Below are 43055 nucleotides of genomic sequence, written 5' to 3'. Positions count from 1 at the left end.
CCCCGACACCCGCCCCCCCATCGGTGTCATGGCCGTAGCGGCGGTCCGGCCCCGTCCTCTCCGGAGCCGACGAACGGCGTTGCCGGCATCCGAAATCGGGACGACGCCGGGCGCCGCACATCGGCCTGTCTAATTTTTCGCCATGTCTCTTGACAGTCTTGTGGCACGTGGCCGCGATGGGCTTATCCACACCCTTATGCAGAAGTCATCCACACCCCTTGTGGACAACCTCGCGCTCGCCGGCGCAGCGGAGGCCATGAAGCAAGTGATTGAAAAACAAAAGAAACCACTTGGCGCCTATTGACAAACACGGAACCACGCCCGGGCCGGCTGCTGTCCCGCAACAAACCCGAGACAAAACTTATCCCGAGGCCTGTCCGCTGCGGGCGCGGTTCCGCGTTCCTGGCTGAATGCGCGTTGCCCTGGAGGTGGTGGTGCGCTGTGCAGGCCGTTGGTGGTCCCCGTCATGAGACGGACATGGGGGCGGATCTGGCTATGCTCCGCCGCTGTTCCCTTCTCCCACCGGGAGAAGGTGCCCCGCAGGGGCGGATGAGGGTTCGCGCGAAGCCTCGTGCGCCCAAACTCCGCGAGTCGCTTCGCGCCGGACCCTCACCCCAACCCCTCTCCCGGGGGGAGAGGGGCTACGGCCGCTCCCTTCTCCCCTCGGGAGAAGGTGCCCCGAAGGGGCGGATGAGGGTACGGGCGAAGCCTCGTGTACCCAAACTCAGCGAGTCGCTTCGCGCCGTACCCTCACCCCAACCCCTCTCCCGACGGGAGAGGGGCTAAGGCTGCTCCCTTCTCCCCTCGGGACCATGGCCCCCTTTTCGGGGGAAGGTGCCCCGAAGGGGCGGATGAGAGTACGGGCGCAGCCTCGTGCGCCCAAGCTCCGCGAGTCGCTTCGCGCCGGACCCTCACCCCAACCCCTCTCCCGACGGGAGAGGGGCTATGCACCTCGGCTCAAGCCAGCACGTCGCCACCGGGCGTGGGCAGCAGCGATTCGGCCAGGCTGCGCTCCATTTGCTTCAGGTAATCGCTGAAGCCGCCGCGCGCGCGCGCCACGCGTCGGGCGCTGGTGACCACCACCGGCTGCGCGCGGCGTGCGATCCGCGCATCCGCGCGCACCATCGCCTCGACCAGGGCCACGTCCTCGTGCGCGGCCAGCGGCAGGAAGCCACCGCAGCGCCGGTACAGGTCGGCGCTGAGCCCCAGGTTGGCGCCATGCACGTGCGGGTGGTCGTCGCGGCGGCATTCGCCGGCGCGGTAGGCGTCGCGCATCGCGCTGTCGTAGTCGTCCCAGTCGCCGACCGTGACGATGCCGCAGAACGCGTCGCTGGCGCAGTCCAGCTGCGCCGACAGCCAGTTCGCCGGCACCACCGAGTCGGCGTCGGTACAGGCCAGCCAGCGCGCGCCGGCGGCCAGCGCGGCCTCGGCGGCGGCCGCGCGCGCGCTGCCGACATTGCCGGACTGCAGCACGATGGCCTGCGCGCCGTGCGCGGCGACGATCCCGGCGGTGCCGTCGCTGCAACGGTCCAGGGCGACGAACACCTGCACCGCCTCGCCGCGCAGGCCGGCGCATTGCGCCGCCGTCGCCACCGAGCGCAGGCAGGCGCCGATCAGCCGTTCCTCGTCGTGTGCCGGAATCAGGACCGCGATCACCGCAGCCGCTCCGCGGCCGCAACCGAATATGGAGTGGCGCTCCAGGCCTCAAGCAGCACGTCGTCGTCCTCGTAATGCAGCAGGCGCGGCAACTGCAGGGTCTGCGCCAGGCAGGCGTGCACGGCGCGTCCGTCCATGCACGCCTGTGCGAACGGATGCAGCCAATGGCAGGCGACCAGCACGCCCTGCTCGGTCAACGAGGCGCGCAGGCGCTGGATGCAGTCCTGCAGCAGCGGCAACGGCAGGTAATAGCCGACCTCGCTGAACACGATCAGGTCGAAACGGCCCGGCGGCCAGCTGCGCGGATGCTCGGCCTGCTGCACGCGCACGTGCGCAAAATCCGCATTGCGCTGTGCGGCCAGGGCCGCCGCACGCTCGGACAGGTCGGTGGCCAACAGCGCCTCGCAGCGCGGCGCCAGCGCCGCGGTCAGTTCGCCATTGGAGCAGCCCAATTCCCAGGCGCGCGCGAAGCGTGCGCGCGGCAGGCTGGCCAGCAACAGCGCGCGCTTGCGCGCCTCGTACCAGCGTTCGCGATAGCCGAACGGGTCGTCGTCGCGGTAGATGTCGCCGAAATACTGCTGCACCGCGCTCATGCGACAAAGACCTCGAAGCGGCGCGCGAAACGTTCCAGCACCTGCGGCGGCAGGATCGGCGCCGGCACCGCCGGTTGCGCGGTGCCCAGCTGCGAGGCGAAGCACCGCAGCGCCTGTTGCTTGGCTTGCCAGTCGGCATCGTCCAGCACGTAGCGGACCGCGCCAGACAGCGCCTGCTGCGGCGCGCCGGCGTCCATCCAGTGCCAGGCCCAGACCGGGAATTCGGCCATGCGCGCATCGCAAGCGGCGACGGCGCGCCGCACCGCGCGCGCGGCGGCTTCGTGGTCGGGATGGCCGTCGTGGCGCCACGTCGTCAGCACCAGATCGCCGGCGTGCAAGTGCGCGTGGATCTGTTCGGCGACCACGAATTCGCGCTGGCCGACCTGGCCGTCGGCGATGCGCAGGTGACAGATCGCATCGGCGTCCAGGCCCAGGCACTGCGCGGCGGCGGCCAGTTCGGCGCGGCGCACGTCGCGCAGGCGCTGCGGCGTCCAGTACGGATCGTCCGGATAGCAGGCTTCGCCATCGGTCACCGCGATCAGGCACACCGGCATGCGCAGCCGCCGCGCACAGGCGACCGCGCCGCCGCAGCCCAGCGCTTCGTCGTCCGGATGCGGCGACACCACCACCAGCCGGCGTGCGCCGGCGAGCAGGTCTTCGATCCGGCGCTGCGGCAAGCCCGCCAGCCACGGCGAGCGCTGCCACGCCGACTCGGGCGTGCCGTCGCCGTGGATCTGCGCCGCGCTCACAGCCGCCATGGCTGCACCTGTTCGGCCAGCGCCTGGCCCAGCGCCGCCCAATCGTGTTCGGCATGGCTCTGGCGCACGAACACCGCCAAGTCGGCGCAGCGCATGGCGTGTTCGCGATCGCTGCACAGCGGCGCCGGGCCCAGCGCGCGGCCGACGCGATCGAGCACGTCGCTGGCCGCCCGCTCCACGAACGAACGCAAGCGGACCACCGCGTGCCGGTGATCGTGCTCGGGCGCCGCGTCGATCTCTGCGGCCAGTTCGCGCAACAGCGCGCGCGCCGCGCCGAGCTGCTGGTCGATCGCGCCCAGGTGCATCGCCGCATGCGCATCGCGCTGCAGCTTGGGATGCGCGCGCAGGCGCTCGGCCACCGCGGCCGCCGCGCCGAACCAGCAAGCGGCGATGCCGGCGCCACCATGCCAGAACCCCGGACGCGTCAGATACTCGCCCGGCGCACCGATCGCGCTGGCCGGCACCGCATCGAACGTCACCGGCCCGCTGACCACGCGCGCCATGCCGACCGCGGCCCAGGCCTGCGTATCGATGGCGATGCCCGGCTGGCGCAGTTGCACCTGCGCCAGTTGCTGGCGGTCCTGGTCGTGCGCGGTGAGCAGCGCGCAATCGACCAGGCCGGCACCGGAGCACCAGGCCTTGCGGCCGTGCACTTCGCCACGCCCGGCATCAATGCGATAGGCCAGACGCGCATCCGGCGCTTCGGCGGCCCACACCGCGAACAGTTGCCCAGGCGCGGGCGGTGCGGCGCCCAGCTCGGCCAGGATCGCCTGCGCGTCGTAATGCGCCTCCAGCACCTTGGCCAGGCACACGTCGGTCGCGGCGATCCCGGCCAGGATCCGCCAGCGGTCCAGGGTGTCGCCGGCGCCGGGCAGCGGCAGCTGCGGATAGCGTTCGAGCACGCGCAAGGCGGCACTGCGCAGATCGCAGGCGTCGCCCAGGGCGGCAGGGGAAAGCAGTTCGGTCAAGGACGTCTCTCTGGAAATTCGGCAATGGCACGGCGATGGCCGCGACGCGGTGCGCGATAGGCGCGGTGAAGGCGTTGCCGCGATCACAACAGGCGCGGCGCCCACGCAGCGTGTGCACGCCGCGCGGCGGCGTGCACATCGATAAAGAGTTCATGCACGGCGCCGCTGGCCTCCGCCGCCGCCGACTCGATGGAGCGCGACGGCGGCGGAGCGACGCGTCGCGTTACGGCGTCAGGATCACCTTGCGGCAGTCCTGTTCCTTCTTGTCGAAGATCGCATAGCCGTCGGCGGCCTGCGCCAGGCCCATCCGATGGGTGATGATCTCGTTCGGCTTGAGCCGGCCTTCGCCGATATGCTCCAGCAGCTCCGGCAGGAAACGCTGCACGTGGGTCTGGCCCATCTTGAAGGTCAGGCCCTTGTCGAAGGCGTCGCCGAACAGGAAGCCATGGATGAAACCGGCGTACACGCCGGGCACGCTGACCGTGCCGCCGCGGCGCGTGGCGGCGATGCACTGGCGCAACGCGGTGCCGCTGCTGCCTTCCAGCTTCAGCGTGGCCATCACCGTTTCCACGGTGCTGCCCTTGGCCTCGAAGCCGACCGCATCGATGCTGGCATCCACGCCGCGGCCGTCGGTCTGGCCGACGATGATGTCGGCCGGATCGTCGATCTCCTCGAAATTGAGCGGAATCACGCCATAGGTCTTCTGCGCGAAATCCAGCCGGTACTGATAGCGATCGACCATGAAGATGCGCTCGGCGCCGAGCATGCGGCAGCAGGCGGCGGTCATCAGCCCGACAGGACCGGCACCGAAGATCGCCACCGTGCTGCCCTGCCCTACCCCTGCATTGAGCGCAGCCTGGTAGCCGGTGGGCAGGATGTCGGACAGGAACAGCACCTGCTCGTCGTGCAGCGCGTCCGGCACCACCAGCGGGCCGACGTTGGCCTTGGGCACGCGCACGTATTCGGCCTGGCCGCCGGCGACGCCGCCGTACAGATGGCTGTAGCCGAACAGCGCCGCCGGCGGGCGGATGCCTTTCTGGTTCAGCGCGGCGCCCTTGCCGGTATTGGTGGTCTCGCAGGCGGCGTATTCGGTCAGGCGGCAGTGGAAGCACTCGCCGCAGGCGATCACGAACGGGATCACCACGCGGTCGCCCTTCTTCACCCGCGTCACCCCGGGGCCCACGTCTTCGACCACGCCCATGAACTCGTGGCCGAGCACGTCGCCGCTGTGCAGGTCGGGAATCTTGCCGCGGTACAGGTGCAGGTCCGAGCCGCAGATCGCGGTGGCGGTGACCCGCAGCACGATGTCGTCGGCATCGACCAGGACCGGATCGGGAACGGTTTCCACGCGCACGTCCTTGGTGCCGTGATAGGTGAGAGCTTGCATCGGATGGTGTCCTCTTGCGACGGCGTGGAGCGCAGTGTTGCCGCAGGCGACGTGCAACCAGGGTGACCATGCCGTGAGGCCAGTGTGGCGGGATCGGCGCAGCGCCATACGCCGCGGCGCTGAGGGCTGCCACCGATTACCGGGCGATCCGCACGATGGCGTGCGCTCACCGAGCGACAACGCGACTCAGTGCGGCAGCAGCCGCGTATCGATCGCGTGTTCGGCGAGCATCGCCGCCAGTGCCTGGCGTGCCTGCACGCGATCGTCCGGGTCCGCCGCATCCAGCAGCTCCTGCGCGAGCGCGCTGAATTGCGGCCAGAACTCGTCCGGATGGCGCAGATGCGCGGTCCATTCGGGCAGCATCGCCGCCATATGCGCCAACGCCGCCTGCGTTTGCGCACGCGTGTTCATGCCGGCGCGCGCGGCTGCCGCCATTGCACGCGATGCGCCTTGCCGTCGTCGGCCAGCGCGATGCGCCCATCGCGCTGGCGCACGCCGTCCACGAACAGGCCGGCGCTGTCGGCAGGATCGGTGGCATCGCCTGCCTGCTCCGCTGCGTGCTGCAGCAGTTCGATGTGGTACGTGCTGCCGCCATGGCGATACTGCAGTTCGCAGCGCTCCCAATCGGCCGGCAGGCATGGCCGCAGCTGCAGGCAGTCGCCTTCGCGCTGCAGGCCGAGCAGCGATTCGACCAGCAGCCGGTACATCCACCCGGCCGAGCCGGTGTACCAGGTCCAGCCGCCGCGGCCCACGTGCGGCGCCACGCCGTAGACGTCGGCGGCGAGCACGTAGGGTTCGACCTTGTAGCGCTCGTTGGCCGCCGCATCCAGGCTGTGCTGGATCGGGTTGATCATCCGCGCCAGTTCCCAGGCGCGTTCGCCGTCGCCGAGCCGGGCGAAGGCCATCGCCGCCCACACCGCCGCATGCGTGTACTGCCCGCCGTTCTCGCGCACGCCCGGCACGTAGCCGCGGATGTAACCGGGATCGTGCTCGATGCGGTCGAACGGCGGCTCCAGCAGCTGGATCAGGCCGGCGTCGCGCTTGACCAGATGCCGGTCCAGCGCGGCCATCGCCTGCCGCGCGCGCGCCGGTTCGGCCGCGCCGGACAGCACCGACCAGCTCTGCGAGATCGAATCGATGCGGCATTCGGCGTTTTGCGCCGAACCCAGCGCAGTGCCGTCGTCGAACCACGCGCGCCGGTACCAGCCGCCATCCCAGGCATGCGCCTCGAGATTGCCGCGCAGCGCATGCGCCGCCGCATCGCACTCGTCGGCGAAGGCCGCATCCTCGCGGCTGCGCGCCAGCGCCGCGAACTGCTGCAGCACGTGGTACAGGAAGAAGCCCAGCCACACGCTCTCGCCCTTGCCGCCCTCGCCCACCCGGTTCATGCCGTCGTTCCAGTCGCCGGTGCCGATCAGCGGCAGGCCGCGCTCGCCGAGCAGGGCCATGCCGCGGCGCAACGCCTGCACGCAGTGCGCATACAGCGGCGCACGCTGGCTCGACGGCGCCGGCAGGTCGTAGTACGACTCCTCGTCGGCGCCGACGGCGCGGCCTTCGATGTAGCGCACTTCTTCGTCGAGCACGCCGCGGTCGCCGGTGACCTGCAGGTAGCGGCACGCCGCCAGCGGCAGCCACAGGTAGTCGTCCGAACAGCGCGTGCGCACGCCGCGGTCCTGCGGCGGATGCCACCAGTGCAGCACGTCGCCCTGCGGGAACTGGTGCGCGGCGCTGGCCATCAGGTGCTCGCGCGCCAGTTCCGGGGTGGCGTGGACCAGCGCCATCATGTCCTGCAGCTGGTCGCGGAAACCGAACGCGCCACCGGACTGGTAATAGCCGCTGCGCGCCAGGTAGCGGCAGGCCAGGGTCTGGTACGGCAGCCAGCCGTTGACCAGCAGGTCCACGCTGGGATCGGGCGTCTTCACCTGCAGCCCGCCGAGCAGCTGGCGCCAATGGATGCGCACCGCATCCAGCGCGTCGTGCGCGGCGTCGCGGCCGCGCATGCGCCGCGCCAGGTCCACCGCGGCATCGCGGTCCTTGCCGGCCCCGAGCCGGAACACGGTCTCGCACTCGGCGCCGGCGGCCAGGGTCAGCGGCACCTGGATCGCCGCGCACGGATCCAGCCCGGCGCCGAGGCGCCCGGACAGGCGTTCGCGGCGCAGCGCCTGCGGGTGGGCCATGTCGCCGTTGCGGCCGAGGAATTCGTTGCGGTCGCCGGTGCAACTGCGCGCGGCCGCATCCACGTCGAAGAACGCGGTGCGCGCGGCGAACTCGGCGTTGTACGGATTGCAGGCCAGCAGTGCGCCGTGCGTGCCGTCCTGCTCGCTGACCACGTGCATCTGCGATTTCATCCGCAGGTCGCCCAGCACCCATTCCACATAGCCGGTCGCCGACAGGCGCCGGCTGCGTCCGGACAGGTTGCGCAGCTTCAGCACCGAGAACTTCACCGCTTCGTGCAGCGCCACGTACACCCACAGCTCGCTGGCGATGCCGTCCTGCACATGCTCGTAGACGCTGTAGCCGAAGCCGTGGCGGGTACGGTAGTCGCCCTCGCCGCGGCGCGGCAGCGCTTGCGGCGACCACACCCGGCCGCTGTCTTCGTCGCGCAGGTAGAACGCTTCGCCGCAGGTGTCGGCGACCGGGTCGTTGTGCCAGGGCGACAGGCGGAACTCGTGCGCGTTCTCGAACCAGGTGTAGCCGGCGGCGCTTTCGCTGAGCACCGTGCCCAGCTGCGCATTGGCCAGCACGTTGGACCACGGTGCCGGCGTCGGCGCGCCCTCGCGCAGCGCCACCAGGTATTCGCGGCCGTCGGCGGCGAAGGCGCCGGTGCCGTTGTCGAACAGCACCTCGCCCTGCGCCGGCGCGAACGGCCACGGATCCTCGTGCGGGTCGCCGCTGGCGGCCGCGAACGGCGCCAGCGCCTGTGCGTGCTCCTGCGCCTCGGCCAGCGCGGCGGCCGGCAACGGCACCAGTTCCGGCATGCCGCGCGGCGGCGGCAGGTGCCGGCCGATCTGCGCGGCGAGCGTGCCGCGCTGGTCGCTGACGATGACCCGCGCCACCACCTGCAGCAGGATGCGGTCCTCCTGCGAGATGTTCTGCACCGGGCGCACGAAGATGCCGCCGGGGCGCTCCAGCACGCTGGCGTCCGGATCGGCCGCGACCATGCCCAGGATCTGTTCCTGCAGCTGTTGCCGGTAGCCGCTCTGGCTCTCGTTCCAGATCACCAGGTCCGCATGCAGGCCCTTGAGCCGCCAGTACGCATGCGCCTGCACCATCTGCCGCACCAGTTCGATGTTGTCGGCATCGCCGATCTGCAGCAGCGCGATCGGCAGGTCGCCGGAGATCGCATGGCCCCACAGCCCGGACTGGCCGCGCCGGTTCTGCAGCAGCAGTTCGCTGTCGGCGCGCAGCGCCGGGTTCACGTACACCATCAGCCCGGCCAGGCGCTCGTACAGCTGCGCGTCGGCCTGCGAGGCGTTGATCTGGCGGCGCACCACCTGGCTGTGGGTCCAGGCCAGGTCGAACACGCGGTCGGCCAGGCGCCGGTCGCGGTACTTGTCGATCAGCGCCATGCACGCGGCGCGGTCGCCACCGACGCCGTAGACCATGTCGATCATCGCGGTCTGCTCCGGCGCCAGCTCGATCCGGCAGCGGATCGCGACCACCGGGTCGAGCACCGAACCGGCGGTGTCGGACAGCGCCGCATCCCGGCTCAGCGCGCGCGGGGTGCGCGCCGTATTGCCGCGGCCGAGGAAGCGCGCGCGGTCGGTCTCGTAGGAAATCGCGCCGATGTGCGCATCGTGTACCGCCACCAGATGGAACATCCACGGCGCCACCTCGTCGTGCGCGCGGGTGCGCCGCGTGCACAGCAGCGCCTGCGTGTCGCGGGCGATCTCGGTCTGCACGAACAGGTTGCTGAAGGCCGGGTGCAGTTCGTCGGCGATGGCCGGCGCCAGCACCACTTCGGCATAGGTGGTGATCTCGATGGTGCGCGGCTGCCGCGAACGGTTGCTGACCCGCAGGCGGCGCAGCTCGATGTCGTCCTCGGCGGAGATCGCCACTTCCAGGTGCGTGTCGAAGCCGCGCTTGCGGCCGCGGAACTCGGCCTTGGCATCGGAGAAGATCGCCTCGTAGTGGTCCACCGCCACGGCGGTGGGCTGGTAGGCGGCCGACCAGTAGTCGCCGCTGTCCACGTCGCGCAGGTAGCAGAAGCTGCCCCAATGGTCGCGGGTGGCGTCCTCGCGCCAGCGGGTGATGGCCATGTCGCGCATGCGGCTGTAGCCGCCGCCGGCGCTGGTCAGCAGGCCGTGGTAGCGGCCGTTGGAGAGCAGTTGCACCGCCGGCCGCGGCGCGCTCGGATCGCGGAACACGCGCAGCTGGGTCTCGTCCTCGCGCGCGTCCTGGGGGCTGCGTGCGGCGCCGTCGGCCTCCTGCGGATGGAACACGCCCACCCGCGGGATCCGTTCCTGCAGCAACAGCAAGGTGGCCTGGAACTCGGCATCGGCGGCGAAACGCTTCTGCATCGGCTGCTCGCGCAGCAGATGGTCCAGCGCCAGCAGGCCCATGCCCTGGTGATGCGCCATGTACGAACGGATCAGCGCATGGTCCTGCCCGGGCGGCACCCGGCTGGGGGTGTAGTCGATCGCCTCGTGCAGGCCGAAACGGCCGCCGAAACCGGACTCGGAAAGCCGCTGCAGGTTGGCGCAGGCCGCTTCCGGGGCCACCATCAGTGCCATCATGCTGGCGTATGGGGCGATCACCAGATCGTCGCCGAGCCCGCGTTTGAGGCCCAGCCCGGGCACGCCGAACGCGCGGTACTGGTAGTTCATCCGCGCATCGACCGCGTTGTAGCCGGATTCGGAGACGCCCCACGGCACCGCGTTCCGCGCGCCGTGCGCGATCTGCGCGTTGACCGCATGCACGGCGGTCTGGTCGAGCAAGGTGTCGGCATAGCTGGGCATCACCAGCTGCGGCATCAGGTATTCGAACATCGAGCCGCTCCACGACAGCAGCGTCGCTTCGCCGTCGACCTCGGTGAGCTGGCGCCCGAGCGCGAACCAGCTTTCCTGCGGCAGCTGGCCCTGGGCGATGGCGACGAAGCTGCACAGCCGCGCCTCCGACGCCAGCAGATCGTAGTAGCCCTGGTCCAGGCGCCGCTCGTCGACGTTGTAGCCGATCGCCAGCAGGCGCCGCGCCGGATCGTAGAGGAAGCCGTATTCCATCAGCGACAGTTGCCCGGCGATATGCGCCAGGCGCTCGAGCTGGTGGATGCGCGCGCGGGCGCGCTCGGCGGCCTCGGCGTTGCAGGTCTGCGCGGCCAGCGCGCGCAGCGACGGCAACGCCGCCTCGGTCACCGGCAGGCACGCGTCGTCGCGATCCGGCGCCGTCGCCCACGGCGCGAATTCGTGCAGTTCCTGCTGCGCCGCGTTGCACGCGTCCAGCAGGACCTGCGGCCAGTGCGGCGCCAACGCGTCGGCGGACTGCTCCGTAGCGGCGGCCGGCGGCGGCCAGCGCTCGGCGATCGCGGCCGCCTGCACGGCCAGCGCAGCCAGTGCGTGCCAGGTCTGCGGCAGCGTCTGCGGCGGGGCCGCGCACAGCGCCTGCAGGCGCTGATCGACGTCGTGCAGCACCGCCTGCGGCACCGCCGCTGCGGCTGGATTGTCGTGCGCAGCCTCGCGCAGCACGCCGAACGTGTCGGCCAGCCCGTCGAAGGTGGCCGTGGCCAGCAGTGGCGCATCGCACAGCGCCAGCAGCCCCTGGCGCAGGGTCAGCAGATGCCCGGCCAGGTTGCCGCTGTCCACCGTCGACAGATAGGCCGGCGGCAGCGGCAACAGGGTCTCGGTGTCGTACCAGTTGTAGAAATGGCCGCGATGACGCGGCAGCGTCTCCATCGTCGCCAGGGTCAGCCGGGTGCGCTCGATCACCCCGCCCGGCTGCAGGTAGCCCAGGTCGTAGGCGGCCAGATTGCCGAGCAGGGCCAGGCCGATATTGGTCGGCGAGGTGCGCCGCGCCACCACCAGTTGCGGATGTTCCTGCACGTTGTCCGGCGGCAGCCAATGGTCCTGCGCGCGCACGTGCACTTCGAAGAACGCCCAGGTGCGGCGCGACAGCCGGCCGAGGAAGGCGCGCTGCGGCGGCGCCAGCTGCGCGCGGCGCGGCGCGGCGGCATGACCCATCCACGCCATCACGGCCGGCGCGACGATCCACAGCGCCACGATCGGCGCGGCGACCCACAGCGCATGCGGCTGCCGCCAGGCCAGCACGGCCAGCAGCGCCAGCGCGCACAGCGCCGCCGGCGCCATCCCGCCCAGCTCCGCCGCATTGCCGCGACCGAGGCTGCGCGCCACGTCGCCGGATGCATGCCATTGCAGCAGGCGGCGCCGGCTGACCAGCATGCGCCACAGCGTGCGCACGATCGCCGACGCCGCGTAGCCGGCCTCGTAGGGCAGGCACGCCAGCGCCACCAGTGCGCGCTGCAGCTGCGTCGCCCAGGCCTTGCCCAGCGTGCCCAGGTGCATGCGCCAGGCCATGTCCACCGGCTTGGCGACGATGTCATGCAGCGCCGGCACCACGATCGGCAGCACGAACAGGCCCAGCAGCCAGGCGGTCCACGCCGCCGGCCGCGGCAGCCACAGCCAACCGGTCGCCAGCAACGCGGTGGCGGCGATCGGCACCAGGCTGCGGCGCAGGTTGTCCAGCAGCTTGCCGCGCGACAGCGCCGAGAGCGGATTGCGCCGGTAACGGCCGGCGGCGTCGGGCACCCACGGCAACAGCCACGGCAACAGCTGCCAGTCGCCGCGGATCCAGCGCGCGCGGCGCTTCACGTCGGCCGCATAGCGCGCCGGGTAGTCCTCGAACAGGCGTACATCGCTGACCAGGCCGGCACGCGCATAGCAGCCTTCCAGCAGGTCGTGGCTGAGGATGCGGTTGTCGGGCAGGCGGCCGTCGAGCGCCTGCTCGAACGCATCCACGTCGTAGATGCCCTTGCCGACGAACGAGCCTTCGCCGAACAGGTCCTGGTACACGTCGGACACGGTGCGCGTATACGGGTCGATGCCCGGTTCGCTGCCGAACAGGCGCGCGTAGCGGGTGATGCGATGGCCGCTCATGCTGCTGCCCACGCTCGGCTGCAGGATGCCGTAGCCGCGGGTCACCCGGCCCAGCGCCGGATCGATGCGCGCGCGGTTCAGCGGATGCGCCAGGGTCGCGACGAACTCGCGCGCCGCGTCGCGCGGCAGCCGCGTGTCCGCGTCCAGGGTGATCACGTAGCGCACCTGCGCCAGCAGCGCGGTCGCGCCGATCGCCGCGCTGAAATCGGCATCGGCCGCGCCGCCGCGCAACAGCCGGTTCAGCGCCGCCAGCTTGCCGCGCTTGCGCTCGTGGCCGATCCAGGCGCGCTCGCCGGCGCTCCACAGGCGCGGGCGGTGCAGCAGGAAGAAGCGGTCGCCGCGTTCCGGCGCATAGCGCTGGTTGAGCCGCGCGATGTGCTGCGCGGCATGGTCGAGCAGCGCCGCGTCGCCGGGCAGCGTCGCCTGCGCGGCGTCCAGGAAATCGGTCAGCAACGCGAAATGCAGCTGCACATCGCGATTGGCCAGGAACCGCACTTCCAGCGCTTCGGCCAGTTCGTCGATCGTGGCCGCGTCGCTGAGCATGCTCGGCACCACCACCAGGGTGCGCGCGCCCGCCGGAATGCCCTTGGAAAAGTCCATCCGCGGCAGCGTGCGCGGCGCCACCAGCAGCGTCGCCGCCCAGTTGACCAACGCCACGCCCAGTTCGCTGAACACCAGCACGCCCAGCAGCGCGGTCGTCGCCCATAGCCATACCGGCACGGTGGCCAGCGCATGCAGCTGGGCCAGCAATGTCCAGCTGCCGAAGGCGGCGATGGCCGCGATCGGCAGCAGGTACGCCGGCAGCGGCAGCGTGCGCCGCGCCACGTGCGGCCGCCGACGTGCGCGCGGCAACGCGGCGATCGCCGCCGGCAGGTCGCGCTGGCCATCGTCGACCAGGTAGTAGCCGACATGGCGCCGGTCGTCCACGGCCGCCGCCTGCGCCAGCTGCAGCACGCACTCGGCCACCGCGTCCTCGCTGGCGCCGCTGCGCCGTGCCAGCAGTTCGACGCTGTGCCGGTAGCTGTCGCGGGTCTGGAAGTCCATCTGCGCGTAGGTGCCGTGCGGATCGCGGCGCAGGTGCGCTTCGACCGCGCTCAGCTCCTCGACGAACTCGCGCCAGTCCAGCGTCGCCAGCAGACGCAGGCTGGCGATGCTGTTGCTGATCGAGACCTGGTCGGCCGCCTGCTGCTGGCTCTCCGCATGCACCATCTGGTCGATGCGCTGGCCGCCGTCGGCCAGCCACTGCTCGACCCAGGTCACCGGCATCGCCAGCACCCCGCCGCGCCCGTGCAGCCCGCGCACCAGTTCGGCCACGAACGCGCCGGACAGCGGCGGCTGCGAGCGCGCCATGTCCGCGACCACCAGCACCACGCTCTTGGGGTCCTGCACGGCGGCGGTATTGAGCCGGTCGGCCCAGTCGCTGGCCAGGCGGTGGTCGATGCCGTCGCGCATCACCCGCGCCGCGACCCGGCGCAGGTTTTCCAGCAGGCCCAGGCGCAGCATGATCGGAATCGCCCACAGCTCGCCCAGCTTCAGCGGCGTCACCGTCTGGTAGGCGGCGATGAAGCGGCTGGCCATGTCGGCATCGATACGGCCGTCGCCGTGGGCGATCGCGTCCATCGACAACGCATAGACGCGCGGCAACCCGGCCGACGCGCCCTGCGCCAACGCCGGCAGCTGGCGGCTGTAGCCGGCGGGCAGATGGCGCCGCGCGATCAGGATCTGTTCTTCGACCAGGTAGAAGTTGTCCAGCAGCCACTCGCCGGCCGGCGTGACGCGGATGTCGTCGCGGACCATCGCCGCGAGCATCGCCAAGGCGTCGCGCAACACGTCCTCGTTCTGTTTCAGCCGCGCCAGCAACACCTCGGGGCTGCGTCCGCCGCGCACCCGGTGACTACGCGCCAGGGCTTCGCCGTGCGCGGCCATCTGTTCGGCGCTGAGCAGTTGCGCGCGCAGCGGCTCCTCGGTCGGCGGCCGCATGCGGCCATGCTGCAGGAACATCGCGCGCACGCCGGAGAGGCCGCGCCGATAAGGAAGCAGCCGTCTACGCAACGCACGCCAGGGGGACGCCATGATGATCCAGAGGGGCCGAAGAGCCCGCTTGGCTTCATGCTTAACAGGCGCCGGCAGCGCCAGGCGTGAATGCGGACAGCGCGGTGCGCGCGATTGCCCGCCGTGCTTGCGTCGCTGCGCGAGGCACAGCCGCGCTGCGGTTGACGCTGCGGTCGGCGCACGGCGCGCCGATGGCGTTCAGGTGCCGATGTCTGCGCCGTCGCCGCGTGGCGCAATGGGCCGCGATTGCGGCGCGATTGCGCAACAGGCGGACGCCGCAAGGCGAGGCGAACACGTCCCGACGATGGCCGATGGCGGCGGCAACGACACGCCGCGCACGCATGCGCGGAAGCGCATCACGCCACAGCGCCGACACCGGCTGCGCTACGCCGGCAGCAGCGCCCGGCTCAGATCCGCGTGGTGGCCAGGAAGCGCTCGCGGTCCTGCTGGGTGCGGCGGCGGATCTCGGCCAGGGCCTGGCTCTCGGTGGCTTCCAGCATCGACTCGAACAGGCGCTGGAAGTGATTGCGCATCGCGTTGCGCGAGGCTGCCGGATCGCGCGTCTTCAGCGCTTCCAGGATCGCGGCATGCTCGTCGGTGCGGGTCGCATCGTCCTGGTGGCAGACGTGCGCATACACCTGGCGCACCCGCGGCAGTTCGTTGCGCATGCGCCAGATCAGGTGGATGCAGTATTCCACCACCGGATTGCCGGACAGGCGCGCGATCGCCAGGTGGAAGCGGCGGTCGTATTCGCCGGCCATTTCCTCGGTGGTGGCCGGATCGGACATCGCCGTCACCAGGGTCTGCAGTTCCTCGATGTCGGCATCGGTCAGGCGCCCGGCGGCCAGCGCCGCGGCTTCGGCCTCGATCACCGTGCGCGCGGCGGTCAGGTCGAAGGCGGTGACGTCGGGCAGCGCGCCCTGCGCATCGATCGGACGCGGCCGCACGTACACGCCCGAGCCGGTCTTGATCGCGATCCAGCCCTGCGCTTCCAGCGCGATCTCCGCCTCGCGGATGGTCACCCGGCTCACCCCGAACCGCTCGGCCAGATCGCGCTCGCCCGGCAGCCGCGAACCGGTCGGGAATTCTCCCGATTCGATCAGCGACAGGATCTTTGCGGCGATGGATTGGTAGAGGCGGCTTTCGGACATTCGCGCTAAGGACCCGTCGGTGAATTCCACAGCGGTGCCGGGACGACGCGCCGGCGCCTGCTGCGGCTCGAAAAACGGCGCGACCCGGGAGCCGCGCCGCTGCGTTCAGAACTTGTATCGTACACCGAAATATGCGCGCCGCCCGTAGCTCACGTACTCACGGAAGTTGCCGTAGACAGGCTGGGATGCGACGCGCGGTTCGTTGGTCAGGTTCATCAGTTCCAGCGACAGCGACAGCTGCTTGGTGACCCGGTAGCGCGCGCGGAAATCCACGCTGGTGTTGTCGTCGTAGTAGCGGTTCTGCTGCGCGGTGTTGCCGGTGAAGTCCTGGTAGTACTTGGAGCGGTACTTGCCGATCGCCTGCATGTCGAAGCGGCCCAGTTCCCAGTACAGGGAGCCGGACAGCACATGCCGCGAGAAGCCGCTGAGCCCGGCCGGGGCCACGATCGCCGGGATCACCGTGCCGGTGACCGCATCCACCTGCTCGCCCAGGCGCGGATCCTGGGTCTCGTAGTCGGTGTCGGCGTAGTTGTAGCTGAGCTTGAAGCCGAGCCCGTCCAGCGGCTTGGGCAGGTAGGAGAAGCGGTGCGCGGCGCTGAGCTCGAAGCCGGTCAGCGTGCTCTTCTTGTCGGTGGTCACCTGGCGCGGCACCGGCACGGTAACGCTCTGTCCATCGACCACGAAGGTCTCGTCGAACAGCGCGGTCTCGGTGCCGCCGTTGAACTGCTTCCAGTACACCGCGCCGGCCAGCATGCTGTCCTCGTTCGGATACCACTCCAGCGACACGTCGCCGTTCCACGACATCAACGGCTTCGCCTCCGGGTTGCCGGTGGCGGTGATGCCGGCCAGCGCCTCTTCCAGGCTGGTGAAGTTCTCGGTGCCGGTGAGGTTGACGTTGCGGCCCGAGCCCAGCGCGGCGATGTCCGGACGCGACATCGCCCGGTAGCCGGCCAGGCGCAGCAGCAGGTTGTCGCGCAGTTCGAAGGAGGCATTGGCGCTGGGCAGCAGCTTGTCGTTGCCGGCCTTGGCGACCAGGGTCTGGTAGCGGCCGGTCGGCTGCAGGCGCAAGGTGCCGGCGCCGTTGTCGATCAGGTCCAGGTCGGCGCGCACGCCTTGCGAACGCACGTCGGTCTTGACCCAGCGCAGGCCCATGTTGCCCGACACCGGCAGCCCGAACAGCGTGCTGCGGAAGTCGGCCATCAGGAACAGCGCCTTGGTCTTCTCCACCACGTCGACGTTGTTCGGATCCATGTAGTCCGGGTCCACGCCGGTGGCGCTGCTGCCGCGGAACGCTTCGTACAGGCAGCGCGGATCGAAGTAGGCCCAGCTGGAGATGGTGTTGCCACTGGCCGCGTCCAGGAAATCGTCCTGCGGGAACGCCGCGCGGCAGGCCTGGTTGGCGGCGACGATCTGCGCGCGCCCGGCGCCGCTGGAGGCGATGTCGGTGGTGATGGTGTTGTCGAAGTAGCGGTAGTCGGCCTGGCTGGCGCGCAGGCCGAAGCTGAGCTTGGTCAGCAGACCGTCCTCGGGCAGGTAGCTGACGTCGAACCGCCCGGCACGGATGCGGTGGTCGTTCTTCTCCTCTTCGGAGGTGACCCGTGCCGCGCCGGTATAGGCGTCCCAGTCGTTGACGTCGAACGCCGGATCGAGCGCGATGCTCGGCACGTCGCCGCGGTTGTCCCAGTCGTAGTTGACGTAGCCGGTGGCGCCGCTGCTGATGCCCGACACCACCGCGTTGTTGACGTCGCGGGCGTTGGCGCGCAGGCGGGTCATGCGCTGGGTGTCCTCGCGCACGGTGTGCGAGTAGGACAGGTCGGTAGCGATCTCCCAGGCCACGCTCGGGCGCAGCACGATGTTGAGGCCGCCGCCGGTGTATTCCTCGTTGCGGTCGTACAGGGTCGAGGTGGAATCGATCGAAGTGTTGCCCGAATAGCTGCGCAGCACGCCGTTGTCGTCGACCTGCCGATCGACGATGCCGCGGCGGGTGTTGGACAGGCTCAGGTCGGAGCGCTTCTCGTGCCAGTTGCGGTCGGTGTGTTCGTAGTCGACGTTGACCTCGAGCACCTCGTTGGGTTTCCACTGCACCGCGGCGAACTCGGACTGGCGGTCGTTGCGCTCCTGCTTGAGCCGGTAGATGCGGCTGCTCGGCACCAGGTAGTACGGCGCGCCGTTGGCGATGGCGTTGGCGCCGACCTCGGCGCAATTGGCGTTGCGCACGTTCTGGGTGCCGTCGCAGGCGTACCAGGTGGAGCCGCTGGTCATGCTCTCCTCCGGATCGGTGCCGTCCAGCGCCTGCAGGCCGATCGACACGCCGAGCTTGCCGCCGTTGGCGAATTCGAACTGGTCGATGTAGCTGGCGGTGCCGCGCCAGCCGATGCCGTCCTTGTCGCGGTACTTGCTGTCGTACTCGGCCCAGCTGCCGCGCCCGTCGAACTGGATCGCGCGCTTGCCGTAGTCCAGCGGCTTGACCGTCTCCAGACCGATGGTGCCGGCGACGCCGCCTTCGATCAGGTCGGCGCGCTGGGTCTTGTAGATGGCCACGGTGTTGATCAGCTCGGCCGGGAACATGTTGAAGTTCACCGAGCGGTCGCCGCTGCCGTTGGTGATCTCGCGGCCGTTGAACTGGGTGCTGCTGAGGAACGCGCCAAGGCCGCGGATGGAGATCTCAGAGGCGCCGGTCTTGTCGCGGGTGGAGGCCGCGCCGGTCAGGGTCTCGATCGCGTCGGCCAGCGACGGCGCCGGCAGGTCGCCGATGTCCTCGGCCGAGAGTACGTCGGAGATCACCGTGTCGTCGCGCTTCTTGTTGATCGAGGACTGGATCGAGCCGCGGATGCCGGTGACCTGGACCTGGTCCAGCGTCGTCGCTCCGCTCGCCGGCGCCGTGGCGGTCGTGGCCGCAGCGGCGGGCGGCTCCTGCGCCCAGGCCGCGCCGCTGGTCAACGAGGCCGCGATGGCGCACGCCAGGACGCTGCGCAACGAACGCGCGCCGGCGCGCTTGGCGGACGGGGCCGCATAGGGGTGCCGCATGGTCTCTCCTCCCGAGTGAACGCCGTAAGGGCTACGACTTGGGAGCGGAGCCTTCACCGGTCCCCGACCAATGTCAACAAATTGGTAGAAATATCCGTCCAGGCCAATTGGTACGTGCGATTGATCTTATTTTATGTGCGCTTGCAGCACGAATTCCGCGCCAAATTACCTTTCCAGATAAATGATTTTTGGTATGCAGATCTGGTTGACGAGCGTTCGACCTCTGCTACCATCCGGCCCACGGCGGCGCCGCCACGGCACGCATCGAGAGGAGGCAGACCATGGCATCGAACGCCGCGCGCAACCGCTTCGCCCTGCTGTTCCTCGCCCTGGCCGCCGGCCAGGCCGATGCCGCCGACATCCTCGTCGCCACCCCGGCCGAGTACCGCGCCGCCACCGGCGCCCTGCAGCCCGGCGACCACGTGATCCTGGCCAACGGCGAGTGGCGCGACTTCCAGATCGTGTTCGCCGGCACCGGCACCGCCGCGCAACCGATCCGCCTGAGCGCGCAGACCCCGGGCCAGGTCATCATCACTGGCCAGTCCAATCTGCGCATGGCCGGCGCCTATCTGGTGGTCAGCGACCTGGTGTTCCGCGACGGCTACAGCCCGACCGAGGCGGTGCTGTCCTACCGCGTCTCCAGCAAGGAGCGGGCGCGCCACAGCCGTATCACCCGGGTCGTGGTCGACCGCTTCAACCAGCCCGAGCGCAGCCGCTCGGACAACTGGGTGGCGATGTACGACAGCCACAACCGCTTCGACCACAACCAGCTGGTCGGCAAGAACAACGCCGGCCCGACCATGGTCGTGGTCCGCGATACGGTGCAGGGCCTGGACAACCGCCACCGCATCGACCACAACTGGTTCGGCCCGCGCCCGAACCTGGGCGCCAACGGCGGCGAGACCCTGCGCATCGGCACCAGCAACGACGCCAGCTCCGCTTCCAACTCGCTGGTCGAGAACAACTGGTTCGAAGGCTGCGACGGCGAAGTGGAGATCGTCTCCAACAAGTCCGGCGGCAACACCTACCGCGGCAACGTGTTCAAGCGCTCGCGCGGCGCGCTGGTGCTGCGCCACGGCGACGGCAACCTGGTCGAGAACAACGTGTTCTTCGGCGACGGCAAGGACGACACCGGCGGCATCCGTGTCATCAACCGCAGGCAGACCGTGCGCAACAACTACCTGGAAGGGCTGGCCGGCGATGGCTATTCGGCGGCGCTGAGCATCATGTACGGCGTGCCCGATTCGCCGGCCAACCGCTACGTGCAGGTGCAGCAAGCGCTGATCGAGCACAACACCTTCGTCGCCGGCAAGCAGCTGTTCTTCGGCGCCGGCAAGGACGACGAACGCACCGCCGCGCCGATCGACAGCGATTTCGCCGACAACCTGATCGTCGCCGAGCACGACCCGGTGCGCGTGCTCGGCGACCTGTCCGGCATCGCCTTCGCCGGCAACCTGCAAAGCCCGGCGGCCTCGCCGCGCCTGCCCGGCGGGGTGACCGGCCGCACGCTGAACATGACGCGCGCCGCGACCGGCCTGCTGGTCGCCGCCGATGCCGGCGGCATCGGTGCCGATCCGGCGTTGACCTATGTGCCGCGCGACGACGTCGGCGTGGCCTGGTATGCGAAGGAAACGGTGCCGGTGGCGCTGGACAGCGGCCGCCGCCAGCGCGTGCGGCCCGGCAACGACACGCTGGCGCACGCGGTGGCCGCCGCCGGTGCCGGCGATCGCCTGCAACTGGACGCCGGCCGTTACCAGGTCGATCAGGTGCTGGCGCTGCGCCATCCGCTCAGCGTCGAAGGCCCGGCCCGCGGCCGGGCGCAGATCGCGTTCTCCCGCTCCACCCTGTTCCAGATCGAAGCCGGCGGCGCGCTGAAGCTGGCGCGACTGCAGATCGACGGCAGCGCCGCGCCGGACGAAGTGGGCAATGCGGTGATCCGCACCGCGCCCGGTTCCAATGCCGCCAACTACGACCTGATCGTCGAGGACAGCCGCATCCACGGCCTCACCGTCAACCGCGGCTTCGACGTGATCGCGCTGGGCAAGGGCACCCTGGCCGAGCGCATCGCACTGCGCCGGGTGGTGGTGGAAGACGTCTCCGGCGCGGTGCTGTCGGCGCATGCGGAAACCGACGACCGCGGCACCTACAACGCCGAGCGCGTGGAGATCGCCGATGCGCAGTTCCGCCGCATCGGCGGGCCGGCGGTCGATCTGTACCGCGGCGGCCGCGACGAGAGCACCTTCGGCCCGGTATTGACGATCGACCGCTCGCGCTTCGAGCGCGTCGGCGGCGCCGATGCGCCGTCGCTGCGCCTGCACGGCGTGCAGCGCACCTTCCTGCACGACAACCGCTTCATCGACAGCGCCGCGATCAGCGACGTGCGCACCACCGGCACGCCGCACCTGATCGCCACCCGCAACCAATTCCTCGGCACCCCGGCCCTGCCGGCCGATGCCGGCGCGGAGCCCTTGCTATGACCCGATCCACTCGCCTGATGCTGCTGGTGCTGGCCGTCGCCGCCAGCGCGCCCGCCGCCTGGGCCGCGCCCGCCGCGACGCCCGCGGCCCCGGCCGCGAGCGACACTGCCGCCAGCGACGCCGCCCCGGTGCTGGTCACCGCCGCGCAATGGCGGCAGATGGCCAGCGATGGCGCGCGCTATCCGCTGTTCGCGCGCGAGCAGGCGCGCGCCGAAGCCAGCCTGCGCAAGGCGATGCAGGACGGCATCGACGTGCCGCTGCCGAAGGACCCCGGCGGCGGCGCCAGCCACGAGCAGCACAAGCGCAACTACCAGGCGATCCAGGCCGCCGGCGCGCTGTACCGGCTCACCGGCGAGCGCGCCTACGCCGACTACGCGCGCGACCTGCTGCTGGCCTACGCCAAGCTGTACCCGACCCTGGGCGCGCATCCGGCCGGGCGCGGCCAGGTGCCGGGCCGGCTGTTCTGGCAATCGCTCAACGACTCGGTGTGGCTGGTCTACGCCGCGCAGGGCTACGACGCGATCCGCGACAGCCTCACCCCTGCCGATCGCGACACCATCGACCAGCAGGTGTTCCGGCGCATGGCGCACTTCCTGTGCGACGAGAGCGCGGACAACTTCGACAAGATCCATAACCACGCCACCTGGGCGGTGGCCGCGGTCGGCATGACCGGCTACGTGCTGCGCGACCGGACGCTGGTCGACAAGGCCTTGCGCGGCAGCAGGCAGGACGGCAACGCCGGCTTCCTCAAGCAGATCGATCAACTGTTCTCGCCGGACGGCTACTACGCCGAAGGCCCCTACTACCAGCGCTACGCGTTGGCGCCGTTCGTGCTGTTCGCCAACGCGATCGAACGCAACCAGCCGCAGCAGAAGATCTTCCAGCGCCGCGACGGCGTACTGCTGAAGGCGGTCGATACGCTGGTGCAGAGTAGCTACGCCGGCTACTTCTTCCCGATCAACGACGCGATCCTGGACAAGGGCCTGGACACCGAGGAACTGGTCGCCGGCCTCGGCATCGCCTACGCGCAGACCCACGACGCGCGGCTGCTGTCGATCGCGCAACGCCAGCAGCGCGTGCTGCTGACGCCCGAGGGCCTGGGCGTGGCCGCGGCGCTGGCGCAGGACAAGGCCAAGCCGTTCGCGTTCCGCTCCGCGCTGCTGCGCGACGGCGCCGACGGCGATCACGGCGCGCTGGCGATCCTGCGCGCCGGCGGCGAGGACGGCCAGACCCTGGTGATGAAGAACACCTCGCAGGGCATGGGCCACGGCCACTTCGACAAGTTGAACTGGCTGTTCTACGACAACGGCCAGCGCGTGGTCACCGACTACGGCGCGGCACGCTTCCTCAACGTGGAAGCCAAGTCCGGCGGCATCTACCTGCCGGAGAACACCAGCTGGGCCAAGACCACGGTGGCGCACAACACGCTGGTGGTGAACGAGCGCAGCCACTTCGATGGCGACTGGCGGGTGGGCGAGGACTACGCGCCGACGCCGCTGCTGTTCGCCCGCGACACCGACACCCAGATCGTGTCCGCGCGCATGGACCATGCCTACGACGGGGTCAGCTTCACCCGCACCCAGGCGCTGCTGACGCATCCGGATCTCGGCCTGCCGATCGTGATCGACCTGCTGCGCGTGCACGGCGCCAAGCCGGCGCGCTACGACCTGCCGCTGCACTTCAACGGCCACATCATGCAGGTCGGCTTCGATGCCAAGCGTGCGCTGGCCGAACGCGCGGTGCTGGGCAAGGCCAACGGCTACCAGCACCTGTGGGTGGACGCGAGCAGCGACGCGTCGCCGGCGCCGCGCAGCCTGAGCTGGCTGCTGGACGGGCGCTTCTACACGTATCGCTTCGGCAGCAGCGCGCCGTCGCGCGCGATCCTGGCCGAGAGCGGCGCCAACGACCCGGACTTCAACCTGCGCCGCGAACCGATGCTGCTGCAGCGTGTGGACGGCCAGGCCGACGTGAGCTTCTTCGGCGTGCTGGAACCGCACGGCGAATACAACGGCACTGCCGAATACGTGCACGGCGCCGACAGCCGCATCCGCGCCATCGCCCGCATGCGCGGCGACGATGCCGAGGTGATCGTGCTGACCCTGGCCTCGGGCAAGACCCTGGCGCTGGCGGTGGCCGACGATGCCGCCGCCGAGCGCGAACACAGCGTGCAGGCGCAGGGCCAGCGCTACACGTGGCGCGGCGGCTATGCGCGCTTCGACCGCGCGGCGGGCGGCAAATGAGCACGCCCATGTCCGGTGCAGGCGCGGCAAGACCGACCAAGCGCAGCGCGGTGCGCTGGATGATCGTGGGCCTGATCGCGGTGGCCACGGTGATCAACTACATCGACCGCAACGCGCTGGCGGTGATGTGGCCGGCGATCTCGCAGGACATCGGCGCGACCAAGGAAGACTACGCGCTGCTGGTGACCATCTTCATGCTGTTCTACGCCGCCGGCCAGTTCGTGTTCGGGCGCCTGTTCGACATCATCGGCACGCGCATGGGCTTCGCGCTGTCGATCGCGGTGTGGTCGATCTCGATCGCGCTGCATGCGCTGACCCATTCGATCGTCTCCTTCAGCATCGTGCGGGCGATGCTCGGCATCAGCGAGGCCGGCGCCTGGCCGGGCGCGGTGAAGGCCAACGCCGAGTGGTTCCCGGCGCGCGAGCGCGCGCTGGCGCAGGGCATCTTCAACGCCGGCGCCTCGATCGGCGCGATCGTGTCGGCGCCGCTGATCGCGCTGCTGTTCCTGTGGCTGGGCTGGAAAGGCACCTTCGTGCTGGTCGGCGCGCTCGGCTTCGTGTGGCTGCTGCCGTGGCTGGTGATCTACCGCGCCGGCCCCGACAAACACCCCTGGGTGGATGCCGCCGAACGCGCGCTGATCCTGGACGCGCCGGCCGACGGCAGCGCAGCGGACAAGCCGGCCTACCTGCCGAGCCTGCGCCAGATCATGTCGCACCGGCAGAGCTGGGGCATCGTGCTGTCGCGCTTCTTCATCGACCCGATCTGGTGGCTGTTCGTGTCGTGGCTGCCGATCTACCTGGCCGAGACCTTCCATTTCGACATCAAGCAGATCGGCGCGTTCGCCTGGGTGCCGTTCGTCGGCGCGATGCTCGGCAGCCTGTCCGGCGGCTGGCTGTCCGGGCGCCTGATCGCGGCCGGCTGGAGCGTGGACCGCGCGCGCAAATGGACCATCACCCTGGGCGGCGCGATCATGGCCCCGGCCCTGCTCGGCGCGGTCCTCGCCGCCGACCCGACCATCGCGGTGCTGACCATCGCCGCGGTGCTGTTCGGTTTCCAGATCGCGATCGGCAACATCCAGACCCTGCCCGGCGACCTGTTCGACGGCAAGTCGGTCGGCTCGCTGGCCGGCATCGGCGGCATGGCCGCGGTCGCCGGCACCCTGATCACCACCTGGCTGGTGCCGGTGATGACCGCCCACTCCTATGCGCCGATGTTCATTCTCGTCGCCGCGCTGGTGCCGGCCTCGCTGGCCGCGCTGTGGCTGGTGACCGGCCGCATCGAAAAACTCGACGATCCCGCCACCGGCGGCTGATCGCATCCCCTTTCCCCACAACGCAAGGACTCATCGCGCATGCAATTCAAAGACAAGGTGGCCATCGTCACCGGCGGCGGCCGCGACATCGGCCGCGAGGTTTCGCTGAAGCTGGCCGCGGCCGGCGCCAAGGTGTGCATCAACTACGCCAACGACGCGGCCAGCGCCGAGGAAACCCTGCGCCAGATCCAGGCCGCCGGCGGCCAGGCCATCGTGCACCGCGCCGACGCCGCCGACGCGCAGGCCGTGGCCGGGCTGGTCGCGGCGACGCAGCAGGCGTTCGGCCCGCGCATCGACGTGCTGGTCAACGTCGCCGGCGGCATGCTCGCGCGCAAGCCGCTGGCCGACATCGACGAAGCCTTCTTCCATCAGGTCATGGACCTCAACTTGAAGTCGGTGTACCTGACCACGCAGGCGGTGGCGCCGCACATGCAGGCCGGCGCGGCAATCGTCAATTTCGCCTCGCTCGCCGGCCGCGACGGCGGCGGTCCCGGCGCGGCGATCTACGCCACCGCCAAGGCCGCGGTGATGACCTTCTCGCGGGCGATGGCCAAGGAACTGGGCCCGCGCGGCATCCGCGTCAATGCGCTGTGCTGCGGCATGATCGCCACCCGCTTCCACGACGACTTCACCAAGCCGGAAGTGCGCGCCTTCGTCGCCAACGCCACCCCGCTGCGCCGCGAAGGCCGTGCCGAGGAAGCCGCCGACGCGGCGCTGTACCTGGCCTCCGATGCCGCGAGCTTCATCAATGGCGCCAATCTCGACGTCAACGGCGGCGTGTATTTTTCCTGACCCGAACGCGTAGGAGCCACGCTCATGTCGTTGCGATTCCCGCCCTTGCGGCCGTTGTTGTGGAGGGGCACGGTCGCCGCCGCGCTCGCGCTGTGCATGGCGCTGCCGGCGGCGGCGCAGCAGGCCGCGCATTGGCTGCCGGCGTGGATCGCCTCGCCCACGCCGGACCGGCTCGACGGTCCGGCCGGCAGTTCCTTGCAGTTCGAGCGGCAGAGCGTGCGCCAGGACATGCGCCTGGGCACCGCCGCGCAGGCCTTGCGCTTTCGCATCAGCAACGAACTGGGCACCGCGCCGCTGAAGATCGGCGCGGCATCGGTGCGCCTGGCCGGTGCCGCCCGGCCGGCGCAGCCGGTCCTGTTCGACGGCCGCCGCGAGATCGTGCTGCCGCCCGGCGGCGTCCTGCTCAGCGATCCGGTGGCGCTGCGCGCGCCGGCCTTGGCCGAGATCGCGCTGACCCTGTATTTCCCGGAGGCCACACGGCCGGCGGTGCGCCGCACGGCGGTGCGCGTGGCCGAGGGCGATGTCGACGTGAGCGACGCCACCGCGCTGAGCTACCGGCAGAGCGTGGTGTCGGCGGTGTATGCGCAGACCACCGCAGCGCCGCGGGTGGTGGTGGCGCTGGGCGATTCGATCACCGAAGGCGCCACCGCTGCGCGCGGCAGCAACAGCGACTGGCCGGCGCTGCTGGGCAAGCGCCTGGAGCAGGCCTGCGCGGGCCAGGTGGTGGTGCTCAACGCCGGCATCAGCGGCAACAAGCTGCTCGACGCCGGCCGCAGCCCCAGCGCCCTCGCGCGCCTGGACCGCGACGTGCTGGCGCTGCCCGGCGTCGACCAGGTGCTGCTGTTCGAAGGCATCAACGACATCCGCCACAGCGGGCCGCCGGCGTTCGCGCCCGGACGCACCGCGGCGGACATGCAACTGGGCTACCGGCAAGTGGTCGAACGCCTGCGCCAGCACGGCATCGCCACGATCGGGGCGACGCTGACCCCGTTCGGCGCATCGGAACGCTACGAACCCGTGTCCGCCGCCACGCGCCAGGCCTTGAACGCCTTCATCCGCGACGGCAAGACGTTCGATGCGGTGATCGACTTCGACGCGATCCTGCGCATGCCCGACAACCCCGAATCGCTGCCGGCCGCCATCACCCGCGACCACCTGCATCCCAACGACGCCGGCTACGCGCGCATGGCCAACGCCATCGACCTGTCGCTGTTCGGCTGCAAGGTGCGCTGACGGCGGCGCCGCTTCCGCGACCGGGGCCTGTCGGCAAGCGTTTTTTTACAGAGATCCCCGACACTGTGGGAGCGACTTCAGTCGCGACGGGCATGACCGACCAAGCCCTTCGCGAGCGAAGACCCGAAATCACCGGCAGACGCCCGCACAGACGACATCGATCTGGATCGAGCAAGCGCTGAGGCCCGTCGACGCGATCGGGATAGGCTATGCGCATGACAATGCACACCCAGCCCTGCCCGCTCGGCCGCACTCACGTCGCGCTCCCGCCCCTCCCGCGTCGTCACGGCCCCTGCGCGAACGGAACGCGCCACCAGGCAGCCGCGTCATGAGCGCCGCGCACTTCCGCGTACTGGACCACGCCGCGCATGCCTGGTTCCTGCTGCAATCCGGCACGGACCGCTTTCTGGACGTGAACTGCAGCGCGTCCGCGTTCGGCTACTCGCTGTTGATCCGGCTCGACCCCGACGAATGCGCACAGGTGCAGCAGGGCGGACACGCCGCCTGCGACGCCCTGGCCACGCGCATCCGCGACACCGCGTCGCCGCGGCACCCGCGCGATGTGTCGCGCGATCACGGCGAAGCGGTATCCGATGCCATCGCCCGCTGGCGCGAGGAAAGCGGCCACTGAGGCCGCGCCGCGGCCGCCGCGAGCGGATCCGGCGGTGCATTACCATGCGCGTTCCCGCCCGCGGATCCAGCCCATGCCCGACAGCCTCCACGACCTGCAAGCCGCCCAGCGCGCGTTCGCCGACGCACGCGACTGGGGCCAGTTCCACACCCCGCGCAATCTGGCCGCGGCGCTGTCGGTCGAGGCGTCGGAACTGCTCGAGCATTTCCAGTGGCTCACCGACGAGCAGAGCCGGCAACTGTCGGACGACAAGAAGGCCCAGGTCGGCAGCGAAGTCGCCGACGTGCTGCTGTACCTGCTGCAGCTGTGCGACAAGCTGGGCATCGACCCGATCGAAGCGGCGCGGCAGAAGATGCAGGTCAATGCCGCCAAGTACCCGGTGGACCGCGCCAGGGGCCGCATCACCAAATACACCGAATTGTAGGCGCCGCCTCACGCCCGCCGTTGTAGGAGCGGCTTCAGCCGCGACAGGCTCTGTCCGTAGAGTCTGTCGCGGCTGAAGCCGCTCCTACAAGAGAGTGAGGAATTGAAAGAAGCCTCCGCCAAGGCCTTTGCCCCCTACCGCGCAGCGGCCTTCTTCGCAGCACGCTTGCGCGGCGCGCGCTTCGTGGCCGCCGTCTTCTTCGCCGCAGGTTTCCTTGCAGTGGAGGCACCGCTCGCGGCCTTCTTCGCCCGCGTCCGCGCCGCCTTCTTCGCCGCGCTCTTGCGCACGCTGGCGCCCTTGGTCTGTGCGGCTTTCTTCGCCGCGGCCGAACGGCTGCTGGCGGTGCGCTTCTTGGCCGCCGTCTTGGCCTGCGTGGACAAAGCCTTCTTGCCCACGGTCCGCGTGGCGGTCTTGCCCTTGCTGGCGGTCTTCAGGGCTTTCTTGGCACCGCGCGAACGCGTCGGCGACGGCGCGCCGGCCTTGCCGCCCTTCGCCTCTTCCTGCGCGACCTTCTTCTTGGTGGACTTGGAAGCGGTCTTGGACGCACCGGTCTTGACCCCGGCGCGGCGCGCCTTGGACAGGCCGATGGCGATCGCCTGCTTGGTCGATTTCACCGTGGTCTTGCCCTCGCGCACCCGGTCGATCTCCTCGCGGACGAATTCGCCGGCCTGGGTGCTGCCCGCCTTGCCTTCGCGCTTGGCGCGCTTGGCGCGGGCGGTGGTGGATTGCGTCGGCATGTCGTTCTCCTGCATGCGGCCGGAACTGGCCATCGCCACAGGTGTAACAAGCAAAAAGTAAAGAACCGGCATAAACCATGCGAAGCCGATGTGCACTGCGCGTGGTGCGCTTTGCGGGTGCGCAGCGGTGCGATGCCGCGAGCACACGCCGGCCGACACGTGCGCGCGCGGCTCGACATGCCCGGACGATACGCAAGACAGACCGCACTTGCGTTCGAACGTGCCGCTCACCCGCCCTGGCAAGACGCGATACACGCCGCCATGTCGCCACCGCAGCGCGGTTCGTCAGATCCGGCGGCCACGCTGCGCGCGCATCGCATTGCCGGTGCCGCGCGACGTTTCCTGGGCGATGTTCCCGAAGTCGTCATCCCTGGCTGCCGGCAGATCTCGCGCTTCGTCCGCGCCGGACGTCGGCCAGCGCACCAAGCGCCTGGCATTGCCTGACGATCGGACTCCCGCGCGCCGCTGCCGGCGCGCGCACCGCTCCTGGTGCAGCGAGCTACTGGCGACGCATGCGTCGGGTTGGCGCATCGCCGGCGGCACTCGCCGCGTCGGCCGGAGCAGGCTCCCAGCCGAACACGCTGCGCCCGCCGTACCCGTGCGACGCGCGCCGCTCCTCGGCGATCAACGCCTCCACCGACGGCCCGCGCGCGTGCGGCTCGAGCAGGCGCGCCTGCGCATCCAGCCGGCGGATCGCCTCCAGCTTTTCCTCGCGGCCCAGCTTGGCCTGCGCCACCGCGGTCTTGAGCACACCGATGGTGTGGTCGTAGACGCGGGTCGGCACCGGGAACGGATGCCCATCCTTGCCGCCATGCGCCATCGAGAACCGTGCCGGATCGGTGAACCGGCACGGCGCGCCGTGCAGCACCTCGGCCACCAGCGCCAGTGCGCGCACGGTGCGCGCGCCGACGCCCGGGACCTGCAGCAGTTCGGTGAAATCCTGCGGCCCGCATTCGGCCGCCGCGGCCAGGTTGCCGTGCAGGCGCCGGGTCACGATGTCGCTGCCACGCACGTCGTGGTGGTCGGGCAGCGACAGGTGCGGCAGACCGGGCGGCCTGCGCGCCGGCATCGCCTCGGGCGTGGCGGCGAACAGGTCGCCGCTCGGCGCGAACAGCGCGTCGGCCGCCACGTTGCGCGCGCCCGGCGCCGCGTGCGCGGCGACCATCGCGCCGTGCACCGAGTTCGCGCCGGCGACTGTCGCCGCACGCGGCGCGGACGCCGCCGCGTTCGCCGAAGACGCTTGCAACGCGCCGTATTCCTGCGCGATCCGGTCCGGCCCCAGCGCCTGCAGCAGTTCCACCTGCGCCGCCCGCGAGGCGGCCGCGCGATGGTCGGCGAGATTGACGATGCGGCCCTGCCCCGGCCCGTCGATCGCCGCATGCGGCGCATCGACGAAGCTGTTCAGCCCCTCGGACAGCCAGTGATAGCGCCGCGCCTGCTTGCTGGCCCCGTTCATGCCCTGCTGCACCACGACCCACTGTCCGTCGTCGCTGACGATGAAGCCGTGCAGATACAGATCGAACCCGTCCTGCACCGCGGCGCTGTCCACCTTCGCCACCAGCCGGCTGGCGCGCGCCAGGCCGGCGCCGTCCAGCCCGGTGCGCTCGCCCACCGCACACAATTCGTCGGGCGTGGCGCGCGAATGCCGCCCGCGGCCACCGCAGACATGGATGCCCAATTCGGCGGACAGCGGCGTCAACCCGCGCTTCAGCGCGCCCAGCACGCTGGTGGTGATGCCCGAGGAATGCCAGTCCATGCCCATCACCGCGCCCAGCGACTGGAACCAGAACGGATGCGCCAGGCGCCGCAGCAGTTCGTCGCGGCCATAGCTGTGCACGATGGCCTGGCACATCACCGCGCCGAGCCGGGTCATGCGCTCACCCAGCCAATGCGGCACGCGGCCGCCGTGCAGGGGCAGATCGGCGCTGCCGGAACGTCGGCTCATGCGCGGAACTCCGGAGAAAAACGGATCGCCAGCGTAGCCAGCCCGCGTCGCATCGCGCGATTCGGCGACCGTGGCGAGACTGAGCGATTCAGCGAGGAAGCCATGCGACTTCCACCCCCATGCAGCCGCGGCTGAAGCCCCTCCCACAATGCACACCGCCAGCCCACCGTAAGCCCCTGTAGGAGCGGCTTCAGCCGCGACACGCCAAACGACGCGCCCATCAGCCTGTGATGGCTGAGCGACCGACCGCAAGTCCACCACAAACCTTCGCCACAACACAAAAGCCAAAAAGCCGCGCGACTTCCAGCCTCATGCAGTCGCGGCTGAAGCCCCTCCCACAATGCACCCAGCCAACTCACCGCAAGCCCCTGTAGGAGCGGCTTCAGCCGCGACACGCCAAACGATGCGCCTATCAGCCTGTGATGGCTGAGCGACCGACCGCGAGTCCACCACAAACCTCCGCCACAGCACAAAAGGCAGGAAGCCGCGCGACTTCCAGCCTCATGCAGTCGGGGCTGAAGCCCCTCCCACAATGCACCCAGCCAGTTCGCCGCATGCCCCCTGTAGGAGCGACTTCAGTCGCGACGAACGAAGCGGTGCACTTCACGGCGTCGGACTCGATCAGCGCCGAAGCCCTTGCTTGAGGAAAGATCCGCAGCGCGAATCACGATGATCCACCGACTCAGCCGCTGCCGCGCTTCCGCTTCGCCGACGCCGCCGACGCCGCAGCCGTCGTCGCAACCACAGCCTTGCCTTCCCCCTCACCCGCGCGCACCGTCGCCAGCGTCATCGCGATCAGTCCGCCGATCAGGCGCCGCAGGTCGGCCTCGTTGTCGGCCGAGGCCTTCAGGCTGGTGGTGGCCAGGCGCAGGATGTAGCCGAGATCGGCCGCCGACAGCGGCGCCTGCGCTTGCACTTCCGGCTGCAGCGTCGCCACCAGTTGCGCCTCGAACTGCGCGTACAGCGCAGCCAGCGCTTCCGGCGCGTAGTCGCCGCACTTGGCCAGCAGCTCGGTGGCGTTTTCCGAATCGATCACCGCGGCGACCGGTTCCAGCACCCAGATGTCGAACAGATGCCGCAGCCGCGTCGCCAGGTCCTGCCCCGGACGCAACCGCACGCCGGATTCGGCCAGGCACTGGTCGCGCTGGCGCAGCACCATCGCCGCGAAGATCGCCTCCTTGTTCGGGAACGACGCGTACAGCGACGGCCGCGACATCTGCGCCGCCGCGGCGATGTCGCCGATGCCGACCTTGCGGTAGCCGTGGCGCAGGAACAGCTGGAAGGCGGCATCCATGATGCGCGTCTCCTTGCTCGGCAACGCCGCAACAGGTGCAGCGGATTTTACACTTGACATAATTTGTAAAGTTGTCAACATTACATTTCCAGCCAAATTGTAAAGCACCGGAGCCCCGCATGAACGCCATCGCCCCGCCGGCCCAGCCCCGCCCGACCCGCGCCTACGCCGCCCTGGAAAAAGGCGGGGCGATGGTGCCCTGGCATTTCGAGCGCCGCGCCGTGCGCGAACGCGACGTGGCGGTGAAGGTGCTGTACGCCGGCGTCTGCCATTCCGACATCCACTCGGTGAACCGCTGGGGCGGCGAATTCCCGCTGGTGCCCGGGCACGAAATCGTCGGCGAAGTGGTGGAAGTGGGCGCGGCGGTGTCCGGGTTCGCGGTCGGCCAGCGGGTGATGATCGGCACCATCGTCGATTCCTGCCGCGTGTGCGAACCTTGCCGCGCGCAGATGGAGGTGTACTGCCGCGAATTCCCGACCACCACCTTCGACGGCATCGATCGCATCGACGGCAGCCGCACCCGCGGCGGCTATGCCGAGTACTACGTGGCCGACGCGCATTTCGTCTATCCGCTGCCCGACGGCCTGGATCCGGCCGCGGCGGCGCCGCTGCTGTGCGCCGGCGTCACCACCTACTCGCCGCTGCGGCACTGGAAGGTCGGCCCGGGCACGATCGTGGGCATCGTCGGCATCGGCGGCCTGGGCCACCTGGCGGTGAAGTTCGCACGCGCGCTCGGTGCGCACGTGGTGGCCTTCACCACCTCGCCGAAGAAAGCCGCCGAAGCGCAGCGCCTGGGCGCGCACGAGGTGGTGCTGTCCACCGATCCCGAGCAGATGCAGGCGCAGGCCTACCGCTTCGACTTCATTCTCGACACGGTGTCCTCGACCTACCCGCTGGACCCGATGCTGCAGGCGCTGAAACTCGACGGCACCCTGTGCTCGCTGGGCCTGCCCGACACGCTGGATTTCGCTCCGATGACCCTGGCCATGGGCCGCCGCCGCATCGCCAGTTCCGGCACCGGCGGCACCGCCGACACCCACGAAATGCTGGCGTTCTGCCAGCAGCACGGCATCGTCGCCGACGTGGAAGTGATCGCGATGGAGCAGATCAACGAGGCCTTCGCGCGCCTGCAGAAAGGCGACGTGCACTATCGCTTCGTGATCGACATGGCGCGCTCGGCGCTGTAACCGGCGGTGGCTTACGGCGGCGACGTTGCACGACAAAACATCGTCGCGGCCCGGCGCACCCACAAGGTCCGCACGGCCCTCCAACGCGGGGGAATCAGGACGCCAACGCCCGACTTGACCGCCCCCGCCACGCAGGCGATGCTAGACGCGGCGACCGATACCGCCGCACCGCACCCGCGCAGTCGGCCACGCTGCGAGACCGCCCTGGACCACGCCAGCAAGGAAGATGCCGATGTCCGCCAACAGAACCATCGCCCCCGCTCTGCTGTCCGGCGCCATCAGCCTGTTCGTGGTGCTAGGCCTATGCGTCGGCCCGCTGTACTTCAGCGCGGCCCTGGTCTGCCTCGCCATCCTGGCCATGCGCAACGACACCCGCCAGGGGCTGCTGTACGCCGGGCTCGCGCTCGTGTTCCTGCTCGTCGCCTTCGGCTACGGCATCGGCAAGGACCTGGCGCAACGCGACAACTTGCGTGACACGCAGACTGTCGCCAGCACCGAACAACAGTAGCGATCGCGATCGCGGCAATCCGGCAGGAGCCGACGCCCTTGCATCGCTGGAGAAGCTAAGCTGGCAGCGACCAGGCAAAGCGCGCAACGACCCGCCACCACAATGACGCACCGCTATTCCTGCCACACGTTATGCCTTGCGCTTTCGAGGACGCTCAACCGCGCAATCACGCAGGACGCGTGCACAAAAGTCCTGCTTGAATTGGAAAGCGTGCATTTCCCCCTATTGGATCAACAGTTGCGTCATTGCTGGTGGCACGACGCTTACAACGGCGAATCCGACAGCATCTCGTCCTCAAGCGACACAGCCCTGTTCATGGCGGCATGCGACCGCAGTGGATTCCGGCGCGAACAGGCGTTGCGCGACTTCGCGGCCAGGCCCGGCCGCCTGGCAGTCGCAGCGGCACTGCTGCGTTGCGACGACTGGGTTCCGCAGGTCCAGGCTCGGGCCATCGCGCTACTGCGATCCATGGTCGCCGAAAACAGCGGAAGCCTGTTCGATTTCATCGACCTCTTGTTGATTTTGCGCGAGCGCGAACGTTTTTCCGAACAGGCGTGGAAGCCGCTGATCGCTCCGCTCATGCAGCAGCCATCCAACCTGGATCACTGCTGGACCGCCACCGTCAGAGGCAGCTCACGCGCGCGCTTGTTTGCCTACCATTTACTCGTTCGCACCGCACCTGCCACGACCGAAGCGGCCAGCTTGCAAGCCGTAGACGACCTGGCACCTTCGGTGGCCGCATGGGGCCTGTCCATGGCGGCTCATCTGCCTTCAGCCGACACGGCGCTAGCCGTCATCCAGCGCGCATCGCAGCATCCGCTTGCGTCCATCCGTGCCCAGGCGCTGCGACTGCATGTCGAACACGATGCGGCCGATGCCCATGCCGCGGTCGAGGCGGCGCTGTTCTCGGCAACGCATTCGCTTCGCAACGCCGCCATCCATCTCTCCAAGACATGCTATGGCGAAGCGCCACTGCCTCGCTACCGTGCAGCGATCGATACCGAAGAGCCGGTGAATGCCGAGGTCGCAGTGATTGCACTCGCCGACCTGGCGACGGCAGAAGACGCAGACCGGCTGCGTACATGGATGCGGGCACGCAGGGCTATGCTGCGGATCTCGGCGCTCAATGGTTTGGCTCGCGCCAAACCCGAGGATCTGCGGTCGCTGGTCAGTTCGGCGTTGATGGACAGCTCGCCCAAGGTCGTCCGGCAAGCCGTGACCATTGCCAAACGCGACATCGGGTTAAGCAGGGAAATGCTGCAGAACGCCTATTCGCAGGTCACCACCCCTCCGATCAAATACGCGCTGATACGCGCGACGCACGAGCTGGACAAATGGAACGGGCTGGCCCTGCTGTTGCTATGGCATCACCAGCGCGACGATGCCATGGCCGAGGTCCTGGAGCTGGAGCTGAATCGATGGGTCCGCGACGAGGCGAAGCGATTTACGCCATTGGGCGATGCCTTGCGCCATGAAATTCACCAGGCCCTGAAACGACAGCGCAGCGGTGACACTGGGATTCATTGGAGCCGCATGGAGTTCGCATTGAACTCGAGTTGATGGCGCAGCTTCGGCCAGGCACTGGTCGCGCTGGCGCAGCAGCATCGCCGCGAGGATCGCCTCCTTGCGCACGATCCACAAGTTGCCGCAAACCACCGGCAGTGGTGCACGCAAGCGCGCCCGGTCGTCGCGCGAGGCACCTGCGCGGTGGCACGCGATCGCGCCCTGAGTTCGCGCACCCGCGACCAGCGGAATCGACCCCGGCAGCGCATCTGCGTACACTTCCGCGGTAATGAAACAAGCATCGTACGTGGCACTGCAAGCCACCTGGCCACGGCAGGGCCGCCACATCCTGGCGCACTTCGACGCCGAATCGATCATCGTCTACCAGGCGTACCGCCCGTCGATCGCGCAGTTCGCGGTCGCGCAGCAACGCTTCGGGGGAGAATTCAGCTACGAGCGGATGAGCTGGATCAAGCCGAATTTCCTGTGGATGATGTATCGCTCGGGATGGGCGCAAAAGGAAGGACAGGAACGGATCCTGGCGGTGCGTCTGCCGCGTGCGTTCTTCGACGCGCTGTTGCGCGCGGCGGTTCCTTCCGCGTTCGACCCGTCGCGCTTTTCCAGCCACGCCGAGTGGCAGGCCGCGATCCGCCATTCCGACGTGCGCCTGCAATGGGATCCCGACCATGCGCCCGACGGCACCGCCCTGGAACGTCGCGCGTTGCAACTGGGCCTGCGCGGCGAGGCGCTGCGCCGCTACGGCGCGCAGCAGGCCATGGCGATCACCGACGTCACCGACTTCGTGCACGCACAGGCCGCCAGTTTGCGCCACGGCGAGGCGTCGCTGTGCGTGCCGCACGAACAGGTCTACCTGCCCGAAGCGACCGCCGCGCACGCTGTCGGCCTCGACCTCTGAGGCGGCGCCGATAGCGACGGCGCACGCCCTGCGCGGCGCGCGTGCACGCCAGCGTGGCGGTGCACGACCGCGCACCACGCACGGCACGTGGGACCCGGCGTGCGCGGGCATACTGTCGGCCATTCCGACTGCCGCAGGAAACCGATGTCCTACGCCGCACTTCGCACCCTGCTCGCTCCCTGGGGCGAGCTACGCCCGCAACCGGCGTCCGACTGGCAGGGGCCGATCCCGCTGCCGGCGACGCTCGCCGATTTCTACGCGCAGGTGGGGCCGTGGGGCGAGACCTACCACGCGCACGTGGGCCCGACCGGCGTGTCGCTCGACATCGGCGGCAACCCGGTCGACATTCCGCCGCTGCACAAGCTCTGGCAACTGCAAGCCGGATACCGGTGGAATGCCGTCAGCGGCGAACGCCTTGCGGACTGGAGCGAGCAGTGGCTGGTGGTCGCCGACCAGGGTGCGGACCCCATCATTCTCGACGTCGCCAGCGGCGAGGTGCTTTTCGCGTTTCACGGTGCCGGTGCGTGGCAACCGAAGCGGCTGGCGGCCAGCCTGGACAGCGCATTCGGCGGCCTGGCCACCATCGCCAACGCCATGGCGGAACTGGGCGACGACGCATTCGACGAGACCGACGAGTTGCGCTCAACGGCGCGCGCGGCGGTCGCCTCGTCCCTGGCGTCGTACCTGGGCAGCGCCGCGCAGGCCGCGCAGTTTCTGGATGCGTTGGAGTGGTACCAGGCTTGAACCCGCCCGACGCGGGCTGCTGCAAGACCGAGCCGCACATGCCGGTGACGACAGCATCCTCGTGGCGTTTCCGGGCCAATCGCGCAGCATCCTGGGGACCGCCTGACGCCGCAGCCGATCGTGCAGCGCATCACAACTTTTCCTGGCCGATCCGTTAGCGTTACGTCTGGGCTGACGGGGAGTCGCACATGGCGTTTCGCACCACGCGGCGCGGGCTATTGCTCGGCGCCGGTTCGTTGGCGTTGCTGTCGCAGGTGCCGGTGGGCTTCGCCCTGCCGCGCGGCGCGGCGAAGACCCCGGCCTTCATCGATGCGCTGATCGCACGCATGACGGTCGAGGAGAAGGCCGGGCAGCTGACCCTGTCCGGCTCGGCGCAGCAGACCGACGCCGCCGCCGCGGCCAATCCGGTCAACGTGCGGCCCACCGCCGAGGGCCAGTTGGCCGCGGCGCGCGCCGGGCGCCTGACCGGCATCTTCAACGGCTCCAACGTGCGCTGGCACCAGCAGCTGCAACAGGCGGCACTGCAAAGCCGGCTGCGGATCCCGCTGCTGTTCGCCGCCGACGTGATCCATGGCTTCACCACCGTGTTCCCGGTGCCGCTGGCCGAGGCCGCCAGCTTCGAGCCCGAGCTGGCGCAGCGCACCGCGCGCGCCGCGGCGCTGGAGGCCAGCGCGGTCGGCATCGACTGGACCTTCGCGCCGATGGTCGACATCGCCCGCGACGCACGCTGGGGCCGCGGGGTGGAAGGCAGCGGCGAGGACGTGCTGCTCGGCCGCCGCTTCGCCCAGGCGCGAGTGCGCGGCTTCCAGGGCGAGGGCATCGGCCACGCCGATGCGCTGGCCGCCTGCCCCAAGCATTTCGCCGCCTACGGCGCAGCCGAGGCCGGGCTGGACTACAACACCGTCGACATTTCCGAGCGCACGCTGCGCGAGGTGTATTTCCCGCCGTTCCAGGCCGCGTTCGACGCCGGCGCGGTGACCACGATGGCCGCGTTCAACGAGATCGCCGGCATTCCCGCCACCGCCAACACCTGGCTGTTGAGCGAGGTGCTGCGCGGCGAGTGGGATTACCGCGGGCTGGTGGTGTCCGACTACACCGGCGACCAGGAACTGATCGCGCACGGTTTCGCCACCGATGCGCGCGATGCGGCACGGCTGGCGTTCCTGGCCGGGGTGGACATCAGCATGCAGAGCGGGCTGTACCTGCAGCACCTGCCCGGCCTGGTCGCCGACGGCGCGGTGACGATGGCGCAACTCGATGCCGCGGTGCGCCGCGTGCTGCGGTTCAAGGCCGAACTGGGCCTGTTCGACAATCCGTTCCTGCGCATCGTGCCCGAGCGCGCGCAGGCGCGGCAGCGGCGCCCGGAAACGCTGGCGCTGGCGCGCGAGGCGGCGCGCAAGTCGGTGGTGCTGCTGAAGAACGACGGCGAGCTGCTGCCGCTCAAGCGCCGCGGCCAGCGCATCGCGCTGATCGGGCCGATGGCCGCCAACTGGGTGGACAGCGCCGGCCCGTGGACGCTGTTCGGCGGCGACGACAGCGGCAACGACCTGGCTACGGCGATGCGCGCGCAACTGGCCGACCGCACTACGCTGCAGGTGGTGGAAGGCTGCGCGTTCGAACACAGCCTGCCCGGCGGCGTGCAGGCCGCGGTCGCCGCCGCGGTCGCCGCCGACGTGGCGGTGCTGGCGATCGGCGAGCCGCTGCGCTATTCCGGCGAAGCGCAGTCGCGCACCGAGATCGTCATTCCGCCGGCGCAGCAATCGCTGCTGGCCGCAGTGGCGGCGACCGGCACGCCGGTGGTGGTGGTGCTCAGCAACGGCCGCGCGCTGGTGCTCGATGGCGCGGTGCTGGAAGCGCCGGCGATCCTGGTGAGCTGGTTCCTGGGCTCGGCCTCCGGCGCGGCGCTGGCCGACATCCTGTTCGGCACGCACGGTCCGTCCGGGCGCCTGCCGGTGAGTTTCCCGCACGAAGCCGGGCAAGTGCCGTACAGCTACGCGCACAAGCCCAGCGGCCGCCCCGACCCGCGTCCGGACGCGCTGCAGCCGTACAAGACCCACTACCGCACCGTGCCCAACGCCGCGCTGTTCCCGTTCGGCCACGGCCTGACCTACGGCCGCATCGAATACGGCGAACTGGCGCTGAGCGATGCGCGGCTCGCCGCCGGCGGCACCTTGCGGATCAGCGCGCGCATCCACAACCGCGGCACCCGCGATGCGGAGGAAGTGGTGCAGCTGTACGTGCGCGACCGCAGCGCCAGCGTCACCCGCCCGGTGCGCGAACTGAAGGATTTCCGCAAAGTTGCGGTAGCGGCCGGCGGCAGCGTCGGCGTGGAGTTCGTGCTGCGCCGCGAGGATCTGCTGTTCGTCGGGCAGGCGTTGAAACCGACGGTGGAGCCGGGCGTGTTCGATGTGTGGGTGGCGCCATCGGCCGAAGCGGCCGGCCTATCTGCGAGCTTCGACTTGGTGGGCTGAGCGGGAGCGTTCCGCGACAGCGAATCCTGTAGGAGCGGCTTCAGCCGCGACAGACACCATCCGTAAAGCCCGTCGCGGCTGAAGCCGCTCCTACAGGGTGCAACGTGTCAGCCCCGCAGCACCTGCGTCAGGAACCGCGCAGTGCGGCTGCCGGCAGCGACCCGAACCGCATCGGTTGTGCATGTAGGCGGCGCCATTGGCGATGCGATGCGCTTGCGGGAGCGATCCGCGGCAGACAGATCATTGTGGGAGCGACTTCAGTCGCGACGGGCGTCACCGGTAGAGCCCGTCGCGCCTGAAGTCGCTCCCACAGGATTCACTGCCTGCAACAGGTGGGAGAGAAGGCGCGCTAGCCTTGCATCGCCTCGGCGAGAAATGGCGCAGTCCGGCTGCCCGCATGCCGCGCCACCGCCTGCGGCTCGCCGGCGACGACCACCTTGCCGCCTTCATCGCCAGCGCCAGGCCCCATGTCGATGATCCAGTCGCTGGCCGCGGCCACGCGCATGTCGTGCTCGACCGCCACCACCGTATTGCCCGCCTCCACCAGACCATGCAGCTGACGCAGCAACGTGTCCACGTCGGCCGGATGCAGGCCCGTGGTCGGCTCGTCGAGCACGTAGACGGTGTCGCGGCGTTGCGCGCGCTGCAGCTCGGTGGCCAGCTTGATGCGCTGCGCCTCGCCGCCGGACAGCTCGGTGGCCGGCTGGCCCAGGCGCAGATAGCCGAGCCCCACCTCGCCCAGCACCTGTAACGGCCGCGCGATCGCCGCATCGTCGGCGAAGAAGTCCGCCGCCTGCGCCACGGTCATGCGCAAGACTTGCGCGATGTTGTGCCCACGCAATTCGATCTCCAGCGTCTTGGCGTTGTAGCGCGCGCCATGGCAGGTGGGGCACGGCGCGTACACGCTGGGCATGAACAGCAATTCCACGAACACCGCGCCCTCGCCTTCGCAGGTCTCGCAACGGCCCTTGGCAACGTTGAACGAGAAGCGGCCGGCGTCGTACTTGCGCTTGCGCGCCGCGGGCGTCGCGGCGAACCGCTTGCGCACGTGGTCGAACAAGCCGGTATAGGTGGCCAGGTTCGAGCGCGGCGTGCGGCCGATCGGTTTCTGGTCCACCTGCACCAGCCGCCGCACGTGCTGCAGGCCGTCGGCGATGCGTCCGTCGGTCGCCGCCTGCATACTGCGTTCCAACGGATCCACGCCTTCTTCCGGATCGACGCGCTCCTGGCCAAGATGCGCGCCGAGCAATTCCACCAGCGCCTGGCTGACCAGCGACGACTTGCCCGAACCGGACACGCCGGTGACCGTGGTGAACACGCCCAGCGGAATGTCCACGTCCAGCGCGGCGACGTTGTTGCGGGTGATGCCGCGCAGCTGCAGCCACGCGCCCGGTGCGCGCGGCGCATGCGCGATCGGCGCCTGCTCGGCGAACAGGTAGCGGCGCGTGGACGAGGCGGCGACCTGCGCCAGTCCCGCCGGCGGCCCGCTGTACAGCACCTGCCCGCCCTGCTCGCCGGCGCCGGGACCGACATCGACGATCCAGTCGGCATGGCGGATCACATCGATCTCGTGCTCGACCACGAACAGCGAATTGCCCGCAGCCTTGAGCTGGTCCAGCGCCGCCAGCAGCGCCTGCGCATCGGCCGGATGCAGGCCGGCGGACGGCTCGTCCATCACGTAGACCACGCCGAACAGCTGCGAGCGGATCTGCGTGGCCAGGCGCAGCCGCTGCAGTTCGCCCGGCGACAGCGTCGGCGTGCTGCGTTCCAGCGTGAGATAGCCCAGGCCCAGCTCCTGCAGGATCTGGATCCGCGCCAGCAGATCCTGGGCGATGCGCTGCGCGGCGATGGCCTGCTCGGGATGGCGCTTGGCGTCGCGGGTGCGGCCTTCTGCAGCAGGACGCAGCAGTTCGGCCACCTGCGTGAGCGGACGCTGCGACAGCGCGCCGATGTCGAGTCCGGCGAAGGTCACCGACAGCGCCTCGCGGCGCAAGCGCTTGCCGTCGCAGGTCGGGCATGGCGTGCTCAGCAGATACTGCGACACGCGCTTCTTGATCAGCGCGCTCTGGGTGCTGGCGAAGGTGTGCAGCACGTAGCGGCGCGCGCTGCTGAAGGTGCCCATGTAGGCCGGTTCCTGCTTGCGCCGCAGTGCGCGCTGGGTCTCGGCGAGGGTGAAGCCCGGATACACCGGCACCGTCGGCTGCTCGTCGGTGTACAGGATCCAGTCGCGGGTCTTCTTCGGCAGCTTCGCCCACGGCACGTCGACGTCGTGGCCGAGCGTGGTGAGGATGTCGCGCAGGTTCTGCCCGTGCCAGGCCGGCGGCCACGCGGCGACGGCGCGCTCGCGGATGCTCAGCGAGCGGTCCGGCACCATCGACGCCTCGGTGGCGTCGTAGATGCGGCCCAGGCCGTGGCAGGTGGGACAGGCGCCGGCCGGCGTGTTCGGCGAGAAGCCGTCGGCATAGATGATGGCCTGTCCCGGCGGATAGTCGCCGGCGCGCGAATACAGCATGCGCAGCGAATTGGAGATGGTGGTGACGCTGCCGACCGACGAGCGCGTGCTCGGCGCGCCGCGATGCTGCTGCAGCGCCACCGCAGGCGGCAGACCTTCGATGGCATCCACGTCCGGCACGCCGGCCTGGTCGATCAGGCGCCGTGCGTAGGGCGAGATCGAATCCAGATAGCGCCGCTGCGCCTCGGCGAACAGCGTGCCGAACGCCAGCGAGGACTTGCCGGAGCCGGACACGCCGGTGAACACCACCAGCGCATCGCGCGGCAACTCCACGTCCACATCCTTGAGGTTGTGTTCGCGGGCGCCGCGGACGCGGACGAAACCGGAGGCGGTGGAAACAGGCGGTTTTGGCATTGGCTGGAAGACACATCGGCGAGAACGCGGACAAGCTTAGCGGGTCGGTTGGCTGTGCCGTGTATGGGCCGGCGCGGTGCATGCGGCATCGCATCCAACATGATGCCCACCAGCCAATCGAGACACCGCTGTAGGAGGGGCTTCGGCCCCCGACACTATCGGCAGCCGTCAAATGCACCGCTTCGCTCGTCGCGACTGAAGTCGCTCCCACAGGGACTTGCGGTAATTCGGCTGGGTGCACTGTAGGAGGGGCTTCAGCCTCGACCGGGATTTGTCGGCACTTCATGCGGCCTGTCGCGGCTGAAGCCGCTCCTACAGGGACTTGCGGCGAGCCGGCTGGATGCACTGTAGGAGGGGCTTCAGCCCCGACCAAGATTTGTCGGCACTCCAAGCTGCCTGTCGCGGCTGAAGCCGCTCCTACAGGGACTTGCGGCGAGCCGGCTGGGTGCACTGTAGGAGGGGCTTCAGCCCGGACCGGGATTGTCGGCACCCATGCTGCCTGTCGCGGCTGAAGCCGCTCCTACAGGGACTTGCGACGAGCCGGCTGGGTGCACTGTGGGAGGGGCCTCAGCCTCGACCGGGATTTGTCGGCACTTCATGCGGCCTGTCGCGGCTGAAGCCGCTCCTACAGGGACTTGCGGCGAGCCGGCTGGATGCACTGTAGGAGGGGCTTCAGCCCCGACCAAGATTTGTCGGCACTCCAAGCTGCCTGTCGCGGCTGAAGCCGCTCCTACAGGGACTTGCGGCGAGCCGGCTGGGTGCACTGTAGGAGGGGCTTCAGCCCGGACCGGGATTGTCGGCACCCATGCTGCCTGTCGCGGCTGAAGCCGCTCCTACAGGGACTTGCGACGAGCCGGCTGGGTGCACTGTGGGAGGGGCCTCAGCCTCGACCGGGATTTGTCGGCACTTCATGCGGCCTGTCGCGGCTGAAGCCGCTCCTACAGGGACTTGCGGCGAGCCGGCTGGATGCACTGCAGGAGGGGCTTCAGCCCCGACCAGGATTTGTCGGCACTCCAAGCTGCCTGTCGCGGCTGAAGCCGCTCCTACAGGGACTTGCGGCGAGCCGGCTGGGTGCA

25 protein-coding genes and 1 pseudogene are annotated in these 43055 nt (G+C 69.8%); 13 read left to right on the top strand and 13 right to left on the bottom strand.

From position 1 onward, the window contains the following. Positions 1-957 precede the first annotated feature (957 nt). The 9 genes from JR064_RS20835 to JR064_RS20795 all read right to left on the bottom strand — a co-directional run bounded on the left by JR064_RS20835 (position 958) and on the right by JR064_RS20795 (position 18698). Complete coding sequence (locus tag JR064_RS20835) at positions 958-1656, bottom strand: glycosyltransferase family 2 protein (RefSeq protein WP_179570748.1); 699 nt, start codon at positions 1654-1656, stop codon at positions 958-960. Then, the gene (locus tag JR064_RS20830; protein WP_206231001.1) at positions 1653-2249 is read right to left on the bottom strand and encodes a methyltransferase; all 597 of its coding nucleotides are present in this window, start codon (positions 2247-2249) and stop codon (positions 1653-1655) included. The genes JR064_RS20835 and JR064_RS20830 overlap by 4 nt, the downstream gene beginning before the upstream one ends. Then, complete coding sequence (locus JR064_RS20825) at positions 2246-3007, bottom strand: PIG-L deacetylase family protein (RefSeq protein ID WP_206231000.1); 762 nt, start codon at positions 3005-3007, stop codon at positions 2246-2248. Before JR064_RS20825 ends, JR064_RS20830 begins: the two co-directional genes overlap by 4 nt. Beyond that, entirely contained in the window at positions 2995-3975 is a 981-nt protein-coding gene (locus tag JR064_RS20820) for an acyl-CoA dehydrogenase family protein (RefSeq protein ID WP_241093207.1), read from the bottom strand. Before JR064_RS20820 ends, JR064_RS20825 begins: the two co-directional genes overlap by 13 nt. A gap of 223 nt (positions 3976-4198) precedes the next feature. Further along, the gene (locus JR064_RS20815; RefSeq protein WP_206230999.1) at positions 4199-5362 is read right to left on the bottom strand and encodes a zinc-dependent alcohol dehydrogenase; all 1164 of its coding nucleotides are present in this window, start codon (positions 5360-5362) and stop codon (positions 4199-4201) included. A 186-nt stretch (positions 5363-5548) separates the two neighbouring features. Continuing rightward, positions 5549-5734 carry a hypothetical protein gene (locus tag JR064_RS20810; RefSeq protein WP_241093206.1) on the bottom strand — a complete coding sequence of 62 codons (186 nt, stop codon included), beginning with the start codon at positions 5732-5734 and terminating at the stop codon, positions 5549-5551. 35 nt (positions 5735-5769) lie between these two features. Then, a complete protein-coding gene (locus JR064_RS20805; protein WP_425510321.1) occupies positions 5770-14541 on the bottom strand; it encodes a glycoside hydrolase family 94 protein in 8772 nt (2923 codons plus the stop codon). Between the two features lie 386 nt (positions 14542-14927). Then, complete coding sequence (locus tag JR064_RS20800) at positions 14928-15671, bottom strand: FadR/GntR family transcriptional regulator (RefSeq protein WP_179570743.1); 744 nt, start codon at positions 15669-15671, stop codon at positions 14928-14930. Between the two features lie 105 nt (positions 15672-15776). Continuing rightward, a complete protein-coding gene (locus tag JR064_RS20795; protein WP_206230998.1) occupies positions 15777-18698 on the bottom strand; it encodes a TonB-dependent receptor in 2922 nt (973 codons plus the stop codon). Positions 18699-18979: 281 nt separating this feature from the next. Between JR064_RS20795 and JR064_RS20790 the strand changes: the two genes are divergently transcribed. The 7 genes from JR064_RS20790 (at position 18980) to JR064_RS20760 (ending at position 27808) form a co-directional block, all read left to right on the top strand. Beyond that, entirely contained in the window at positions 18980-21175 is a 2196-nt protein-coding gene (locus tag JR064_RS20790; RefSeq protein WP_206230997.1) for a polysaccharide lyase 6 family protein, read from the top strand. Continuing rightward, positions 21172-23415, top strand: coding sequence for an oligoalginate lyase (locus JR064_RS20785; RefSeq protein WP_241093205.1), 2244 nt, complete (start codon positions 21172-21174; stop codon positions 23413-23415). The genes JR064_RS20790 and JR064_RS20785 overlap by 4 nt, the downstream gene beginning before the upstream one ends. Beyond that, positions 23412-24728, top strand: coding sequence for an MFS transporter (locus JR064_RS20780; protein ID WP_179570740.1), 1317 nt, complete (start codon positions 23412-23414; stop codon positions 24726-24728). The genes JR064_RS20785 and JR064_RS20780 overlap by 4 nt, the downstream gene beginning before the upstream one ends. Positions 24729-24767: 39 nt before the next feature. After that, positions 24768-25520, top strand: a complete 753-nt coding sequence (locus JR064_RS20775) for an SDR family NAD(P)-dependent oxidoreductase (RefSeq protein WP_179570739.1) — start codon at positions 24768-24770, stop codon at positions 25518-25520. Between the two features lie 57 nt (positions 25521-25577). Beyond that, positions 25578-26753 (top strand): SGNH/GDSL hydrolase family protein, encoded by a 1176-nt coding sequence (locus JR064_RS20770; RefSeq protein ID WP_206231002.1) that lies wholly within the window; start codon positions 25578-25580, stop codon positions 26751-26753. 328 nt (positions 26754-27081) lie between these two features. Then, on the top strand, positions 27082-27384 hold the full coding sequence (locus JR064_RS20765; RefSeq protein WP_206230996.1) for a hypothetical protein: 303 nt from the start codon (positions 27082-27084) through the stop codon (positions 27382-27384). A 73-nt stretch (positions 27385-27457) separates the two neighbouring features. Further along, the gene (locus tag JR064_RS20760; RefSeq protein WP_179570737.1) at positions 27458-27808 is read left to right on the top strand and encodes a nucleotide pyrophosphohydrolase; all 351 of its coding nucleotides are present in this window, start codon (positions 27458-27460) and stop codon (positions 27806-27808) included. Between the two features lie 224 nt (positions 27809-28032). Here the strand turns inward: JR064_RS20760 and JR064_RS20755 are convergent. The 3 genes and pseudogenes from JR064_RS20755 to JR064_RS20745 all read right to left on the bottom strand — a co-directional run. Beyond that, positions 28033-28545: pseudogene (locus tag JR064_RS20755) on the bottom strand (DUF6496 domain-containing protein); the annotation flags it as partial. Between the two features lie 499 nt (positions 28546-29044). After that, complete coding sequence (locus JR064_RS20750) at positions 29045-30490, bottom strand: DUF763 domain-containing protein (RefSeq protein ID WP_206230995.1); 1446 nt, start codon at positions 30488-30490, stop codon at positions 29045-29047. 682 nt (positions 30491-31172) lie between these two features. After that, positions 31173-31784: a TetR/AcrR family transcriptional regulator gene (locus tag JR064_RS20745; RefSeq protein WP_241093203.1), complete on the bottom strand. Its 612-nt coding sequence runs from the start codon at positions 31782-31784 to the stop codon at positions 31173-31175. 119 nt (positions 31785-31903) lie between these two features. Here JR064_RS20745 and JR064_RS20740 point away from each other — a divergent pair, with 119 nt between their 5' ends. The 6 genes from JR064_RS20740 to JR064_RS20715 all read left to right on the top strand — a co-directional run bounded on the left by JR064_RS20740 (position 31904) and on the right by JR064_RS20715 (position 39113). Next, complete coding sequence (locus JR064_RS20740; protein ID WP_206230993.1) at positions 31904-32971, top strand: alcohol dehydrogenase catalytic domain-containing protein; 1068 nt, start codon at positions 31904-31906, stop codon at positions 32969-32971. Positions 32972-33203: 232 nt separating this feature from the next. Further along, positions 33204-33479: a hypothetical protein gene (locus JR064_RS20735; protein ID WP_206230992.1), complete on the top strand. Its 276-nt coding sequence runs from the start codon at positions 33204-33206 to the stop codon at positions 33477-33479. Between the two features lie 102 nt (positions 33480-33581). Beyond that, positions 33582-35039 (top strand): hypothetical protein, encoded by a 1458-nt coding sequence (locus JR064_RS20730; protein ID WP_206230991.1) that lies wholly within the window; start codon positions 33582-33584, stop codon positions 35037-35039. Between the two features lie 250 nt (positions 35040-35289). Next, positions 35290-35898, top strand: coding sequence for a DUF4291 domain-containing protein (locus JR064_RS20725; RefSeq protein WP_338123911.1), 609 nt, complete (start codon positions 35290-35292; stop codon positions 35896-35898). A 144-nt stretch (positions 35899-36042) separates the two neighbouring features. Beyond that, positions 36043-36642, top strand: coding sequence for a hypothetical protein (locus JR064_RS20720; protein ID WP_206230989.1), 600 nt, complete (start codon positions 36043-36045; stop codon positions 36640-36642). 188 nt (positions 36643-36830) lie between these two features. After that, positions 36831-39113, top strand: coding sequence for a glycoside hydrolase family 3 N-terminal domain-containing protein (locus JR064_RS20715; RefSeq protein WP_206230988.1), 2283 nt, complete (start codon positions 36831-36833; stop codon positions 39111-39113). A gap of 349 nt (positions 39114-39462) precedes the next feature. Here JR064_RS20715 and JR064_RS20710 read toward each other — a convergent pair whose 3' ends face one another. Continuing rightward, positions 39463-41979 carry an excinuclease ABC subunit UvrA gene (locus JR064_RS20710; protein ID WP_206230987.1) on the bottom strand — a complete coding sequence of 839 codons (2517 nt, stop codon included), beginning with the start codon at positions 41977-41979 and terminating at the stop codon, positions 39463-39465. Between the last annotated feature and the right edge of the window lie 1076 nt (positions 41980-43055).

Origin of the sequence: Xanthomonas bonasiae (genome assembly GCF_017163705.1) — a bacterium.
Classification (GTDB): domain Bacteria; phylum Pseudomonadota; class Gammaproteobacteria; order Xanthomonadales; family Xanthomonadaceae; genus Xanthomonas_A; species Xanthomonas_A bonasiae.
Note: the sequence above shows the minus strand (reverse complement) of the source record. Positions and strands in the feature narration are given on the sequence as shown.

What these genes read in the sequence shown, in the direction of transcription:
- JR064_RS20760 (WP_179570737.1), top strand. Translation starts at nt 27,458, where the DNA reads ATGCCCGACAGCCTCCACGACCTGCAAGCCGCCCAGCGCGCGTTCGCC.
- JR064_RS20730 (WP_206230991.1), top strand. Translation starts at nt 33,582, where the DNA reads ATGACGCACCGCTATTCCTGCCACACGTTATGCCTTGCGCTTTCGAGG.
- JR064_RS20805 (WP_425510321.1), bottom strand. Translation starts at nt 14,541, where the DNA reads ATGGCGTCCCCCTGGCGTGCGTTGCGTAGACGGCTGCTTCCTTATCGG.
- JR064_RS20800 (WP_179570743.1), bottom strand. Translation starts at nt 15,671, where the DNA reads ATGTCCGAAAGCCGCCTCTACCAATCCATCGCCGCAAAGATCCTGTCG.
- JR064_RS20720 (WP_206230989.1), top strand. Translation starts at nt 36,043, where the DNA reads ATGTCCTACGCCGCACTTCGCACCCTGCTCGCTCCCTGGGGCGAGCTA.
- JR064_RS20825 (WP_206231000.1), bottom strand. Translation starts at nt 3,007, where the DNA reads ATGGCGGCTGTGAGCGCGGCGCAGATCCACGGCGACGGCACGCCCGAG.
- JR064_RS20750 (WP_206230995.1), bottom strand. Translation starts at nt 30,490, where the DNA reads ATGAGCCGACGTTCCGGCAGCGCCGATCTGCCCCTGCACGGCGGCCGC.
- JR064_RS20790 (WP_206230997.1), top strand. Translation starts at nt 18,980, where the DNA reads ATGGCATCGAACGCCGCGCGCAACCGCTTCGCCCTGCTGTTCCTCGCC.
- JR064_RS20735 (WP_206230992.1), top strand. Translation starts at nt 33,204, where the DNA reads ATGTCCGCCAACAGAACCATCGCCCCCGCTCTGCTGTCCGGCGCCATC.
- JR064_RS20775 (WP_179570739.1), top strand. Translation starts at nt 24,768, where the DNA reads ATGCAATTCAAAGACAAGGTGGCCATCGTCACCGGCGGCGGCCGCGAC.
- JR064_RS20715 (WP_206230988.1), top strand. Translation starts at nt 36,831, where the DNA reads ATGGCGTTTCGCACCACGCGGCGCGGGCTATTGCTCGGCGCCGGTTCG.
- JR064_RS20815 (WP_206230999.1), bottom strand. Translation starts at nt 5,362, where the DNA reads ATGCAAGCTCTCACCTATCACGGCACCAAGGACGTGCGCGTGGAAACC.
- JR064_RS20795 (WP_206230998.1), bottom strand. Translation starts at nt 18,698, where the DNA reads ATGCGGCACCCCTATGCGGCCCCGTCCGCCAAGCGCGCCGGCGCGCGT.
- JR064_RS20780 (WP_179570740.1), top strand. Translation starts at nt 23,412, where the DNA reads ATGAGCACGCCCATGTCCGGTGCAGGCGCGGCAAGACCGACCAAGCGC.
- JR064_RS20830 (WP_206231001.1), bottom strand. Translation starts at nt 2,249, where the DNA reads ATGAGCGCGGTGCAGCAGTATTTCGGCGACATCTACCGCGACGACGAC.
- JR064_RS20765 (WP_206230996.1), top strand. Translation starts at nt 27,082, where the DNA reads ATGAGCGCCGCGCACTTCCGCGTACTGGACCACGCCGCGCATGCCTGG.
- JR064_RS20810 (WP_241093206.1), bottom strand. Translation starts at nt 5,734, where the DNA reads ATGGCGGCGATGCTGCCCGAATGGACCGCGCATCTGCGCCATCCGGAC.
- JR064_RS20785 (WP_241093205.1), top strand. Translation starts at nt 21,172, where the DNA reads ATGACCCGATCCACTCGCCTGATGCTGCTGGTGCTGGCCGTCGCCGCC.
- JR064_RS20740 (WP_206230993.1), top strand. Translation starts at nt 31,904, where the DNA reads ATGAACGCCATCGCCCCGCCGGCCCAGCCCCGCCCGACCCGCGCCTAC.
- JR064_RS20745 (WP_241093203.1), bottom strand. Translation starts at nt 31,784, where the DNA reads ATGGATGCCGCCTTCCAGCTGTTCCTGCGCCACGGCTACCGCAAGGTC.
- JR064_RS20710 (WP_206230987.1), bottom strand. Translation starts at nt 41,979, where the DNA reads ATGCCAAAACCGCCTGTTTCCACCGCCTCCGGTTTCGTCCGCGTCCGC.